Genomic DNA, 55,608 nt, shown 5'->3' with positions numbered 1-55,608 from the left:
GGACAAGGTCGCGGTCAGCGGCGCCGCGTATTTCGGCAGCGCCAAATACAACCAGGCGTTCTTCGGCGTCACCGCGCTCCAGAGCCGCAACTCAGGCTACGCGCAGTACAAGGCGGAATCGGGCCTGAACGCGTTGAATGCCTCGGTCGTGTGGACCCATAGCTTCAACCGGACCTGGTCGGTCTCCACCATGGTCGGCGCCACGCATTATATGCAAAAAGCGGCCGACAGCCCGCTGGTCCTGGCCAAGACCAACTACAGCGGATTCACCAGCGTGAATTATTCGTTTTGAGCGCCCCCGGACTGGTGACGCGACATGGTATTTAACTTGTTTCCGCGCTCGAAGTGGCTGCGCGACACCCAGGACCTTGCCGCGCAGACGCGGCAGGCCGGACCTGCACGCATATTCCTCACCGGCGCCACGGGGTTCGTCGGCGGGGCGATTGCGGCGGCTCTCGCCGACACCGGAAATTTCAAGGAAATGCTTTTTCTGGTACGTGCGAAATCGGCTGCCGAAGGCGCGCAGCGGGTGCGTCAATCGATCGCTCGCTTTACGCAGCCGGGAGCGCCGCCGCCAGAAATTTCAGAACGGCAGGTCATCGTCGCTGACCTGAGCGATGCGGACGCATTCGCCGACCCAAGGCTCGATGCCGTGAGCCATGTCATCCACAGCGCGGCGATCACTTCGTTTGCCGACCGGCCGGATATCTGGACGGTCAATGTCGACGCCACCATGCGCCTGGCTGAACGCTTCTCCCGGGTAGCCGGGCTGCGGCGCTTCGTGTATGTCGGCACCGCGATGGCATGCGGCGTTGCGCGCGGGCCGGTGGTCACCGAAGCCTTGCATCTGCCGCTGGAGCGCGCGCACCTGGTGCCGTATACCGCATCCAAGGCGCGCGCGGAGAACCAGCTGCGGGAACGCTTTCCGGAACTGCCGCTGGTCGCGCTGCGGCCGTCGATCATCGTTGGCCATTCGGCGCTGGGCTGCAAGCCGTCGGCCAGCATCTTCTGGCTGCTGAAAGTGGTTTCCCAGCTGAACCGGTTTGTCTGTCCGCCCAGCGCTTGCCTGGATATCGTGCCGGTCGATTATTGCGCCAGCACGATAGTGGCGTTGACCTTGAAGCCGACCCTGGCTTTTCCGGTGTATCACATCTCGGCGGGACAGGACGGCAGCGCCACGGTAGGCGAGCTGCTGCAGGCGTTCCGGCAAACCGAAGCAAGCGGGCAAGGGCAGCCTTACCAGCGCGTGCCGGAAGCTGCGCTGAAGCAGATGGCGCAATCATTCGGCGCGACGGCGCAGGAGGCGATCAATACCCGCATGCTGCATAAGGCATTGATGCTGTACGGCCGTTTTTCGCGCCTGAACTACATCTTCGACCAGCGCCGGATATTGAGTGAAGGCATGCCGCCGGCGCCGTCTTTCCTGGATTATCTCGGCCGCTGCGACCATAGTGCGCGCGGACTGACGCTGAAGGCGCAAATGGCTTGCGATTTCAAGTAAGGCAAAAAAACTTGCGCCGGAAAAAGAAAAACCCGCATTGACGCGGGTTTTTCTGATCCATCCGGCAATGCTGCAACTCAGGCGCGCTTGATAAGCCGCAGGATGAACAGCAGGATCACGGCGCCAACGGTGGCCGTCACGATCGATGCAATCCAGCCGCCGCCAACCTGGATGCCGAGGATGCCTGCCAGCCAGCCGCCGATGAAAGCACCGACGATACCAACGATGATATCGACCAGCACACCGAAGCCGCCGCCCTTGACCAGGACGCCTGCCAGCCATCCTGCGATCGCGCCCACTATCAACCAAGCGATAAAGCCCATGAGATTTCCTTTCAGAGTTGACCATCTTTAAACTACCCGTCAAGAGTAGCGTAAAAAGCATCAAAAATAGCGGCCAAATTGTTAAAGATAGATAAAATCGATGCCGATTTTATCGGCCGCGGCGCCGCCGGTTTGCATGAACGTCAGCCAGAAACGACAACGGGACCCTGGGGTCCCGTTGCAGTCAGCTATCAGCTGCAAGCTTTGCCGTGGTCGGCATGGTTGCCTGCCGCCTTGGCTTCTGCTTCCGTCATGTAAGAACCGGCCTTGGTCTTGCCGTAGTATTTGGTGCCTTCGCAGTGATATACCTTGCTGGCGCTGTTGACCCAGACCTTGCCTGCGCCGCCGCCGGCTGCAGGAGCGGTGGCTGCGACGGCCGGCTTAGCCGGCGCCATCGGGGTTGCTGCCGGAGCAGCCGGAGCTGCTGCCTTAGCGGCAGCAGGGGCTGGCGCAGCAGGGGCGGCGGCGGCCGGAGCCGCAGCGGCGGCAGGCGCGGCTGCTGCAGCGGAATACCATTCTTTTACGCCCTTATGGCCAGAGCAAGCGCCTTTCTTGGTAGCGTTGGAAGAATAGCTGCCGTCCTTGCACAGGCCGGTAGTGCCGGCTGGCGCTGCTGCCGGGGCCTGGGCGAAGCTGGCTGCCGAAGTCAGTAAGGCTGCTGCTACTGCTGCTGAAATAAACAATGCTTTCATTTCGTTCTCCATGGAGTAAGTGACGCTCATGTGGCCTTACAGCTGGCGCACGTTATGTATCAATCTGTCTACCGCAGCACGACTACGTATATGTTGTGCGCCGCACCTGGCAATATGACCGAGGTAGGTGTTAAACGCCGTCGGATTGGATATGGCTGACACGACTTTCGATACAATTGAAAACAATTGTGATATTTCTACCGCATGTCCTTGATCCATGCAGTTTGATGCGTTTAAGGAAATATTCGATTGACCGGGTAAATTACCCGGTTTTTTTATTATTTAAATGCTAATGGAAGCATGGAATGCAGCGCGGGCTGGCATGGCCCGCGCATGCAGGCTAGAACGCGTAGCGCAGGCCCAGGGTTGCGGTATAGCGCGGTGCAAGCTGCACGCCGTTGACTTTCTGGTAGACCGGCAATTGCACAAAACCGTACAGCGAGACCTGCTGGCTGACCGGAACCGATACTCCCGGGCTGAGGTAGACCAGGGTGCCGCCGGTGCTGACGGTGTCCGCATTGGCGCCGGTATCGTGCAGCACGCGCCGCACATTCAGCTGGATTTGCGGCGTGAAAGCAGCATTGCCCATGTAGCGCAGGCCCAGGTTCAGGTTGGCGCCGTCGCCAGGGCGGTACTGGTCGCTGGAATTCAGCGCTTTCTGCACGATGCCCTGGACAAAATAATCCCAATTCTGGCCTAGCGTATCCATGTAATAGACACCCAGGATGGCGTCGGTGGTGCCGGTGCCTGGCTGCAGGCCGCGGTCGATAGGGACCGGGCCCGGTGCGCTGGGGTCGCTGGACATGGCGGTGTCGGTATGGCTGCCGGTCGGCAGTTTCAGGCCGAACATGACGCCGAAATTATGTTCCGGCATGAAACCCTGGTAACGGCCGATGAGCTTGAGGTCGCCGATGCTGGAAGTCCTTGAATCGTACTGGCCGCCGCCGTCTCCGGGCGTGACGCCATCGGAGGCGGTGCCCAGCGTGCTGTGGCTGCGCATGATGTAGGGCAGCTGCAGGTTGATGCCCCAATCCGGATTGATGCTGTAGTCGAGGTCCAGCGTCAGGTAATTGTTGCGGGTATATTTTTCGACTTCTTGCGGATCGCCGTTATTGGAAATCCGGCTGGCGGCGCCGGGCGAAATCGTGCCGCTGCCGCTGCGCAGCTGGTTCTGGTTCAGGTAATCGTAGCGGATATCCAGTTTGAAGCCGGAGGCATTGCCGATGCCGAGGTTGTCCCAGTCTGAGCTGAGGGTACAGCCGCAACTGGCGCAGGCCAGGGCTGCATGGGGAAACAGTGCGATGACAGAAAGCGCGGCAAACGGCAGTATTGCGGGCCGGATGCGGCGGCGTGATGGCGTAGCCATGGTATTCCTTGAGTAAGTTGTAAGGCGCAAACTGCCCGTGACGGGAGTTTGCGTTGGCAGACAAAATCAAGAAAAGACCGGCGGCCCGCGCGATTGCGGATTGAGCCAGATGGCGCTGGCGTGCAGGGCGGATACGGCTGGCGCCAGGTCGACGCCGGTGCTGGCTGGGGCCTGCCATAAGCCCAGGCTGGGCGGCAAGCCGACATCGGTCGCGTGGATGAAGCACAGCAGGCAGTGGCCCTGGTGGTCCTGGTCCGGCGCCGGGTTGTCCGAGCCGGGGGCCTTGACGTGGCCGGCGGTGCTGCACAGTTCGCCCAGTCCCGGCGGCTGTCCATGGGCGGCCGGCAGCAACTGCACCATGCTTGGCAGCAATGCTGCAAACATGGCCAGGCAGACGGCTAGCTGACGCAATGGACGGGGCAGGCGGAACATAGAGCGGCACGGGTAAGCGGTTCGCCGAAATGGCAAACCTAGCCGTATGGTAGCGCCCCGCCAAGGCCGCAGCAAGTCGGGTAAACCCTATTGATGGTCCTAGGCCTCGGGATGCAGGTCGACCTTGAACAAATCCTTGCCATCGACATTGTGCAGGGACACCGTCATGACCTTGCTCCTGGCGTCGATCTTGCCGATGCCGAAGAACTGCAGCAGTTCGCTGGGCGGACGGTTCTGCTTCATGTCGCTGGGGATGCTGACATAACGCACGTCGGGACCGAAGGTGCGGTCGATTTCGCCCGGGCCGAACGTGCCGGCATGCAGGGGGCCGCCGACGAATTCCCAGAACGGCTTGAAGTCGGTGAAGCTGGCCTTCTCAGGCAGGTAGCAGGTGGCCGAGGCGTAATGCACGTCGGCAGTGACCCACACCACGTTCTTGATGTCGTGCCGCTTGATGAACTTGAGCAGGTCGGCCACTTCCAGTTCGCGTCCGAGCGGCTTGCCGTGATCGTTGTTGGCCCATGCTTCGAAAGTGCCTTGCGGCACGTCCGGGTTGAGGTCGGGCACCACGATGGAGATCGGCATGTCGCTGGCGATCACTTTCCAGGTTGAGCGCGAACGCAGCAAAGCCTGCTTGATCCAGCGCAATTGCGCCGCGCCGAGGAAGGCGGCGTCCTGGGTCAGCGCGCTCTGGCGGTTCGGCGAGTTGGCGCCGCGGTAGCTGCGTTCGTCCAGCATGAACACTTCCAGCAGCGGACCGTAGTTGAACATGCGATAGACCCGTTCGGGATCGCTGGGTTCGATCCGGTACGGGTTGTATTCGAACATTGCACGCTTGGCGTTGATTGCCAGGGTCGACAGGTCGCGCTCCTGGTAGCGCTTTTCCGCCGCGCCGATTTTCTGGCCCGGATACCAGTTGTTGCGCACCTCGTGATCATCCCATTGCACCAGGAACGGCACTTCCGCGGCGAAGCGGAGCTTGTTGGCGTCCAGCAGGTTATAGGCGAAGTTGCCGCGATAGTCGTCCAGCGTTTCCGCCACCTTGGACTTGGCCGGCGTCACCAGGTTTTGCCAGAGCGTGCCGTCGTCCAGCCTGACTTCCTTTTCGATGACGCCGTCGGCATAGATCTGGTCGCCGGAATGGATGAAGAAATCGGGTTTGAAGCGGCGCATCGTTTCATAGATCCGGTAGCCGCCCCAGGCCTCGTTGATGCCCCATCCCTGGCCGGCTTCGTCGCCGGAAAAGGCGAAAGTGATGTCGCGCTCGGCGCCGCCGGGGATCAGCAGGCTGCCGCTCAGCGGCTCGCTGTAGACCGAGGGATTCTGGATGTCCTGGAAACGCACGCGGTAAAAAACGGTTTGTCCGCTGGGCAAGCCGCTGAGGTCGACCCGGGCCGAGAAGTCGCTGCTGGACAGGGCCAGCGGCCCTTGCACCGTAAGCGCATCCCGGAAATTTTCATTCGATGCATACTCGACCACCATGCGTGAGGGGCGGTCGGCGCGGCTCCAGATGATCGCCTTGTCGCGCGTAATGTCGCCGCTCATCACGCCGCTGGGCAGTTGCGGCCGCAGCTTGTCCGAGGTAACCAGGGCTGGCGCGCCGCCCTGTGCGATGACGCTGTGCAGCGGTGCGCCGGTCAGCAGCACGCCGGCGCCGGCAGTCATCTTGCGCAGGAAATTGCGGCGTTTGGAGGCGGGAGTGTTGTGGCTGGACATGGCGTGCTCCGCGAAATGGAAAGCGAAGCGAAGATTTTATCGAGCTTGTATTACAGGACGATGAATTGCCTGTCTCCGGCCCGGAAATGAAAAAAGCCGAGCGGCATGTCGCCGCTCGGCTTTGTGTCAGGCAGCTGCCGGCCGTAACCGGATCAGTTGTTCTTGATGCCTTCGACCTGGATCGCCAGCTTCACTTCCGGCGAGAACATCGGCAAGCCGTAGGTGATGCCGAAGTCGCTGCGGTTGAAGGAAGCGCTTGCATCGGCGCCGCAGACTTCGCGTTTCAGCATCGGATGCTGGATGCACTTGAAAGAATTGATGGTCAGCGTGACCGGCTTGGTGACGCCGTGCAGGGTCAGTTCGCCGTCGACCGCGACCGGCTTGTCGCCGTCGAATTTCACCGAAGTGCCTTTGTAGGTCACCTCAGGGTATTTCTTGACGTCGAATATGTCAGGGCTGGATGCATGTTCGTTCATCTTGGCGTGGCCGAAATCGATGGAACTTGCATCGATGCGGATATCGATGGAGCCGGTCTTGGCGGCACGGTCCAGCGTCACGCTGCCGCTGGTCTTTTCGAATTTGCCGCGCCAGAAGGAGATTCCCATATGGTCGGCGGTGAAGCTCGGATACGTATGGTTAGGATCGATGGTGTAAGTGTCGACCGCTGCGAATGCACTGGCTGCGCTGGCCGCCAGCAGAGCGGCGATGATGAGTTTCAGTTTCATTGTTGATTGCCCTTGTGTTTTGATGAGAGAAAAATACCGAGTTAGTTCGCTACGAGGTGAAACTTGATGACGATTTCGTCTGCCACCATGCTGGTGTCTTTCCATTCGCCTTCACCGATGTTATAGGTGAGGCGCTTGATCGGCAGGCTGCCGTCGAAGACTTGCGCGCCGCCTTCTTTCTTGACGCTCAGGGGGAAGCTGACGTCGGTGGTCTTGCCCTTGATGGTCAGCTTGCCGGCGACGTCGTACTTGCTGCCGGCAGGCGCCCCGGCGCTGGCCTTGATCGAGCTGGCGACAAAGCTGGCCTTGGCGAATTGCGCGGCGTTGAACCATTCTTTTTTCAGCACTTCTTTATTGTATTCAGGATCGCCCAGGTCGAAGCTCGGGATCGAGATGTCGACGCTGGCTTTGGCAGCTGCGGGCTGGGCGCTGTCGAAATCGATCTGCGCCGTGAATTGCTTGAACTTGGCTTCCACCGGCACGTTCATTTGCTTGAACACGATGGTGACATTGCTCTTGGCCAGGTCCGGTTTCAGGGGAGCGGAGAGGGCAGGCCAGCTGGCGCCGAGGGCGAGCAGGCCGATAGCGGTGGTGCGTAACAGGAAACGTGTCATGGAATATTCCTTGTGATGGAGAGGGATGTTCAGGGCAGCATGCGTTTCAGCACGCCGTCGCGATCGATGAAATGGTGCTTGAGCGCCGCCAGCACATGCAGCGAGACGGCGCCCAGCATGATCATGTTGAGTGTGTAGTGGACCAGCTTCAGGATCGGTTTCAGGTCCGGATTCGGCGCTATCAGCACCGGCATCGGGAACAAGCCGAGATAAGTCACCGGCACGCCGGCCGCCAGGCTGTAGAAATAGCCCGAGATCGGCACCGCGAAGATCAGCACATACAAAAGGATGTGGAGGCCGTGCGCGGCGCGCTGCTGCCATGGCTGCATGCTGTCCGGATAAGGCGGCGCGCCTTGCGTTTTACGCCACAACAGGCGTATGCAAGCCAGGCCCAGCACGGTGACGCCCAGCCACTTGTGCCAGGAAAAATATTTCAGTTTGGTGGGGGTCAGGCCGGGGATGTCGACCATGGTCAGGCCGAGGACAAAGGTGGCGACGATCAGGATGGCGACCAGCCAGTGCAGCACAATGGCGGGGGTTGTGTAGCGTTGCATAAATATTGGTCGTGAATAAATTGATCAGAAGTCCGGAGACGCTACAGTACCGTGATATTTCACATGGCTGCCGCTTGCCCGGCTGAGACTCGTAAAGCTGCGATGAGTTTCATCCGCGCGATGACATTCTGCTAATCTATCAATCGATTCGCTATAGTATCGGAAATTCTTGAAGGCCGTTGCCGCAGGCCTGCGCGCAGCCATGCTTATTGGCCCGCCGGGCCGCTCGCCTATCTGCGGCGATAGATGCTTTCCTTGGATGGCGGGCCGTTGATGTCGTCCTGCTGCGTATAAAGTGAAATGGCGATCTTGCCGGGTTCCAGTGCAGGAGAAAGCTGCAGCCGGTCGACCCGCAGGCCGGAGATCACGCATTGGCTATCCGGGGCGACCTGCAGCCGCACCCGCGCATTGCTGCTGTCCAGTATCGACAGCCTGGCGCGGTTGCAGTTGATGGCGTCCACCGCGTTGGCGTAGATCGCCACCGGATCGCCCTGGTTGATTTCGGCGTAGGGCGAAGGCGTGGCGCTGGTCGGCAGCCATGCTCCGAGCGCCCATGATGGAATCGCCAGCTGAGGCGGCAGGGATGGCAGAGGCGGCGGTGGCGGCGGTACGGCATCTGCCGGCATCGGATCTGCCGCAGGCGTCATCGCCAGATCCGGCGGCACGCCCGGCGCCAGGCCAGGTTCCTGTGCCGCGGGCATCGGCATCGGCGCGGCTTCCGCGGGCGATTCCGCAGGAGACTCCGAGACCGATGGCGGCGTTACCTGTTGGGCCTGGACCACATATGGCGCGGCGGCAAGCAGCGGTGCATGCGTGTCGGCCGGTGCGGGCGCCGCCAGCGCCGCTGGTTCCGCCAGCGCCGCTGGTTCCGCCAGCGCTCCCTGAGGATTTGCCGCGGCGTTCACGCCGAGCAAAGACGGCAGCAGTTCCATGACGGCCTGTTTCGGCATGGCGATCCGCAGCTGGGGCGTATCGACTACGCTTTGCACGTGCGATGTACTCACCGCCCTGCCATCGATAACTACGGTCAGGTCCTGTTCCAGCGCCGCGCCGCTGGCCGCCGCCATGCGCTGCTGGGCATCCTGGCTCAGCGTGATTTCGAGGGCGACCGAATCCGGATTGGCGTTATAGGTATCCTTGATGGTCAGGCTGATTTCGGTGAAATCGCGCTGAGAGGAAAAGGCGATCTCTGCTGCGTGCGCCGCTGTAGCCGTGGCGATCGCCAGTGCAGCGCATAGCGGGGCCGCCAATGTTTTCCAGCATGCTGGCATGGTTATTCTCCGGGTCGGGTTTCGATAATCGGGTTTGCGGCCTGCTGGCCCGCCAGCGCCAGGTGCACGGCTTCCGCTACGCTCAGCGCGCTCAGCGATTCCAGCGGAAAGCCGGGGGCGACGGCGTTTTTCATGCAGTCATACGCAGGATCCTTGAGCCGCGCCAGCAACAAACGCAAGCCGCGGCTGTCGATAAAATTAAAAAAGTCATGCAGGCCTTCCAGGCTGGAGCTGTCCAGGTCCGGCGATTCTTCCAGGCTGAGGACCACCGTGTGCAGCGATGCCGGTGCGGCCAGGATATTCTGCCGCGCCTGGCCCAGGATGCGTTCGGCATTGGCGAAAAACAGCGGCTCGTTAGGACGCAGGATCAAGATGCCAGGCACCGGACGGGCTTCCGGATGGGTACGGATATTGACGAAATCATGGCCTTGTCCGAGCTGGCCCAGCACCGAGATGGTCGATTCCGAAAATTGCCGCAGCATCATCAGCAGGCTGATCGCAATCGAGGCCAGCAAACCGTCCAGCACGCCCAGCAGCAGCACGGCGATCACGGAAGCGATCACTACCAGGCGATCGCGGCGCCACTGGAAATAAGGGCGGAAGATGGCGGGATTCAGGGTGTGGCCGACGGCGTGGATCACGATCGCCGCCAGCACCGGTTCCGGCGTCAGGGCGATGGCGGGCAGCAAGGTCAGGACGATGGCCAGCATCACCAGCGCCGCCACCCAGCCCGACAGGCGCGAGGTGGCGCCGGCGGCTTCATTGGCGGAGGTGGCGGAATAACCTGCGCCGACCGGCATGCCGTGGAACAGGCCGGACAGCAGGTTGGAGGCGCCCAGCGCCAGCAGGTCGCGGTTGGGCGCCACCGTATCGCCATGCTTGATGGCGAAGCTGCGGATGGCGCCATACGATTCGGCGTACAGGATCATGCCCATGGCAAAGCCCAGTTCGCCCAGGCGCAGCCAGTCGGCGCGCGACAGCATGGGCAGCGTCGGCGTCGCCAGCTGCAGGTGGATGCTGCCGACCAGGCCGACGCCATACCGGGTCAAATCCAGCCACTGGCCGGCGGCGACGCCGATGACGATCACCAGCAGCGCGCCCGGCAGCCGGCGCAGGCGCGCAAACAGATACAGCAAGGCCAGCGCGGCCGCCATCACGGCGACGCTGATCCAGTTCCAGCGGCTAATCTGCATCGCCATTTCAGGGATGAAGCGCGTCATGTCGCTATGCGCCGGATGCACGCCGACGACGCCGGCAAACTGCTTGAAAATGATGACCAGCGCCAGGCCGAAGGCAAAACCGCGCAATACCGGCTTGGCGATGAAATCGGTGACGCCGCCCATGCGCGCCACGCCGGCCAGCAGGAAAAACAGTCCGGTAATCATCACCAGTCCGATCGCCAGCGTCATGCGCAAGCCGGTGTCGCCGTTTGCCATGGATGCCGTGGCTGCCGCCAGCACTGCTGCGGAGGAGGAGGTGGCGGAGACGATGGCAAAGCGGCTGCTGCCGAACAGGCCGTAGCAGAGCAGGCCGGCAAACAGCGCGATCACCCCGGTTTGCGGCGGCAGGTTGGCGATGCTGGAATAGGCGACCGCCTCGGGCAGCAGCAGGCCGGCGATCGACAGCCCGGCTACCAGGTCCGCCAGGTACGCGCGTTTGGCCGCGGGCGGCGGGTTCAGGTCGGCATGTTGTGATGGTGCAGCGCTCATGCGCCTCCTGAAGATGGGTATGGGTATCCTGGTTTTATGCTGTTTCGGCAATCCGGCAAGGCAGCGGAAAAGCAGCTTCGGACCGGACCTGCAGCGGCAGCGGCAGCGGCAGTTTACGCGATAACGGATTGCCGTTGATTTTAAGTCAAATCTCCTCTGTTGTTACACGCATTTTTCGCGGCAGACAAGGCGCGCACGGTGTCGTTTTTGATGGCAGGTTATTTCCATCAGCCGGACAAGGATTGAAGAAACCGGTATTGGCTGCGGGTGCGGGCGATTCCTTGCGCCGCCTGCCTCGTATCATTTTTGCGGTTTCGCCGCCGGCCGCTCCCCGGGTTTGACAATCACGGTGCATGTCATGCCTGCCGCCAGCGTGATGCCGTCCGGCACCTTGTCGATATGGATGCGCACCGGCACGCGCTGCGCCAGCCGGACCCAGTTGAAGCTCGGATTCACGTTGGCCAGGCCGTAGCTGCCCAGCGCATTGTCGCGGTCGGTGATGCCGCGCGAGATGCTGTCGATATGGCCGCCGATCAGCTGTTCGCTGCCGAGCAGGCGCATGTCGACGGCGTCGCCGACTTTCATCAAGGGCAGCTTGTTTTCTTCGAAATAACCGTACACCCAGAACGAATTGGCGTCGATCACCGCCAGCTTGGGCGTGCCGGCCTGGGCGAAATCGCCCGCATGCACGTTGAGGTTGGTGATCCAGCCGTCCACCGTGGCCCGGATTTCGGTGCGGTCCAGGTTCAGCCTGGCGCTGTCGCGCGCCGCCAGGGCGGCCTGGTACTGGGCCTGGGCGGCGGACGCATCGGCGCTCGAATTTTCACGGTTTTCATTGGAAATCACGTCGCCATCCAGTTTGGCGCGGCGCGCCGCATCGCGCTGTTTGGTGCTCAGCCCGATGCGCCGTTCAGCCACCGTCGCTTCGGCTTGCGCCAGCGCCAGCGCGTAGCGCGCCGGATCGATCTTCATCAGCAGGTCGCCTTTGTGGACATAGCTGTTGTCGGCCACCGGCACCGCCACCACGATCCCTGAGACATCGGCGGCGACGCTGATGACGTCGGCGCGCACCCGGCCGTCGCGGGTCCAGGGCGTATTCATGTAGCGGTCCCACAGCGCGCGCACCAGCAGGAAGGCAATCAGGACCACAATCAGCGTAATCGCCACTTGCAGCAGGGTTTTTATAATGCTTGAGGATTTCATGTCGGCCTAAAGGTAAATTTTTACGGCGAATTTTTATGGCAAGTCAGGTAGCGTGCAGCAGCAGTCCGGCGCCGCCGAAAATACAAAAGAACAGGGCGATCCGGAACAGGCTGGGATGCCAGACGTAACGGAACAGGCCCAGGCGGGTGAAGATCCAGTCGATCGCCATCTGCAGGAACAGGCAGCCGATGAACACCAGCAGCAAGGTCGGGATGAGCGCATCGAGGAGTGCGATTTCGCGCGGCATGGTCAAGTCTCCGAAGTGATGGTTGAGGTTTCGGCCGGCGTCAGCACGGTGACGCGTTCCAGCATGGCGCCGCGCATCAGGTGCAGGTTGGCCAGCACCGCGGGCAGTGCGCCGCACACGGCGATCGCCGCCAGCACGGCGTCGAGTGCGGCGCGCAAGCGCGCCTGGCTGGGGCGGGCAAACAGATAGGCGATGCCGCGTATGGATTGCTCGATCCGGTCGTGCGCTTGCCGGTCCGTGACGGCCAGCATTTCCTGGCGCAGCTGGATCACGGCGCGCCCGGTTTCCAGCACCGACAGCAGCCAGGTCATGATGTCGCGGTCGTCCGGGTTATCCAGCGAGTGGGTAATCGCAAAGCGCGACAGCAGGTCGCGGGTGCCGCTTTCAAAGCGGCCCAGCAAACCGGGCAGCGGCCGGCTGCAGGCTTCCTCCACCTGGCGCCGCAGGGCGCGCGCCAGGCGGCGCTTGATCCAGCGGCTGTCGGAAGGATCGATGACCTGGTACAGGACCGAGGCGACGGCGACCCCGATCAAGCCGCCGGCCATGCCGTTGAGCAGCGCCGGCATGTCGAACTGGTAGTTGCTGCCGATGCTGGCGTAGGAAAAGAAAAACAGCAGTATGCCGGTGCCGATGCCAGAGTATTTCCTGGTGGTGGTGAGCCAGGCGCCGATCAGGATGAAGGGTGCCAGCGCGATGCACAGCATGGTGAAATTTTCGGCTTGCGATTGCAGGTAGTAGGCCGACAGGAAACCGAAAAAGCCGCCCAGCGCGCCGCCGATCATGAATTGCCGCACGATCTTGATGGGCGATGGGGCAGCGGCAAACAGGGCGCTGACAACCGTCGCCATGACTACCGCATCGGCGCCGGACACCCAGCCCGATTCGATCCAGAACAGCGACGATATGCCGAAGCCGATCGCGGCCCGCAGCGCCGAGGTGACCACCAGCGTCGGGTCGGTGCGCGCGACGTAGTGCGCGGGCAGCTGGACGTCGTCGGGCAGGTGCCGCATGTGCATGTCGGCCTGGATCACCACGGCATGGATCCTTGCATAGACCTGCAGCTCATCGGCGAACCTTGCCAGCAGCTCGGTGGCGGAGTCGAAGTCGAGCACGTGGCTGCTGTCGCCGGCGCTGCCGTTGGCTGTCGCCAGGCCCCGGCGCAAGGCAGCCAGGCGCTGCGGCAGCGCGAGGCGCACTTGCGCCAGCTGCGTGCGGTCCTGGCTGGAGAGGGCGCGCACGATGGCTTTATATTCCATCAGCAAGGCGTCCAGCGTGCTCAGTTTGCCGCCGGCTTGCAGGCGGCCGAACAGCTGGTCGAGCGAGTGGAAGGTGGTGGACGCCGTCATGAAAGCATTGTTCAGCTGCCTTAGCTGCAGGCTTTGCAGATGCCCGGTCGCGCTTTCGAATACCGACGAGGTGCGCAGCGCTTCCAGGGAAATCACTTCGCCGATAAAACGCAGCACCATGCGTTCGCGCGCCGGCCGGGAACTGGGGGCTACGTCATCCAGCGCGATGAAGGTCTTGAAATCGGCGAAACGCTTGCGCACCGTCAGCAGCAGGACATCGGACAGGCGCTTGGGAAACAGCACGTCGCTGACCACCCCGGCGCAGAGCAGGCCCAGCATCACTTCGCTCAGGCGGGTCATGGCGATGTCGAAAGCCTGGTCCGGCTGCAGCGCCGCCGGCAGGCCGACGATGACCAGCGTGTAGCCGGCCAGCACGAAGGCGTACGACTGGAAATTGCGGAAGATGGTCGAGCCGGCGGTGCAGAAAGCCAGCCAGCAGGCGCCTGCCGCCAGGAACAGTACCGGCTGCTGGGAAAACGAGGCGGCCAGGATGATCGACATGATGACGCCGACCGAGGTGCCGATGAAACGATAAAAGCCCTTGGCCAGCACCAGGCCGCTGCGCGGCTGCAGCACGATGACCACGGTAATCATCGCGGTGCCCGGCTTGGACAGGTCGAACAGCAGCGACAGGCCCAGCGCCAGCAGGGTCGCCAGCAGGATCTTGCTGACATACAGCAGGTCCTGGCCATGGCCTTCCAGCCAGCTGACGGCGGCATGCTTCAGGTGGTCCAGCCAGCTTTCGCGGTTGCTTGCAATCTCGCTCATGGTCGGCGCTGCTTATTTTCCTGCCGCCACGGCATCGCCCGGCTGCGGCAAATCGTCGCCCAGGCCGCCGCCCAGCGCCTGCATCAGCTGCGCCCAGTTATCCAGGTAGCTGGCGCGGACCTGCGCTACGCGTATCTGCTGCTGCAGCAGGACCAGCTGGGTCTGGATCACGTTGATATTGGCGGTCAGCCCGGCCCGGTAGCCGCGCATCGCCAGGTCGTACGATTGCTTCGACAGCGCCAGCGCCTGTTCCGACTGCGCGCGCTGCTGTTGCTGCGATTTCAGCTTGACGATCTGGTCGGCCACGCTTTGCAGCGCTTGCACCAGCGTATTGTTGTAGCTTTCGACGGCGGCGTCGAAGGCGGCAGTCTGGGCGCCGAGGTTGGCGCGCAGGCGGCCGCCTTCAAAGATCGGCAGCGAAATCGCCGGTCCGGCGCCGCGCACCGCGGAGGCGGCGCTGAGGAAGTTGGTGAAACCGAGCGCTTGCAGGCCGGCGAAGGCGGAGATGTTGATGTCCGGGTAGAACGCTGCCTTGGCGGCATCGATATTCTTGTCCATGGCTTCCACCCGCCAGCGCTGCGCGATCACGTCAGGGCGGCGGCCCACCAGGTGCGCCGGCACGTTGTCGGGCAAGCCTATGGCGAGCGGCGTGCTGCTGTCGGCGCCGGCCAGGCGCGCCGCCAGCTGCGGCCGCTGGATCGTCTCGCCGCTGCCGGGACCCTTGCCGCTCAAGGCCGCGATCTGGTTGCGCAGCAGGGCAATGTTTTCATCGATTTTCTCGATGTTGGCGCGCGCGTCCGGCAACGCGGTTTCGGCCTGGCTGACTTCCAGCCGGGTGCCGAGGCCCGCCGCCAGCCTGCGCTGGGCGAAGCTGGCGATCAAGGTTTGCTGCGCCAATGTGGTGACGGCGATATCGCGCAACGCGAATTGCGTCGCTAGCTGCAGGTAGCCGCGCACTACCGCCACTTCCAGGTTCAGCTGGGCGCTGCGGGCTTCGGCGGCGCTGACGTGGACGTTGTCGAGCGCCGATTCCAGCGCGCTGCGGTCCTTGTCCCACAGGTCGAGGTCGTAGCTGGCCTTGACGGTGATTTCATTGTCCCAGTTCCAGCTGCCGCCCAGCGGCGGCGGGAAGATGTATTCGGAAGAGTACAAGCCGCGCGTGCTGGCCGCTTCGGCGCCGACCTTGGGCAGGGTGGCGGCGCGGGCCACGCCGGCCAGCGACGAAGCCTGGCGGATGCGCGCCTGGGCGATCTTCAGGCTGGGGTTGCCGGCCACCGCCTGCTGCACCAGGGCGTCCAGTTGCGGATCGCGATAACTTTGCCACCAGGCGCTGGTCGGCCATGCGGTCTTGCCCAGGTTGGCCAGTGCGGCGCCGCCCGCAAGCGAATTGCCTTCGGTTAATCTGGATTGTTTGTCGATGCCTGAAAAGTCGGCGCAGGCGCTGAGCAGGAGTGCCAGTGAGCAGGCCAGCAGCAGCTTGGCCGAAGGGTGACGCCGAGAGAGAAAAAATAACCGCATGTGAACCCACATTGTGATGAGTAGAGAGGTCTGAACGCCAATTTGCAGCAGCGCCTTGCACTACACTAAAACCCCGGGTTACGCGGTGAACGAGGATATGACCGAATAATAGCAAAACGCCAGCAAAGCTGGCGTTTTGTGTAACTCTGAAACTCGCTGGATCAGTGTTGCATCAGATGCTTTTACAGCTTAGTTGCCGCTATAGACTGATGGCTCTGCCTTGTCGAGCTGGCTGACTACGTCAGCGCGGGTTTCCGGCTGGCCTGCGGCTGCCACCACAGGATACTGGTTGCGGGCCACGGTCAGCGAACCGTCTTTCTGGGCTTGCACCAGTTCGGCCTGGACATCGGCGCGCGATTTGGTCGAAACGAACGGTGTTTCAGGTGGATATGGAGCGTCGGCCAAGGCGCTGCCAGCGGCAGCCAAAATTGCGAGACCTGCAATAAATTGTTTCGTGTTCATGTTTTTCTCCGATAAGTGGTTGATGGCACCGGGCTCGGCGGAACAGGCGTTGTGCAGCCCGTCGGGTCCTGCCTCGGTGAGCGGCGCACTTGCATTGGTTGATATTGCTTGTGTGTTGCGCCCATCGATGAAGCAAGTGTAGAGGCTTCACGATCAACAATAAATGGTCATATTGGAAATTGACTATTCCCAATATAGCAATAATAAAAAGGAACTTTTTGGTGCGGTGCGCAACCAAACCACGTTAAGCAGAAGCGGGAATCGATGCAGGCCAGGGCAGCCGGCTGTAGAGGAGCGCTGGTTTTGCACCAGGAAGATGCAAAACCAGGAAAAAGCCGGGAATCAGGCGATGTTGCCGGACGATTCGATGATGCCGCCGCCGAGACAGACGTCGCCGTCGTACAGCACCGCGGATTGCCCCGGGGTGACAGCCCACTGCGGATCGCTGAACCTGAGCGCGAAATTTTCCGTTCCAGGCAGCTGAAGGCTGTCAAACGCGCAGGCCATGTCGGCTTGCCGGTAGCGTGTCTTGGCCGACAGCTGGCCGCTGCCCGGCGCTTCTCCTGCCACCCAGCTGAGCTGGCCGGCCTGCAGCGTCGACGACAACAGCCACGGATGATCATGCCCCTGGACGATGTACAAGGTGTTGTTTTCCACATCTTTCCTGGCGACATACCAGGGATCGCTATCGCCGCCGGCATTCTTGTGCGTCTTCATGCCACCCAGGCCAATGCCCTTGCGCTGGCCCAGCGTGTAAAAACTCAAGCCGACGTGTTCGCCCACCACATCGCCGTCGGGGGTCTTCATCGGTCCCGGCTTATAAGACAGGTAGCGGTTCAGGAATTCGCGGAACGGCCGTTCGCCGATAAAGCAGATGCCGGTCGAGTCCTTCTTCTTGGCATTCGGCAACTGGATCTGCTCGGCGATCTTGCGCACCTCGGTTTTCTGGATTTCCCCCAGCGGGAACAAGGTCCGCGACAGCTGCGACTGGTTCAGCCGGTGCAGGAAATAGCTTTGGTCCTTGCTGGCGTCGACCGCTTTCAACAGTTCGAAGCGGCCGGAACCGGCCTGCCGCACGCGCGCGTAATGGCCGGTGGCGATCAGGTCGGCGCCCAGCTTCATGGCGTGGTCGAGGAATGCCTTGAACTTGATTTCGGCATTGCACAGCACATCCGGGTTCGGCGTGCGCCCGGCCTGGTACTCGCGCAGGAATTCGGCGAATACCCGGTCCTTGTACTCGGCGGCAAAATTGACCGCTTCGATATCGACCCCGATCACGTCGGCCACGCTGACGGCATCGATCCAGTCCTGCCGCGTCGAGCAGTATTCGGAATCGTCGTCGTCTTCCCAGTTCTTCATGAACAGGCCGATCACTTCGTAGCCTTGCTGCTTCAGCATCCAGGCCGACACCGAGGAGTCGACCCCGCCCGACATGCCGATCACCACACGTTTTTTATTAGACATGGGCCGCTCCGCAAGCGCTGGGATGGGTGTTGAGCATGGTCAGCGGCGCGCGCTGGCCGCGCAGGTAATCGTCGATGCACAGCAGCACTTGCGGGCTGCGGTGGCGTTCCGGGCAAGCCGCCAGTTCGTCGCGCGACATCCACAAGGTGCGCAAGATGCCATGGTCGAGCGCCTGCTCATGCCGAGCGCCTAGATCGCCGCAGAAGGCGAATCGCAAGTAAGTGACCGCTTGGCCGGTACGCGCCGATACATAACGCGCCATATACATGCCAACCAGCGCGGTAGGGGTGAAGTCATGCGCGGTTTCTTCCAGCGTTTCGCGCACGACCGCCTGCACCAGCGACTCGTTGGGATCGAGATGGCCGGCTGGCTGGTTGATGCGGATGCCGTCACTGGTCGCTTCTTCAATCAGCAAGAAGCGGCCGTCGCGCTCTATGATCGCGGCAACTGTGACGGAGGGTTTCCAAACGTCAGTCATAAATTCCTCGGTTAATCCGATATTTTAACTTGCCTGCCGGTTTTCGATGGGAAGCGGCTCAAGGCAATGAACGGGCCCTAGCACAGAAAGCGGGTGTGATTGTAGCCATATTCACAACGGAGGATTAATTTTAGGATAAATAACCTACATCAAGACCTCTGGTTGTTGAGCCGCAATTTTTCCGTGTAAGATTCCATACACCTAATTTGCAGGGCAGCATTTAAGCGCCGCCTGGCCTGGGGGCGTGGCGAGTTATCCCGCCCTCGGCAAATCCAAGAATTCTTAACATAGTGGGAGAAGTACATGAAAATCGGCATTCCCGCCGAGACGCGGCCTGGGGAAACCCGGGTTGCTGCGACTCCGGAGACGGTAAAGAAGCTGGTGGCAGCCAAGCACCAGGTACTGGTGCAGTCCGGCGCAGGCATTTCATCCAGCATTCCCGATGAAGCCTACGCCGCAGCAGGCGCCGAGATAGTCACCGCCGCCGCGGCGTTCGGCGTTGAAACCGTGCTCAAGGTGCGTGCTCCCGGCGCCGATGAACTGGCCTTGCTGAAAAGCGGCACGGTCGTGGTCGGCATGTTGAATCCTTTTGATGCCGACAATATTGCTGTTATGGCAAGCCATGGACTGACCGCGTTTGCACTGGAAGCGGCGCCGCGCACGTCGCGCGCGCAATCGATGGACGTGCTGTCGTCGCAAGCCAATATCGCCGGCTACAAGGCCGTGCTGATGGCGGCCAATACCTACCAGCGCTTCATGCCGATGCTGATGACCGCCGCCGGCACCGTCAAGGCGGCGCGCATGCTGATCATGGGCGCCGGCGTTGCCGGTTTGCAGGCGATCGCCACCGCCAAGCGCCTGGGCGCGGTGATCGAGGCTTCCGACGTGCGGCCCGCGGTCAAGGAGCAGATCGAGTCGCTCGGCGCAAAATTCCTGGACGTGCCTTTCATCACCGATGAAGAAAAGGAAATCGCCCAGGGCGTGGGCGGTTATGCGCGGCCGATGCCGGCTGACTGGATGCGGCGCCAGGCTGAGCTGGTGCACGAACGCGCCAAGCAGGCCGACATCATCATCACCACCGCCCTGATTCCCGGCCGCAAAGCGCCGGTGCTGATCAGCGAAGACACCGTCAAGGCGATGAAGCCGGGTTCGGTGATCCTCGACATGGCGGTCGACCAGGGCGGCAACTGTCCCTTGTCGGAAAGCGGCAAGACCGTCATCAAGCATGGCGTCCACATCATCGGCGAAGGCAACCTGGCGGCGCTGGTGGCGGCCGATGCTTCGGCGCTGTATGCGCGCAACCTGCTCGATTTCCTCAAGCTGATCATCAACGCCGAAGGCGGCCTGGTGATCAACCGCGAGGACGATATCGTGGCCGCCACCTTGCTGTGCAGCGGCGGCGAAGTGCTGCGCAAATAAGCGACGTAAACAAGTGCGCAAACAAGCTGCGCAAGACAAGTACCGATTTAATCAACGGCTGTAAAAAGGGGCAGCCGGCTGCGGCCGGCGGCTTCGTAAAACTGGAGAAACAAGATATGCAACGCATCATGCTGCGCGCCAAGATCCATCGCGCAACCGTTACCCAAGCTGACCTGCACTACGAGGGCTCCTGCGGGATAGATGAAGACCTGCTGGAAGCGGCGGACATCAGCGAGTTTGAAAAAATCGAGTTGTACAACGTCAACAACGGCCAGCGTTTCTCGACCTACGCGATCCGCGGCAAGCGCGGCAGCGGCGAGATTTCGCTGAACGGCGCCGCTGCGCGCTGCGCCCACCTGGGCGACCTGCTGATCATCTGTACCTATGCCCCGCTTTCGAATGAAGAGGCCAGCAGCCATGTGCCGAAAGTGGTGTTTGTCGACGACAACAACCGGATCACCGGCCTCAAGAAAATCTAAGGCGAATGCCGAAAGGCAACTGGGCAAATCGGCAACGCTGTCCTTCTATCAAGGGGAAACCATGGAAGTCACGCACACCATCACCAACCTGATCATTTTCGTACTGGCGATCTACGTCGGCTACCACGTGGTCTGGACCGTTACACCGGCATTGCATACGCCGCTGATGGCGGTCACCAACGCCATTTCGGCCATCATCATCATCGGCGCCATGCTGGCGGCCGGCCTGACCGAAGGCATCGTCGGCCAGGTCGCCGGCACGCTGGCGGTGGCGCTGGCGGCCGTCAATGTATTCGGCGGCTTCCTGGTGACCCAGCGCATGCTGGAAATGTTCAAGAAAAAAGAGCCTAAGGCAAAACCTGCCGCCAAAGAGGGAGCGCAGCAATGAGCATGAACCTGGTGACCTTGTTGTACCTGATCGCCTCGGTCTGCTTCATCCAGGCGCTCAAGGGTTTGTCGCACCCGTCTTCGGCGCGGCGCGGTAATGTCTTCGGCATGAGCGGCATGGCGATCGCGGTCGTCACCACGATCGCCCTGATCGTCAAGCTGAAGGCGGAATCGCAGGGCGCCGGCCTCGGTTTCTGGCTGGTGGCCGGCGGCGTGGTGGTGGGCGGCGGCATCGGCGCCATGCTGGCCAAGCGGGTGGAGATGACCAAGATGCCGGAACTGGTGGCGGCGATGCACTCGCTGATCGGCCTGGCGGCGGTGTGTATCGCGGTTGCCGCGGTGTCGGAGCCGTGGGCTTTCGGCATTGCCGCACACGGCGAGGCGCTGCCTGCCGGCAACCGCATCGAGCTGTTCATCGGCACCTTCGTCGGCGCGATTACCTTCTCCGGTTCGGTGATCGCTTTCGGCAAATTGTCGGGCAAGTATAAATTCCGCCTGTTCCAGGGCGCGCCGGTGAGTTTCCGCGGCCAGCATTTCATCAACCTGCTGCTGGCGGTGGCGATGATCGGCCTCGGCATCATTTTTGTGCTGACCCAGGCTTGGCTGCCGTTCATCCTGATGGCGCTGATTGCCTTCATCCTCGGCGTGCTGATCATCATCCCGATCGGCGGCGCCGACATGCCGGTGGTGGTGTCGATGCTCAACAGCTACTCCGGCTGGGCCGCTGCCGGCATCGGTTTTTCGCTGAACAACTCGATGCTGATCATCGCCGGTTCGCTGGTCGGCTCCAGCGGTGCGATCCTGTCTTACATCATGTGCAAGGCGATGAACCGCTCGTTCTTCAACGTGATCCTGGGCGGCTTCGGCGGCGATGCGGCGGCTGCCGCCGGCGGCGCGGCGCAACAGCAGCGGCCGGTCAAGTCCGGTTCGGCCGACGATGCGGCTTTCCTGATGGGCAATGCGGAAACCGTGATCATCGTCCCCGGCTACGGCCTGGCGGTGGCGCGGGCCCAGCATGCCTTGAAGGAGCTGACCGAGAAACTGACGCACAAGGGCGTGATCGTCAAATACGCGATCCACCCGGTGGCGGGGCGCATGCCTGGCCACATGAACGTGCTGCTGGCGGAAGCCGAAGTGCCTTACGACCAGGTGTTTGAAATGGAAGACATCAACGGCGAATTCGCCCAGGCCGACGTGGTGCTGGTACTGGGCGCCAACGACGTCGTCAACCCGGCCGCCAAGGATCCGAAATCGTCGATTGCCGGCATGCCTATCCTGGAAGTCTATAAAGCCAAGACCGTGATCGTCAACAAGCGCTCGATGGCTGCCGGCTACGCCGGGCTCGACAACGAACTGTTCTACATGGACAAGACCATGATGGTGTTCGGCGACGCCAAGAAGGTGATTGAAGATATGGTGAAGGCAGTCGAGTAAGCGTCGGCTGTCCTTGTAAAAAAGCCGCGGCAGGTAAAACTGCCGCGGCTTTTTTCATTGTGCGGGCGGGCACGGGCTCAGCGTCGTCCAAACATCATTTGCTGCGCCAGCAGTCGCCTGGCTGGTTTCACCACATCGACCAGCCCCAGCGACAAGCCAAGCAGGGTCTGCGACAGCGCACCATCGGGGGCGCTGGCGAAGATCCGCGCCATGACGTCGGTGAGATGTATCGTCAGGCTTCGGTCCGCTTGTCTGGCGGCGATAAACTGCAGCAGCGTATCGGGCCCGGTGCTGCTGGCCAGCAAGCGCGCCAGTACTGCCGCATCGCGCAGGCCCAGGTTCAATCCCTGGCCGGCGACCGGATGCAGGGTTTGCGCGGCGTTGCCGATGGCGACGGTCCTGGCGGACGCTGCCGGGCGTGCATTGAGGCCCAATGGAAAACTGTTGCGCGCCGAGGTTTTGGTAAAGCGTCCGAGCCGGCCGCCGAAAGCGTCCGCCAGCGCCGCCAGGAACGCCGCATCGTCCAGCGCCAGCAGCTGGCTGGCGGTAGCGGGGCGCACGCACCATACCAAGGCGTAGTTGTTGCCCTGGCCGTCGTCTTGCGGCAGCAGCGCCAGCGGCCCCTGGTCGGTAAACCGTTCAAACGCGCGGTGCGCAACCGGCGCGCTGCACTGGACATGGGCGACGATGCCGATCTGCTGGTAATCGCGCTGCAGCGACTTGTCGTCCTGGGCGCCGAACAGGCCGCCCTCGGCTTGCACCAGCAATTTACTGCGCAGCGCACGGCCGTCCGACAATTGCAGTTCCACACAGTCGTCTTGTTCGGTGCTGGCGCTGACTTGTACCGGCCTTAGCAACTGTACGCCGGCCAACGCCGGCAGCGCCGCCAGAGCGGTCACCAGGGTCCCATAACGCGTGACATAGCCAAGCGCCGGCAGCTGGAATTCTTCACGCTGGATCAGGGTGCGGCCGAAATGCGCGCGGCGCGACACATGGATCTGGTGGATGGCGGTAGCGGCAACCGGCCAGGCGCCGATCTCTTGCAGTATCTGGCGGCTGCCGTAGGACAGCGCCAGGGAGCGCGGATCCTGGCGTGCCTGCTCGACTGTCTTGGCGTCGATGAGGGCAATGCGGTCGGCTGCCACGCCGCGTTTCACCAGCAAGGCCGCCATGCTCAAACCGACCGGGCCGGCGCCGCAGATGGCGATGTCGGCATCGGTCCGAGGCTGGTCGATATGCGCGTTCATGCCGGCAAACCCCACGCACGCAATTGCGCTGCGGTCGATTCGGGAGATGTGTGGTGGATGGCGCGCCAGCCGAGCGCGCGCGCAGCGTCGACGTTGCGCTGGACATCGTCGATGAACACCAGGTGCTCTGCTTGTGCGCCGGGATAGTGCTTGCGGATGCGCTCCAGCATGCGTTGATAAATGCGCGCATCCGGCTTGACCAGTTTTTCCTCGCCGGACACCAGTACATCCTTGAAGCGCTGGAGGACGGGCTGGAACGGATGGTTGCTGCGGGCATAGGGAAAAGTTTCAGCCGACCAGTTGGTCAGGGCGTACAGCGGCACGCCGGCTGTTTCCAGCGCCTCGAAAATCGCCATGCCTTCTGCCAGCGTACCGTTCAGCATTTCGGTCCAGCGTGTGTAAAAGGCATGGATCAATTGCGCATGTTCCGGATGACGGCCGCTGAGCGTTGCGGTCGCTTCGCGCAACGGGCGGCCGCCATCTTGCTGGAGATTCCATTCGCCGTTGCAGATATTGGCGAGGAACCATTTGCGTTCGGCCTCATCGGCGATCAGCTTGCGGTAAAGGTAATCCGGGTTCCAGTCGAAGAGGACGCCGCCGAGGTCGAACACGACGATGGTGGGCGTTGCCGCTGTATTTGCCGTTGCCATGGACGTCACTTGCGCATCAATGCTTCGATCTCGGCTACCGATGTCGGCACGCCGCTGGTCAGGTTCAGGTTGCCGTCGGCGGTGACCAGGATATCGTCTTCGATGCGGATGCCGATGTTCCAGAATTGCTCCGGCACGCCCTCGGCCGGACGCACGTAGATGCCTGGCTCGACCGTGGTGACCATGCCGGGCTGCAGCTTGCGCCACGGTTTTTGCTGGCCTTCTGGAGCTGCTTCGCCGGGTTCGCGGTAGGCGCCGACGTCATGCACGTCAAGGCCGATCCAGTGGCCGGTGCTGTGCATGTAGAACTGGCGGTAATCGCCTTTTGCAATCACGTCGTCGAGCGTGCCGCTCTTGTTCTTGTCGAGCAGGCCGGTATCCAGCATGCCTTGCGCCAGCACCCGCAGCGCCGCGTTGTGGCCGTCGATGAAGCGCTGTCCCGGCCGGGTAGCCGCGATCGCCGCGTGCTGCGCCGCCAGCACGATTTCATACAAGGTTTTTTGCGGGCCGGAGAATACCCCGTTGGCGGGAAAGGTGCGGGTGATGTCGGACGCATAGCTTTCGAACTCGCAGCCGGCGTCGATCAGCACCAGGTCGCCGTCCTTCAATTCGGCGTTGCCGGCGCGGTAGTGCAGCACGCAGGCGTTGGCGCCGGTAGCGACGATCGAGGTATAGGCGGGCGATTCGGCGCCGCTGCTGCGGAATTCATGCAGGATTTCCGCTTCCAGATGGTACTCGCGCAGGCCGGGGCGCGCCATGCGCATGGCGCGGCAATGGGCGCCGGCGGCAATCTGCCCTGAGCGCTGCATGATCGCGTGTTCTCCGGCATCCTTGAACAGGCGCATCTCGGCCAGCAGCGGATCCAGGCTGTGGATGGCGGCCGGCGCGCTGATGCCGACGCGGGCCTGGCCGCCCAGCTTGTTGAGCCAGCCTTGCAGCTGGGCGTCACGGTTGGCTTGCTTGCCCAGCGAGTAAAAGATCGCCGGCGCATCGGCCAGCAGCTTCGGCATTTCTTCGTCGATGGCGTCGATCGCATAGGCGGCGTCGAAACCGAGCTGTTCGCGCGCGGCGGCCGGGCCGAAACGGAAGCCGTCCCAGATTTCCCGTTCCAGGTTTTTTTCGCGGCAGAACAAGATCGCCTTGGGGTCTTTGCCTGCGACCAGCACGATCACTGCGTCCGGTTCGGTGAAGCCGGACAGGTAATAGAAACTGCTGTCGTGACGGTAGGGGAAGTCGGAATCGGCGTTGCGTGCGGCTTCGGGCGCGGTCGAGATAACGGCGACGCCGCCGCCCATGGCCTGCATTTGCGCAATCAGTTTGCTGCGGCGTGTGCTGTAAGGAGTCATGCTGGCGTCTTTCTGGAATAGGTTGGGTTGCTGTCGCTTATACATTGACGATTACTGCGTTGACGATTACAGCGGCGCGTTCAGTTGGTTCAGGCGTTCGATGGTGCCGACATCGGTCCAGTCGCCGCGATACACTTCGCCGCCGATCTGGCCGCGTGCCGCGTTTTCACGCAGCAAGGTCACCAGTTTTTCGGACTGGCCGGGGCTGACGGTGTCGAACATGGCTGGACGATACACCCCGATGCCGGAATAGGTGTAGGTCTGGCCGGCTTCGCCCTCGTTGCTGACGGAAAAACTATGCAGGCCGAAATCCCCTTGCGGATGATGGACCGGGTTTTTCACCAGGTAGAGCCAGGCGTTGTCGCGCTTGTCCGGCGCATAGGGCTGGCCCCAGATGTCATTGTCTTCCAGCGTATTCTTGACTTGCTCGAAATTGAAATGCGGGCAATAGACATCGCCCGCAATCGCCACGAACGGCGCTTCGCCCAGCAGGTGGCGGGCGTTGGCGATGCCACCGGCGGTTTCCAGCGCCACGGCTTCCGGCGAGTAGGCGATGGCGGCGCCGAATTTGCTGCCGTCGCCGAGCGCGTCTTCGATCATCTGGCCCAGGTGGGCATGGTTGATGACGATTTCGGTGATGCCGGCGCGCACCAGGTTGACGATGTGCCAGACGATCAGCGCCCGGCCGCGCACCTTGAGCAGGGGCTTGGGAATGGTGTCGGTCAGCGGGCGCATGCGCTCTCCGCGGCCGGCGGCAAAAATCATGGCTTTCATGGATGTTTTACCTGGGTTGCCATCAGAACGTATAACCGACTTGCACAGCCTTGTCTTCCAGCTTGTCCAGCAAACGCACCAGCGGAATCAGTTCGCGGTAGCGCAGTGCAGTCTTGCGGACGTAGTCCATGACCAGCGGGATGTCTTTCAGGTAGGCCTCCTTGCCGTCGCGGTGATGCAGGCGTGCGAACAGGCCAAGGATTTTCAGGTGGCGCTGCAGCCCCATGTATTCGAAATCGCGGTAGAAGGTGTCGATGTCGGTCGCGACCGGCAGGCCGGCGCGTTTGGCGCGCTCCCAGTAACGGATCATCCAGTCGAGCACTTGCGCTTCCTCCCACTGGATGTAGACATCGCGCAGCAGCGAAACGATATCGTAGGTGATCGGGCCGTACAGCGCGCCCTGGAAATCCAGCACGCCGGGATTGCCGCTTGGCAGCACCATCAGGTTGCGCGAATGGTAGTCGCGATGGATGAATACCTGCGGCTGCGCCAGGTTGTTGGCCAGGATGGCGTCGAACACCTTGTCCAGGTCCGCGGTTTGCTGGTCGGTCAGGGTTGCCTTCAAGTGCTTGCCCAGGTACCACTCGGGGAATATTTGCAATTCTCGCAACAGGAAGGCGCGGTCGTATTCGGGCAATACGTCCGGCTGGCTTTTGGTTTGCAGCCGTACCAGGGCGTCGATGGCGTCCATGTATAGCGCCGGTGCGCTGTCGTCATTCAATTGCTGCAGGTAAGTCGTGGAGCCGAGGTCGGACAGCAGCAGGAAGCCGCGTTCGACGTCTTGCGCCAGGATTGCCGGCACCGACAGGCCGATGCCGGCAAACAGCCCGGCGATTTCGATGAACGGCCGCACGTCTTCTTGCGGCGGCGGCGCGTCCATGACAATCAGGGTCTTGGCCCCAACTGTTCCTGGAGCGGCCGTGTCGATTCTGAAATAACGCCGGAAACTGGCGTCGGCAGAGGCAGGGCGGAGGGTTGAGGGGACGGTTGGCACGGCGTCAAGCGCAGTTAGCCATTCGACAATTTGGGTCTGGCGCAGATCAGGCAGGGCAGGGGCAGACGGTGACAAAGGCATTGAGCAATCCAGTATTACGGTTATCGGTGGTGAGTTCCCATATAATAAGGGATTAAATTCAAAAAATCGCCTGCCATGGTGTTTGCCAAATTCATTTCATGACCCGGTCCTCCTCAGCGCTACCTAAGCAATTCCAGTCATGTCCAGGCCGGGCCGCGTCCCAGTTGCCTGCCTTGCGGCGCATGACTATCCTGGTGGCTTCGGTCGTCGCGGCAGCGTACATGCCAATGTGGGCATGGGCGCAAACGACCGAAACGGTCGCGCCGGCCGTTCCCGCCACGCAAAACAGCATCAAGCCGCCGCGCGTCAACGATAGCGACGCGCCGACCACGGTAGAGGCCGAGCAGATGACCGGCCGGCCGGACCGGCTGATCAACCTGGATAACGATGTGGACATGACGCGCGGCCAGACCAACGTCAAGTCGGACAAGGCGACCTACCGGATTGTGGAAAACGAGGCGGAAGCCCACGGCTGCGTGCGCATGAACCGCTACGGCGACAAGTACACCGGCGACGATCTCAAGCTGAATATGGATTCCGGGCAAGGTTTCCTGACGAATCCGACTTACTGGTTCAAAGCCAATGACGGCCACGGCAGCGCGGAACGCATCGATTTTATCGATGAGGACAAGTCGAAAGTCATCACCGGCACCTACACCACCTGCCCGAGCACCAAGCCGGACTGGTATATCAAGTCGAGTACGCTGGATGTCGACAGCGGGCTGGGCGAGGGGACTGCCCATAACGGCGTGCTGTATTTCAAGAGCGTGCCTATCCTTGCTTCGCCGATCCTGTCTTTCCCATTGTCGAACGACCGCCAGTCGGGCGTGCTGCCGCCGATCATCGGGACCACCAATAACGGCGGCTTCGAGTTCAACCTGCCTTATTATTTCAATATCGCCCCTAACCGCGACTTGACGCTGTACCCCAACATCATCACCCAGCGCGGCTTGCAGATGGGCGGAGACGCCCGCTACATCGGGGATGGCTACAGCGGCCAGACCAAGATCGAGTACCTGCCCGATGACAAGCTGACCAAGACCAATCGTTATGCCGTGCAGTCGATTCATCTGCAGACGCTGGCGCCTGGTTTCACGATGGGCTGGAATGTCAACTTTGCCTCGGACAATAATTATCCCGACGATTTTTCGCGTTCGATTACCCAAAGTTCTACCCGGACACTGAACCGAGAGTTCGATTTGAACTATACCGGTTCATTCTGGAACGTGGCAGCGCTGGCATCGCGCTATCAGGTATTGCAGGATTTCGATTCCAATGGAAATCCGACGCTCAGCCGCCCATATGACCGCTTGCCTCAAGTCACCCTCAATGCAGGCAAGCAGGATATTTACGGGTTTGACTGGAACGTGACCGCGCAATACACCCGTTTCAGGAATGGCCAATACGATTTTCCGCAAGGCAGCGGCACCACATATACCAGCAGCACCTTGCTGCCATTGGGCGGCGAGCGCATCTATATCAATCCGCAGCTTTCTTACCCGATCATTCGCCCCGGCTATTTCATCACGCCAAAGATCCAGCTGGATGCAACCTCCTATAACATCTCGCCGAATAAATTCGACATACCGAATCCGATTCCGGCGGGCCAAACCCCCTTGGGAAATAGTTATAGCCGGGTATTGCCAACCTTTTCGCTGGACAGCGGTTTGATTTTCGAGCGCGACGCAAAGTTTTTTGGCAACCCGATGACGCAGACGCTGGAGCCGCGGCTGTTCTATGTGCGCACGCCTTTCCGTGACCAGAGCCAGTATCCGCTGTTTGACAGCGGCGTCGCGGATTTCAATTTCGCCCAGATCTTTACCGAGAACCGGTATACCGGCCATGACCGCATCGGCGATGCCAACCAGCTGACGGCTGCCGTGATCTCGCGCTTTATCGAAGAGTCCGGCATAGAGCGCTTGCGCCTGGGTATCGGCCAGCGGTTTTATTTCACCCCGCCGCGCGTTTCATTGGGCGGAACTACCGATACGATCACCACCAGCCGTTCGGACCTGCTGCTGTCGGCAGGCGGGCAGGTGACGCAGGCGCTGGGCATCGACAATACGATCCAGTATAGCCAGAGCAATAACCAGTGGGTGCGCGCCAGCTCCAACATCAAGTGGCAGCCGGGCCCGAAAAAAGTCATCAATTTTTCCTATCAGCTGGACCACAATAACGTCGATCCGCTGCTGCTGGACAATAAGTACCTGAAGCAATTCGACCTCTCCGCACAGTGGCCGCTGAGCCGCCGCTGGTACGGCGTGGGCCGCGTCAGTTATTCCCTGCAGGAAAAAACGGTCGGGCAAAGCCTGCTCGGGCTTGAATACAAGGCCGATTGCTGGGTCTTCCGCGTGGTCGGACAACGCACGCCGACCTCGTCAACCCGCACGACTACAGGTATATTCGTGCAACTTGAGTTGAATGGTTTGTCAAGTATCGGCTCCAATCCGATGCAAGCCCTGCGCAGCAGTGTCCCAGGTTATCAGAATGTTAATCAACCCGACTCTTTCATTAGCCGTTGAATCCGTCATTTTTACTTATGAACGTTTTTCCAATTATGCGTAAAACCAATCAAATCCAACTCGCTGCAATGGCATTCTCGCTGTTGTCCGTTACTGCCGGCGGCGCCTTGGCCCAAGCCGCATCGACGACGCCGCCGGCGGTTGCGCCAACGACGGCGCCGGCTGCCAAGCCAGCCGCGGCCAAGGCAAATCCGCAGACCGTCGACGCTATCGTCGCAGTGGTGAACACGGACGTGATTACCCAGCAGGAATTGGCGAAACGCATGAGCGACGTGGTGCAGCGCATGCGCGCCCAGAATATCGAATTGCCGCCGGTTGCCGAGCTGCAAAAACAATTGCTGGAACGCATGATCCTTGAGCGCGCCGAAACGCAGCTGGCGAAAGAAAACGGCTTGTCGGTAGACGACGTCATGCTGGACCGGGCGATCAGCCGGATCGCCGAGCAGAACAAATTGTCGATGGCGGATTTCCAGAAGCAGCTGGCGCAGGACAAGATTCCCTACGCATCTTTCCGCGAAGAAATTCGCCAGGAAATGCTGTTGCAGCGGCTGCGCGAACGTGAAGTCGACAACAAGATCCAGATTTCCGAATCGGAAGTCGACAATTACCTCGCCGCTGAAAGCAGCAACAAGCAAACCGCCCAGGAACTGGACCTGGCGCAGATCCTGGTCCGGGTGCCGGAGAATGCTTCGGCCGAACAGATTGCACAGCGCGCCAAGCGGGCTGAAGAAGCCCTGCAGCAAATCAAGTCGGGCGGCAACTTCGCCGCTGTCGCTGCCGCTTATTCCGATGCCAGCGACGCCCTCACCGGCGGCGACATGGGCTGGCGTCCGCAAGACCGCCTGCCGGCGCTGTTTGTGGAAGCCGTCGCGAATTTGAATCCGGGACAGGTATCGAGCATCCTGAAAAGCGCCAACGGCTTTCATATCGTCAAGCTGGTGAACAAGCGCGCAGCGGCGGCAGCGGCCGATACCGCCGCGGCGCCGGTCCAGCAGACCCATGTGCGGCATATCCTGATCAAGGTGACGCCAACCGTGACGGCGGCAGAAGCGCGCCGCCGCCTGGCCGACCTGAAGGAGCGCATCGATAACAAGGCTGCGACGTTTGAAGAGCTGGCCAAACTGTATTCGAACGATTTGTCGGCTTCCAAGGGCGGCGACCTCGGCTGGGTTTATCCCGGCGACACCGTGCCGGAATTCGAACGCGCGATGGATGGATTGAAGCCGGGCCAGGTCAGCGATCCGGTCGAATCGCCGTTCGGCTATCACCTGATCCAGGTGGTGGAGCGCAAGGCTAACGACGTATCCAAGGAACGCCAGCGCCTGGCTGCGCGGATGGCGATTCGCGAACGCAAGACGGAAGAAGCCGCGAACGAGTGGCTGCGCCAGTTGCGCGACCGCACTTACGTCGAATACCGTAACGACGACCGTTGATTGCTGTGTACCAGAGGGTAGCGCATGTCTGATCAGCCGGCCGCGCAAGTGGCTGCAACCCCGCTTACATCGCCAAGGCCGATATTGGCCGTCACTTGCGGCGAGCCGGCCGGCATTGGTCCTGAAGTCGCGATCAAGGCCGCCTGGCAGTTGCGCGCCGAAATCAACAGCGTACTGATTGGCGACGCCGCTTTCCTGGCGTTGGTCGCCGCCGAGATCGATCCGCAGATCCGGCTGGTGGCGTTGTCGCAGCAAGCCTTGCGCAACAGCGGCCTGCCGAACTTCCCCCATGGCCAGATTGCCGTGATCGACTGTCCCCTGGATGCCCACGTGCGGCCGGGCCAGCTGGACGCGCGCAACGGCCGTGCCGTGCTGCGTACCCTGGATATTGCGATCAGCGGCGCGCAGCAGGGGATATTCGACGGCATGGTCACTGCGCCCCTGCAAAAAAGCACGATCAATGACGCCGGGGTGCCATTTACCGGCCATACCGAATACCTTGCCGAAAAAAGCGCGACCGCACAGGTGGTGATGATGCTGGCCACGGACCGGACCACGCCGCCGCTGCGGGTCGCGCTGGCGACCACCCACCTGGCGCTGAAAGACGTGCCAGCAGCGCTCACCTTCGACAGCCTGAGCCGCACCATCGATATCCTGCATGCCGATCTGCAGAAAAAATTCGGCCTGGCGCAGCCGCGCATCCTGGTGACGGGCTTGAATCCGCATGCCGGCGAAGGCGGTTACCTGGGACGCGAAGAAATCGATATCATCACGCCGGCGCTGCAAGCCGCCAAGGCGCGCGGCATTGCCGTCAGCGGCCCTTATCCGGCCGATACGCTGTTCCAGCAAAAATACCTGGAAGATGCCGATTGCGTATTGGCGATGTATCACGACCAGGGTTTGCCGGTATTGAAATATGCCAGTTTTGGGCACGGCATCAACATCACGCTGGGCTTGCCGTTCATCCGTACCTCGGTGGACCATGGCACCGCGCTCGATCTCGCCGCTGCCGGCCTGGGCCGGGCCGACCACGGCAGCATGCTGGCGGCGCTGAATGTCGCGGCGCAGATGGTGCGGCTGAGTCAATTGAGGAAAGAGTAAGCTGCTGCCTTGGGCCGGCTCTTGGACGCCCGGCCATGGTTGCAGCCTGTCCGCCTCGCAATTAAAGAAAAATATGAAGAACCACATTCCCCGCAAGCGCTTCGGCCAGAATTTCCTGACCGACGACACCGTGCTGTACAACATCATCAGCGCGATAGATCCGCAAGCCGACGACAATATGGTCGAAATCGGACCGGGCCTGGCCGCCATGACACGTTTGCTGCTGGAATCGCTGCGGCAATTGCACGTGGTCGAACTCGACCGCGACCTGGTGGCGCGGCTGCAAAAGAATTTTGATCCGGCCCGCTTGCATGTGCATTCCGCCGATGCGCTGAAATTCGATTTCAGCAGCATCCCCTTGGCTGGCGGCCGCAAGTTGCGCGTGGTCGGCAATCTTCCCTACAACATTTCCAGCCCCTTGCTGTTCCATCTGGCGCAGATCGCGCCGCAGGTGCAGGACCAGCATTTCATGCTGCAAAAGGAAGTGGTGGAGCGCATGGTCGCCACGCCCGGCAGCAAGGCGTTCGGCCGCCTGTCGGTAATGCTGCAATGGCGCTACAGCATGCAGCTGATGTTTATCGTGCCGCCGACCGCATTCGACCCGCCGCCGAAAGTGGAGTCGGCCATCGTGCGCATGATTCCGATCGCCCAGCCCCTGGCTTGCGACCAGAAAAAACTGGAAGATGTCGTGCTCAAGGCGTTCACGCAAAGACGCAAGGTGATCAGGAACTGCCTGGCTGGCATGTTTACCGAAAATGACTTGATCGATGCGGGCGTCGATCCGCAGGCGCGGCCTGAAACCGTGTCGATGGAATTGTTCGTGGCGCTGGCGAACCGCTTGCCCTGATTTTCCTGGCTGTTCCTTCCTTCAGCCTTGAACGAAGGAACATCGATGCAATTTGGCCGGATTCGCCGCCGCATCATTTTTTTGCCGTTCGGCCTATAAAGCGGCGCCGGCGGAAACGCCGTCCTTGCGTTCGATCAGTTCAATTTTATAGCCGTCGGGATCCTGCACAAAGGCGATGACGGTGCTGCCTCCCTTTACCGGTCCTGCTTCCCGCGTCACGTTGCCGCCTTGCGCCTTGACGTCGGCACAGGCCTTGTAGGCATCTTCGACAGCCACCGCCAGGTGCCCGAACGCCGTGCCCTGGTCGTAGCTGTCGACGCCGTAGTTATAGGTCAGCTCCAGTTCGGCATGGTCCGGATTGCTGCCGTAGCCGACGAACGCCAGCGTGTATTTGTACTCGGGATTGTCGTTGGTGCGCAGCAGTTTCATGCCCAGCACCTTGGTGTAAAAATCGATGGAACGTTGCAGGTTGCCGACGCGCAGCATGGTATGGAGGATTCGCATGGTTGTTCTCGATGGTTGGGAAGAGAGATGTTGCTCAGGCTTGTGCCGATATTTTAAATCGGCACAACAAATCGGGCGGCGCTTGCTCTAGAAAACCGGCAAGGTTTCCTGGGCGCTGTCGCGCAGGGTTTTCCTGGCCGTTTCAAATTCGGGGAAAATCGATTGCACCGTGGCCCAGAAACGCGGGCTATGGTTCATCTCGCGCAAATGCGAGAGCTCATGCGCAATCACATAATCGATCAGCGGCAGCGCAAAATGCATCAGCCGCCAGTTCAGCCGGATCTTGCCTTCCGAAGTGCAGGAGCCCCATTGCGTGGTCGCCGACGACAGCGCAAACGACTGGTAGGTGACGCCGAGTTTTTCGGCATAGATCGGCAGGCGTTCGGCGAATACGCGCTTGGCTTCCAGCTGCAGCCAGCCCAGCACGCGGTCCTTGAGCTGCTGCTCGCCGGCGTCGGCCGGCAGGCAGACGATCAGCTGGCCGCTGGCATCGTCAAAGTGGATGCCGGCCTTCTGGGTGGCGTGGATGCGCAGAGTGATGCTGCGCCCCATGTAGGGCAGTGTCTCGCCGTCGCGCCATTGCATTTGCGGCTGCATGCGGCGTGTCGAACGGTCGCGGTATTCGCTCAGCTTGGTAAAAATCCAACGTTTCTTTTCGCGGATGGCGGTTTCGATATCGCCCAGAGTCACCCACTTGGGGGCGGTGACGCGCAGGCCGTCGTCGCTGATCAGGAAGCCGATAGAGCGCCGTTTGGAGCGTAGCAGGGTGTAGTCGAGCACATGTTCGCCAAAGCGCAGGCGGCGCTTGCCTGGCGCCAGCGCGGTAGGTTCCTCTGGCGCCGGGGCTAGCGGCTTTGGCCTTGGCAGCGGGCCGGCCGGCGGCGGTGCGACCGGCAGCGTGCTGGCGGCCAGGTCATCGGCAAACAAATCCAGTTGCAGCGCTTGCTGCTGCTGCTGTGCCTTGCCCTGGGGCCGACCATGCGGTCCCGGGCGCGGCTTTGCTGGCTTTTGATGCAATAATTTCAATGGTATCCAAACTGGAGGGGTTATTGCTGCCTGGAATAAACATGCGGTGAAATCACGCGCATTTCAGATTCTATCCAATTTTCGACTTTCGCCATCAGCTCGCTGCTATCCATGCCTTCCGGAGCAATCGGCTTGCCGATGGAGACAGTGATCAGCCCCGGTTTCTTGATGAAGGAATTCTTCGGCCAGCACTCGCCGGCGTTATGCGCGATCGGCACCACCACAGTGTTGGTTTCCACTGCCAGGCGCGTGCCGCCGTTCTTGTATTTGCCTGTCTGGCCAACCGGAATCCGCGTGCCTTCGGGGAACATGATGATCCACTGGCCGTCTGCCAGACGCTTGCGTCCTTGCACCACCACCTGGGCGAAGGCGTCGCGGCCTTTGCTGCGATCGATAGGAATCATGCGCAGCAGGGCGATGCCCCAGCCGAAAAACGGAATGTAGGTCAGCGATTTCTTGAACACGAACACCAGCGGGCGCGGCGTCATCTGCAGCAGGAAAATCGTTTCCCAGGCCGATTGGTGCTTGCTCAGCACGACTGCCGGCGCATCGGGGAAATTTTCAAAGCCCTTGACCTGGTAGCGGATGCCGCAAATGACCTTGGCCATCCAGATCACCATGACATTCCAGCGCGCGGTCAGGTAGTAGCGCCGGGCGTAAGGGAAGGGTGCGAACAGGATGCAAGCCATGGACCAGACCACGGTCAGGACAGTCATCAGCAGGAAGAACAGAAGGGAACGTAAAAACAGGGAAAAACGCAACATGCAGACTCCAGGTATTTTTTTCTAAACAAGCGATCTTTTTACGGGGCCGGGCCATCCGCCAGTCAGACTGACAGCTCCACCGGTTTCTTCAACAGGAATTCAACCACTGCCGCCAGGTCAGGAAAAACCAGGGTGCCGGGCGGCAGGCCGCCTTTGTCGCGCGTCTTTTCGCCTTTGCCGGTAAGCACCAGGTAAGGCGCGCAGCCGGCAACGAAGCCTGCCTGCAAGTCGCGCAGCGAGTCGCCTACCGTCGCCACGCCGCCGCGCAGGCTGATTTCGAAGCGTTTGCCGATGTCGTGGAACATGCCGGGCTTGGGCTTGCGGCAATCGCAGTTGTCGTCGGCGGCATGCGGGCAAAAAAAGATGGCGTCGATTTCGGCGCCGACCAGCTGCGCCGCTTCATGCATTTTCTGATGGATCGCCATCAGCGTCGGCATGTCGAACAAGCCGCGCGCGATACCCGACTGGTTGGTCGCCACCACAACCCGGTAGCCTGCCTGGTTCAGGCGGGCTATCGCTTCCAGCGAACCCTTGATCGGAATCCATTCTTCGGGCGATTTGATGAAGGCGTCCGAATCCTGGTTGATGACGCCGTCGCGGTCGAGGATGATGAGTTTCATGGCTACCTGGCGCTTAGGCCGCTAGTTTGGAAATGTCGGCGACCTGGTTCAGCATCACGTGCAGGTTGGCCAGCAGCGCCAGGCGGTTGTTGCGCAATTGCGCATCGTCGGCCATCACCATCACGTCGTTGAAGAAGCCGTCGACGTTTTCCCGCAGCCGCGCCAATGCTTTCAAGGCAGTGCTGAAATCGCCTTTGGCAAAAGCAGCGTCGACCTCGGGCTTGAGCGCATTCATCGCTGCGAACAGCGATTGTTCGGCGCTGTCGCGCAGCAGGTCTTGCTGTACCGTGCTGCCGACGCCTTCGGTCTTTTTCAGGATGTTGGTGATGCGCTTGTTGGCCGCGGCCAGCGCTTCCGCTTCGGGCAAGGCGGCAAACGCTTGCACCGCATCGAGGCGTTCGATGATGCTGTCGAGCCGCTCGGGCTGCTGCGCCACCACCGCTTCGATTTCGTTCTGCGCATAACCGCGTTCGCGCAGCAGGCCGCGCAGGCGGTCGTACAGGAACGGCAGCACGTCGCTGCCCGGATCCTTGAAATTGGGGTTGCCGGCGAACTGCTGCGCCGCATTACCCAGCAATTGCGTGAGCGAGATCGGCAGGCGTTTTTCCAGCAGCATGCGCAGGATGCCCAATGCATGGCGGCGCAGGGCAAACGGATCCTTGTCGCCGGTCGGCTGCAAGCCGATGCCCCAGATGCCGACCAGGGTTTCCAGCTTGTCGGCCAGCGCTACCGCGACGCTGGTGCCGGTGGTCGGCAGGGCGTCGCCGGCAAAGCGCGGCTGGTAGTGTTCCGAAATGGCGAGGGCGACATCGTCCGCTTCGCCGTCATGGCGCGCGTAGTAGTTGCCCATGATGCCTTGCAGTTCGGGGAATTCGCCCACCATGTCGGTCAGCAGGTCGGCCTTGGCCAGCAATGCCGCACGTTCGGCCAATGCGGCGTCGCTGCCCAGCAGGCCGGCAATCGCCGCGGCCAGGGTCTTGACCCGTTCGGTCCGCTGCAGCTGGTTGCCGAGCTTGTTGTGATAGACCACGTTGGCCAGCAAAGGCACGCGTTCGGCCAGTTTCTTTTTCTGGTCTTGTTCGAAGAAGAACTTGGCGTCGGACAGGCGCGGGCGCACTACGCGCTCGTTGCCTTCGATGATGTAATGCGGTTCGCTGGTCTGCAGGTTGGAGACGATCAGGAAACGCGAACGCAGTTTGCCGGCGCTGTCGGTCAGGGCAAAATACTTCTGGTTGGTCTGCATCGTCAGGATCAGGCATTCCTGGGGCACGCTGAGGAATTCGTCTTCGAATTTGCAGGCATACACCACCGGCCATTCAACCAGCGCCGTGACCTCGTCCAGCAGCGCTTCCGGCATCAGCACCTGGTCGTCGGCTGCAGATTTTGCCGCCCCTTCGAGCAGGTCCTTGCGGATTTTTTCCTTGCGTTCGCCGAAGCTGGCGATGACTTTGCCTGGTTCGGCCAGCGTCGCCGCGTAGCTGTCGGCGTCGGCCAGCTTGATGCGGCCTGGCGACAGGAAACGATGGCCTTCGGTCTGGCGGCCGGCGTCGAGGCCGAGCAAGGTCAGCGGCAATACCTGTGCGCCATGCAGCGCCACCAGGCTGTGCGCCGGCCGTACAAAGCGTACGGTATGGCCAGCCGCATGGCCGTGCTGGCGCTGGTAACTCATCACTTTCGGGATCGGCAGCTTGGCTACCGTGTCTTCCAGCACGATTTGCAAACCGGCCGCCAGCGCCACGCCTTTGGCGGTGTAGCTGTAGAAAAAGCTTTCGGCCTTGCCGTCAGGCGCGCGCTCCAGTTCGGCCGGGGTAATCACCGCTTGTCCGCATTGCGCAGCCAATGCGGACAGCTTCTTGACCAGCGGCGCGGTTGCGCGGCCATCGGAGTCCAGCGCCACCGACACCGGCAGCACTTTTTCACGCATGGTTTTATCGAGCGAGGTGGCGCGCACATGGCTGATCGACACCGCCAGGCGGCGTGGCGTGGCGAATGCGGTGGCGACCGCGCCGTCACCGAGGAAGTCGCGTGTTTTCAAGCCATTGAAAATGCCGTTGGCAAAAGCATCGCCAAGTTTCGCCAGTGCTTTCGGCGGCAGTTCTTCCGTGAAAATTTCAATCAGCAGGGTCTGATCCAAGAGCGTGTCATTCATACTGCTTCTCCCGCACGCTGCGCTACTGCCGCCATGTATTCATCTCCAAATTCTTGCAACAACAGATCGCCGTTTTCCTTGGTGATCTCCCACATCGGGAAGCCCAGCTTCGCCCGTGAATCGTAATATGCCTGCGCCACGGCGCGCGACAGGTTGCGGATCCGGCCCATGTAAGCGGCGCGCTCGGTGACCGAAATCGCGCCGCGCGCATCCAGCAGGTTGAAGGTGTGGGCTGCTTTCAGCACCATCTCGTAAGCCGGCAGCGCCAGCGGCACCTCCAGCAGGCGCTTGGCTTCGGCTTCGTAGTTGCCGAACAGCGGGAACAGGAATTCGGTGTTGGCGTGTTCGAAATTGTAGGTCGACTGTTCGACTTCGTTCTGGTGGAAGACGTCGCCGTAGCTCAGCTTCTTGGTCACGCCGTTTTCAACCCATTCGGTCCACACCAGGTCGTAGACATTTTCCACGCCCTGCAAGTACATCGCCAGCCGTTCGATGCCGTAGGTGATTTCACCCAGCACCGGTTTGCAATCGAGGCCGCCGACCTGCTGGAAATACGTGAACTGCGTCACTTCCATGCCGTTCAGCCAGACTTCCCAGCCCAGGCCCCAGGCGCCCAGGGTCGGGTTTTCCCAGTCGTCTTCGACGAAGCGCACATCGTTGCGCTTGAGGTCCAGGCCGAGCGCCGCCAGCGAGCCGAGGTACAGGTCGAGGATGTTTTCCGGCGCAGGCTTGAGCACTACCTGGTATTGGTAGTAATGCTGCAGGCGGTTCGGGTTTTCGCCATAACGTCCATCCTTGGGACGGCGCGAAGGCTGCACGTAGGCGGCGCGCCAGGGTTCGGGGCCGATGGCGCGCAGGAAGGTCGCGGTATGCGAAGTGCCGGCGCCGACTTCCATGTCGTAAGGCTGCAGCAAGGCGCAGCCTTGAGCGTCCCAGTAATCTTGTAGTTTAAGAATGATTTGTTGAAATGTAAGCATCGTTTTGTTGCTTTTCCATACGGTAAAGTGCCGAAAATCGGGCGGAACCCAGGGTGACGAAGGGCGCAAGAGGATAAGCGCTAAAACCAGCGATTTTAGCGGGTTTTGAACGCTTTAGGGCTGCCGGTGCGCTTTGCGGCGGCACCACCACCAGCTGGCAGCCAGCATCGACAGCGCCAGCGCCAGCATCAGGCGATTGCCCAGCAGGATATACGGCGTTGTGCCGCTATAGCCTTGCACCGCTACCGCCAGCGCATCGCGGCTGTACGGGACCAGCCGGGTGCGGACCACGCCGTGCGGATCGATCACGGCGGTGGCGCCGGTATTGGTTGCGCGCAGCATCGGGCGGCCGGTTTCCAGGCTGCGCATCTGCGATATCTGCAAATGTTGCGGCAATGCAATCGTATTGCCGAACCAGGCGATATTCGACATGTTCAGCAGCAGCGTGGCGGTGGGCTTGCCGGCGGCCTGGGTGGCGGCAAGCTGCCCGGCAATTTCTTCGCCGAACAAGTCTTCGTAGCAGATGTTGGGCAGCACCCATTGGTCTTTCACCGCGAATGGCGCTTGCACCGCTGCGCCGCGGGTGAAATCGCCTAGCGGGATGTTCATCATGTCGACAAACCAGCGGAAGCCCAGCGGGACGAATTCGCCGAACGGCACCAGGTGCTGCTTATCGTAACGATAGTAGCGATAGGCGGGATCCTTGGCCTGGGGCGAGATGCCGACCACGCTGTTGGAGTAGCGCTCGGGGCCGTCGATATAGGGAATGCCGAGCGCGATGTGGCTGCCGCTTTGCCGGGCGAAGTCGGCCAGCGCGGGAATGTAGTCCGGCGGCAGCTGGGTTTGCAGGATCGGTATCGCTGTTTCGGGCGTGGCGATCAGGTCTGCGGGCGCGGAGCGGATCATGTCGATATACAGGCGCAGGGAATTGACGATCTGCGCGTTATCGAATTTTTCTTCCTGCGGCACATTGCCTTGCAGCAGGCGCACCGAAATCGGCTTGCCGTGCGGCGCGGTCCAGTTGAACTGGTGCAGGCCAAGGCCAGCGGCCAGCACCAGCACGGCGGCGATCGCCGGCGCTTTGTGGCGCGGCAGCAAGGCCAGGCAGCCGGCAATCAACGCCGAAATGCCGCCGATGCCATAGACTCCGACCAGCGGCGCATAACCGGCCAGCGGACCGGCGGTATGGGCATAGCCCGAAATCAGCCAGGGAAAACCGGTAAACAGCCAGCCGCGCAGCCATTCCGTCAGCGCCCACAGGGCCGGGAAAATCGCCAGCGCAAACAGCAGCGGCGAAGCCGACCAGCGCCGCCGCAACCAGAGCGCGGCAGCGGTGCCGATGGCCATGTACAGCCCCATGATGGCCGCCAGCAGCGCTACCGCCAGCGCCGCCAGCCAGCCCGGCAAAGCGCCGAAGTCGTGCAGCGAAATATAAATCCAGTAGACGCCGTGCGCGACCCAGCCGAAGCCATAGGCCCAGCCCAGCATGGCGCCGTGCTTGATGGCGGGCACGCGGATCAGGCAGAACACGAACAGCGCCAGCGTCAGCAGCTGGACCGGCCACAGCCCGTATGGCGCGAAGGCAAACACGTTGACGGCGCCGGTAAGGGCGGCCAACGGCAGCAGCAGGGGAAGTTTAGGAAACGAAGTCAGGCGAAAACTCATGGGCAGCGGTGATCTTGCTCTTGGATGGAGTGAGCTGGTGCCAGTGCAGCCAAGCTCCGGTCCATGCTCTTTTTCAGGACTCTTCGTGAGCCGATTCCGGCAATTTCTCGACCAGCAAGACATGCACCTGGCGCGCATCGGCGCGCAGCACTTCAAAGCGCACATTGTCTATCGTGAACTCATCGCCTTTGCGCGGCACGCGTCCAAGATGGTTGGCGACCAGGCCGCCGATGGTGTCGACGTCTTCATCCACCAGCGCCGTCTCCAGCGTTTCGTTGAACTGTTCGATCTCGGTCAGCGCCTTGACCCGCCAGCGGCCGCCATGGTCGCCGTCGCGGATGGCGAGGATATTGTCTTCTTCTTCGTCGAAGTCATATTCGTCTTCGATGTCGCCGACGATCTGCTCGAGCACGTCTTCAATCGTGATCAGGCCGGCGACGCCGCCGTATTCGTCGACCACGATCGCCATGTGGTTGCGGTTGGCGCGGAAATCGCGCAGCAAGACGTTGAGGCGTTTCGATTCGGGGATGAACACGGCGGGCCGCAGCATGTCGCGCACGTCGAAAGAATCTTCGGCGTAGTAGCGCAGCAGGTCTTTCGCCAGCAGGATGCCGATCACCTTGTCGCGCTCGCCGTCGACGGCAGGGAAGCGCGAGTGGGCGGTCGACAGGACTTCCGGCATCCAGTCTTCGATCGGTTTGGTGACGTCGATCATGTCCATTTGCGAACGCGGGATCATGATGTCGCGGGCGGAGAGGTCGGAGACCTGGAACACGCCTTCGATCATCGACAGCGCATCGGCGTCGATCAGGTTGCGTTCGTGTGCGTCTTGCAGCACGTCGAGCAGTTCGGCGCGGTTTTCAGGTTCGGGAGAAATCAGTGCGGTCAGGCGTTCGAATAACGACCGGTGGGGTTTAGCGTCAAATGATTTGACGCTACTAGGGTGCTCTGGCATATGGCGTTAGCCTTGGTTTCACATTGTTTCGGAAGCAATAGGATACAACAAATATGTGACAGGACGACGAAACGCACAGGTTTGCGGGATTTTTTTGTGGCGCCGGCAGGCGATTTCCAGGCATGAAAAAAGCGGCCGGCGCCCGAAAGCACCGACCGCCGCATTATGGAAAAGATAATTATTTCTTCATTTCATCTTTAGCCATGCCGTCTTTGCCCATGGCATCCTTGCTCATCGCGTCTTTCGCCATGGCGTCTTTCTTGGCGTGGGCTTTCTTTTTCATTGCATCCTTGGCCATGGCCGGCTTGTCCATGCCGTCTTTCGACATGGCGTCCTTGGACATGGCATCCTTGGACATGGCGTCTTTGGACATCGCGTCCTTCGACATTGCATCTTGCGCATAGACGCCGCCGGCAGTCATCATCAGGCAGGTAACCAGCAGGGTTGTGAGGCTCTTTTTCATTTGTATCTCCAGGTAAAAGTGGCGAAAGTGCCGTAAAAATCAGCGGTTGCTGCAGGGCTGCTTGCCAGCCTAAGCACCGCCGAACCAGTTGTACCCCTGGTCTTCCCAGTAACCGCCGGGGTACTTGTTTGTTACTTCGATCGACATGATGTGTTTCGGATTCTTGTAGCCAAGCTTGGTCGGCATCCGCAATTTCATTGGAAAACCGTATTTCGGCGGCAGGATCTGGCCGTCGTAGGTCAAGGTCAGCTGGGTCTGCGGATGCAAGGCGGTCGGCATGTCGATGCTGGTGTAGTAATCGTCGCCGCATTTGAAATCGATGTACTTGGCGCTCAGGTCGGCGCCGATCTGCTTGAGGAAATAAGAAAACGGCACGCCGCCCCAGCGGCCGATGGCGCTCCATCCCTCGACGCAGATATGGCGCGTGATCTGCTCGTTTTGCGGCAGCCTGTGCAATTGCTCCAGCGTCCAGGGCTGCTTGTTCGTCACCAGGCCGCTCACTTCCAGCCGATAGTCGCCGCCGTCGATGTCCGGCACTTCCTCGATGGCGTAAAACGCATTGAAAGGGAAGGGGCGGGTGATTTCGGCCTGGGTATAGGTCGGCGCCAGCCGTTTCGGATCGAACAGCCATCCTTGCACGCCGTCGTTCATGCGCGAGATGCGTTCCAGCATGCGGTTGACCGAGGGCTCGTCGGTGATATTGCAGCCGGTCAGCAGCGACAGGCCGCCCAGGGTAAGCGCGCGTTTTGCAAACAGGCGGCGGGAAGGCAGCGCCAGCTCGCGCCGGGCGTCTTTCAATATCGATTCGGTGTCGAGCGCCGGGCCGGGATTTTTCTTGAACATGATTGTCTCCATTTACCTTAGCGGCCGCGCAGCATGGCCAGCAGCGTGCGCGGCACCAGCGCCACCATGATGATATGCACCACGATAAATGCCACCAGGAAGCTCATCGCGCAGAAATGCACAATCCTGGCGTTATCGAAACCGCCCATCAGTTCGCGCAGGAGCGGGAACTGCACCGATTTCCAGATCGCCAGGCCGGAGACCACCAGCAGGATCAGGTCCAGGATGACCGAAACATACGCCAGCTTCTGTACCGCGTTGTAATGGTCGAGGGCGTCGTGCTGGAGCTTGCCGCGCAGCGCCTTGACGAAGTCCTGCACTACTTCAGCCGGGCGCAGCGGCAGGAATTTTTTCCACAGGCGGCCGCTAGCGGTGTTCAGCAGCAGGTAAACCAGGCCGTTGAAGAACAGCAGCCACATGGCGGCAAAATGCCATTGCAAGGCGCCGCCCAGCCAGCCGCCCAATGTCCATTCGCTGGGAATGCGGAACGGGAAGATCGGCGATGCGTTATAGATGCGCCAGCCGCTCAGGATCATGATGATCACCGCCAGTGCGTTGAGCCAATGGGTGACGCGCAGCCAGATCGGGTGAATGACGGTTTTTTTGATGGCAGGGGAGTTCATTCAGGCCACCTGCGCAAGAGGAAGGACGATCGCCATGGGTGGCGTGACTTGGTTCACGATAGTCTCCGGCAACTGAGCAATGAGGGTTTTCATGTGGCTTAGTCGCGGGCCAGCTCGGTTCATTACATGAATTCATCATAATCTTATTAATTAAAAAGATAAGGGGAAATATGTGGTGTGTAAATGGCAATATTTATTCTGCAAGCCTTTGATTCTCAAATGAAAATCGAAATCCGGCCGCAGAAATGAAAAACGCCGCAAAAGCGGCGTTTTATCGGGGAGGAAGCGAATTACCGGTCGGCGTAGGGATTGGGCCAGCCCAGCTTGTGCAGGATTTCAATTTCCAGGTTTTCCATTTCCGCCGCTTCTTCATCGTCCTCGTGGTCGTAACCTTGCGCATGCAGCACGCCATGCACCACCAGGTGCGCGGCATGTTCCACCAGCGACTTGCCTTGTTCTTCCGCTTCGCGCTGCAAGACGTCGGTGCACAGGATGATGTCGGCCTGGGTAACGCCGTTGTCTTCCTCTTCCTGGTCTTCCGAATAAGCAAACGTCAGTACATTGGTAGCGTAGTCCTTGCCGCGATAATCGCGGTTCAGGGCACGGCCTTCGCCGGCGTCGACAAAACGGATCGTCAGTTCAGCCGGCGCCAGCAATGCCGCCTGCACCCAGCGCCGCAATTGCGGGCGCGGCACGCTGTCCTGCAGGCGCGGATCGGGGTACTGGACCGACAGGGAGAGTTTATTTTTTTGCGACATTGCGGCTGCGGGCTGTTTTAGTGATCCCGGTCTGCACCGGTTTGGCGGGTTTGGCTGCTTGCGGCGTGGCGGCTTCGATGACGCCATGGGTGGACGCTACCGGCGCCGCCTGGGCTGCCGACTCATAGGCATCGACAATGCGCGCCACCAGCGGATGGCGCACCACGTCGCTGCTGTTGAAGCGGGTGAAGGCGATGCCGCGCACGTCTTTCAGGATGTTCATGGCGTCGATCAGGCCGCTCTTCTGGCCGCGCTGCAAGTCGATCTGGGTAACGTCGCCGGTGACCACGGCCTTGCTGCCGAAGCCGATCCGGGTCAGGAACATCTTCATCTGTTCCGGCGTGGTGTTCTGCGCCTCGTCCAGGATGATGAACGCATGGTTCAGCGTGCGGCCGCGCATGTAAGCCAGCGGCGCGATCTCGATCGCCTGCTTCTCGAACATTTTCTGGGTGCGGTCAAAGCCGAGCAAGTCATACAGCGCGTCATACAGAGGGCGCAGGTAGGGATCGACTTTCTGCGCCAGGTCGCCGGGCAGGAAACCCAGGCGCTCGCCGGCCTCCACCGCCGGCCGCGTCAGCACGATGCGCTTGACGGCGTCGCGCTCGAGGGCATCGACCGCGCAGGCAACCGCCAGGTAGGTCTTGCCGGTGCCGGCCGGCCCAATGCCCAGCGTCACGTCGTGTTCCAGGATCGAACGGATGTACTGGCTCTGATGCGGCGTGCGGCCGCGCAGGTCGCTGCGGCGGGTTTTCAGGACCGGGCTTTCGATGTCCGTCTCGGTCAGCTCTGCTTCGGCAGGATCGGCATCCGCAGCGGCGCCGGATGCGCCGGCAGCCTTGCCGTTGCCCTTGGCGGCTTTCGGCTTCATGCCCAGCTTGGCGCGTTGCTCCACCAGCGCCAGCTGGATTTCATCCACCGAAATGACCTTGTTGGCGATGGCGTAAAACTGGTCGAGGATTTCCACCGCGCGTTCCGCATTGCTGCCGGCGGCAATGAACTTGTCGCCGCGCCGGAAAATCGATACGTCCAGCGCCGCCGAAATCTGCCGCAGGTTTTCATCGAGCGGGCCGCACAGGTGCGCCAGCCGCGTATTGTCTAGCGGCTGCGGGATGAAATAATGCGGCTGGGTAGGTGTTTTAGTTTTCAAACTATGGTGTGTTTATCTGGTGTGCGTGGTTGGCGGGCGCTGTGCCGGCGGGCTAGTCTGCCAGCACGATCTCGCCGCGCAGGGTGTAGGTATAGGTGTCGGTAATCTTTACATTTATCAGCTGCCCGACCAGGCGCGCGCCGTTAGGGCCGGCATCGAAATTGACTACGCGGTTGTTCTCGGTGCGCCCTTGCAAATCGGCCGGGTTTTTCTTGGACGGCCCTTCGACCAGGATGCGCTGCACGCTGCCGACCATGGCGGCGCTGATCTTGCCGATATTTTCTTCCACTGCCGCTTGCAGCCGCTGCAGCCGTTTCAGCTTGACTTCGTGCGGCGTGTCGTCCTGCAGGTTGGCGGCAGGCGTGCCCGGCCGCGGGCTGAAGATGAAGCTGAAGCTGTTGTCGTAGCCGATGTCGGCGATCAGTTTCATCAGCGCCTCGAAGTCGGCGTCGGTCTCGCCCGGGAAACCGACGATGAAGTCGCTGGAGATGGTGATGTCAGGCCGCACCTGGCGCAGGCGGCGGATCACCGATTTGTATTCCAGCACGGTATAGCCGCGTTTCATGGCTGACAGGATACGGTCCGAACCATGCTGCGCCGGCAGGTATAGATGGTCGACCAGCTTCGGCACCTTGGCGTAGGTATCGATCAGGCGCTGCGTGAATTCCTTGGGATGGCTGGTGACGAAGCGGATCCGCTCGATGCCGGGGATTTCGGCGATGTATTCGATCAGCAGCGCGAAATCGGCAATCTCGCCATCCGCCATGGCGCCGCGGAAGGCGTTGACATTTTGCCCCAGCAGCGTGATTTCCTTGACGCCTTGCTCGGCCAGTCCCGCCACTTCGGTCAGCACGTCCTCAAACCGGCGCGAGACTTCTTCGCCGCGGGTGTAGGGCACCACGCAGTAGCTGCAATATTTGCTGCAGCCTTCCATGATCGACACGAATGCGGTCGCGCCTTCAACCTTGGCCGGCGGCATGTGGTCGAATTTCTCGATTTCGGGAAAGCTGATGTCGACTTGCGAATGGCCGGTGGCGCGCCGCTGGCTGATCATCTCCGGCAAGCGGTGCAGGGTCTGCGGGCCGAACACCATGTCGACATACGGCGCCCGCTTGACGATCGCCGCGCCTTCTTGCGACGCCACGCAGCCGCCGACGCCGATCAGCAGGTCGGGATTGTTGCGCTTCAGTTCGCGCAGGCGGCCGAGGTCGGAAAACACTTTCTCCTGCGCCTTTTCGCGCACCGAACAGGTATTCAGCAGGATCACGTCGGCATCCTCCGGGCGATCAGTCTTGACCAAGCCGTCGGACGCGTTCAAGACATCGGCCATCTTGTCCGAGTCGTATTCGTTCATCTGGCACCCGAAGGTCTTGATGAATACTTTCTTTTGCATCGTTTTTTCCATGACTGCTAATTGACTGCTTTTCTATCGTTTCATGCCGTTGCGCTGCGCTTCGATCTTCTGGCTGGCTTCATCGGTAGTCAGGATCCAGACGCGGTCGATGTCGCCTTGGATGTTCAAGGTGTAGTTCACCTGGTAGGTATCGGCGCCAAGCGAGTTGGGGACCTGGGTCAGCTGCTGGGTATTCCAGATGCGCGAGCCGGGCGACAGCCGCAGCGCCTGGCCATTGACGGTGACGTTCGGGTAGTCGGTGATGGTCAGCTTGCCGCGCAGGGCCGAGGCGGGGAAATCGCGGTCCACCGCCATTGCGGAAAAGGCTAGCGTAGCCAGCAGGAAGATCATGAGCAGGCGGGTTGGCCGCATTGTTGCCGACATAGCAAACTCCATTCGATGAAAACCATGGCGTATCTGCGCATGGCGTTGAAAACACTGGTTCAGGCCGGCCCATGGAGGCCGGCATCGCCGGACTGCGCAAGCACAATTCGTTTTTTGCTTCAGTGCCGGGCCGCATTCCGGGAGACTTTCGGCCCGTTTGCGGGAAGCGCGGATTATAGCATTTGAAGGGCAAGTCCATGGCAGTCGAGGCTTGTCGATACCAGGTGCCTAGGCAGAATTCAAGGGCGATAAGACGTAATTGTTTTTTTGCCATTCATTGCTGACGAATGGTATTCGAGCGGCGATGGGCGGAAGGCGAAACGGTTTCTTTGTGGAAACGTAAAACCTATAATTCAGCATTGCTTAAAAACTGCGTTTCTAGGGAGCTTAGTGTGCGTGGAAATGCCAAAAATCAAATGCGGTTTCGGAAAAATGACAAAGCCGTCGCGGACATTGTCTTCCGTAAGGGTTTCACGGTGATTGAATTGATGATCACGATTACCGTACTGGCTATCCTGCTGGCGATAGCCGTCCCGTCAATGCAAAGCTTTATCGCTCAAAACCGTTTATCGGGGAACGTCAACGAGTTCATTGCCGGGACCATGCTGGCTCGTTCCGAGGCAATTAAAAGAAGCGGGGCTGTAACCATTTGCCGCAGCATCAATGCCGAAGTTTCTACTACCAATTCCTGCGATGCGACGAACAGCGATTGGAAAACGGGGTGGCTGGTGGTGGTGGTGAACACGGCCGACAGCACCAAGAACGAGGTCTTGGCGCGCCAGGGAGCATTAACCACCGGCACCACGATAACCCCTGATTCCACCGCGACAACGCCGGCTTCCATTGTCTACAACGCCTTGGGCGCCCCGACACAAGCGCCACCAAAGACTTTTGCATTTGCCTTCAACAACCAGACGCGCTCGGTTTGCTTTGATCCCAGCGGACGTGCCAGAGCTTGTTAAATCCGGCAAGAGAGATGAGAGATATGGCTTTTATCAAGAATAGATTGCCGTCAGGCCGAAACCGGCAGCGTGGCGTTGGCATGATCGAGGTGCTGATTTCGATCACCATTGCCTCGTTTGCCTTGCTTGGTCTCGCGGGCTTGCAGGTAACGTCCCTGAAATACCAGAAGACGGCGCAATTCCGCTCTTTGGCGAGCCAGTACAGCGCGGACATGGCTGATCGCATGCGGGCCAATGTCGCCGGGGCAAAATTAGGCAGTTATGTGACAACCGATGCATATGGCGCTTTGCCCGCAAGCCTGCCGGACTGTGTCAGTGCAGCCTGTGCTCCGGACAAGGTCGCGCAGGCAGATCTTTACAACTGGCGACAGGACTTGAGCCAGGCGGTTGCGGGCGGCTGGGGCGAGGTATCGGGAACCCTGACCGGCGGTTTCGTCGTCACCGTGTATTTCAACGAACCGGGCGATGGCACCGCCGCCGGCGCAAATTGCCGTGCTGCAGCTTTTTCCTCGGGCACGGACAAATCCAACATTCGCTGTTTTTCGACAACTTTCTTGCCATGAACAATCTCCTCAGTCCGCAGGCCGGCGCGAGCAATCGTCGTGGCATATCCGGCTTTACCCTGGTCGAATTGATGGTGTCGATCGTGATCGGCATGGTCCTGATCATATTCATCAGCAGCCTGTACCTGAACAGCAAGGCCAGCTTCCGTTTGAACGACGATAATGCGCGCCTGCAGGAAGACGGCAACTATGCCTTGACCTTGATCGGCAGGAACCTGATGCAGGCAGGTTATGGCGCAATGAGAACCGTGAGCACCACCAGCTTTACCGGCAAGGGTCTGGTTGCCTGCGATAACGGCTTTGCTTCCCCGCTTGCCGCGACGCCCAGTTTTACTTGTTCAGGCACAGCCGGCGAACCGGGATTTACGGTCTCCTATTCGGTTGACGCCTATGACAGCACCAACAGCCCGATTTCCGGCATTGGAGCGGATTGCAATGGCAACAATGCCGGCGGCACCGCAGTCAATAGTTTCTTTATTGCGACCAAGAGCGGCGAAACCTCGTCGTCTTTGTTCTGCAACGGTAATGGCAGCACGGTATCGCAACCGATATTGAACAATGTCGACCACATGGTGCTTACCTACGGCGTCGATACCACCGGCGTTTATGCCGCCTCGCAATTCCTATCAACCGCCAGCGCGGTCTCTGCCTTGCCTCTCAATGCCGCGAACAAGGGAGGCTGGAATCAGCTGGTCAGCATCACGGTATGCCTGGAAGTCCACAGTGAAAATATTGTGACAACCGCAGCGCAGACCTACCAGAATTGCGCAGGCGCCAGCACCACGGCTACGGATAAAAAACTGCATGCAACCTTGACGCGCACGTTTACCTTGCGAAACCGCGCGGCACCCAGCTTGACATAGCCCAAAGCGCGAACTTATTGAAGCCATCATGATAAAGAAAAAATTTCCGCAAACAGGTGTTGCGCTACCGATCGTCCTCATCTTTGTGGTGGTCATGCTGCTGATCGGCATCACCGCCATACGCAATGTCACGCTGGGTGAAAAGATGGCCGGCAATACGCGCAACCAGGAACTGGCTTTTCAGGCAGCGGAGCAGGCGTTGCGTTTCTGTGAAAACGCCATGCTCACCAATTCCGCCAGCAAGCCGACCATCCTGATGCCATCAACCACGACAAATTTGTGGGATGACGTGACGAACTGGCAAGGCTCCAACTCGATTGCCATTGCCGCCGCTTTGCCCGGAGTGAATACATCGCCGAGATGCATGGTGGAAGATGTAAAAGGCACACTCAGGCTGGATCCGACCCAGCTGAAGAAAGATGACGGAATCCAGGTGTACCGGATTACGGCACGCGGTACAGGGGCTAGCGACAATGCAGTCGTGCTCCTGCAAAGCTATTTAAAATTTTGATTGAGATAGGAAAAGTCTCCATGCCACGAACTATTTTTTCAGGCCATGCGACAGGCGGCCAGCTGCACAGATTCCAGGCGCGTTGCATCTGCATGCTGATGGCGCTGGCCTCGGGCCTGGCTTCAGCTGCGGTATCGCAGACACCGCTGTTCGTGGTGCAGCCTCCCAACCCTAATATCATGTACACGCTTGATAATTCGGGCAGCATGGTGTGGGGATCGGTGACCGGAACCGACGCCACGGCTGAATTTAATTCAGCAAAAACTCTGCGCGCGTATTATGCCAGCGCCTATAACGGCATCTATTACAATCCGGCGACAACATACACCCCGGGGGTGTTATATGACGGGACAAAGATGGCTACTTCCGTGGCCAGCGCCCGGATCGACCCGTATCCTACCGCAGGGGGAACGACCAGCACGCTTAACGTCGCTGCGCAGTGTTTTATCAAACCGGGTGTCGCGATCACATTGCCGCTCTACGATCCAGGTAATTTCAGTCCATACTTTACGCCGTCAAGCCAAGGGGCAACACCTAACTGCAATGCTGCGAGTAAGACATATACCCAGGCCATTGCACAATACGCTTTCTACTACACCTGGATTGGCAGCGGAACACCTGACGGCAGCAGTGGCCAGGACACTACTGCCAACTACACCAGAACGGATATCATTTCGTCGGTAGCGACTTATCCGAAAGCGTCAACACGGACTGACTGCGGTACCGGGACAACCTGCACATATGCCCAGGAAATACAGAATTTTGCTAACTGGTTTTCCTATGCCCGTACCCGGATCTTGATGACTAAGACGGCCCTGGGGCTGGCTTTTTCCGGCATCGATCCGGTGGTTTCCCCGGTCAATCCTCCTAAATTCCGGGTGGGCTTCAATACCATCAACTCGATTGGCTCAGACGGCTCTGTCGGCTACAACAACACTCACGTCACGGATGGTCCTGACTGGCTGACGATCCGCGATTTTGATTCGACCCAAAAGCAGTCGTTTTACGCCAAGTTGTATGCAATCAGTCCGAATCAAGGGACACCGCTGCGTACGCAGATGAACCGGATCGGAAAGCTTTACCAAGGCACTCTTAGCGGTTTCGACTATACGAATAACGATCCTTATCGGAATACCGCGACCGATTCAACTTTAGTCAGTTGCCGCGCCAGCTATCACATCATGTCGACCGACGGCTTCTGGAATGACAGTTCCGGCGACACCAATTTCCCGGCCTCGTCCGTTGGCACCTATCTTGCGGATATAACCAACTATTATTACACCAATGATTTGCGGACAACGCTTACCAACAACGTCAAACCGACCAATACCACCGATACCGCGACCTGGCAGCATATGACGACATTCACCATCGGCCTGGGAGCCAATGGATCACTCACGTATACCCCCAATTCGGTACCGACCTCCTGGCCTACTCCAGTGGCCAACACCAACACTACCATCGACGATCTGTGGCATGCGGCAGTCAACGGGCGCGGGAGTTATTTCAGCGCCCGCAATCCTACCGATCTTGAAAGCGGCCTGACCAGCGTGTTGAACAATATCTCCAAGCAGCCAGGCGCGGCCTCTGCCGTCTCGGTAAGCCTTGGAAAAGTGAGCAGCAGCAGCCTGATATACGTTCCAGGTTTTGAATCGGGCACATGGATCGGGCACCTGAAGGCATATAGCCTGAATGCCGACGGCACCACGGGAGCCCAGGCTTGGGGAGGGAAAGATGCGGCAGATTTGCTGCCGGTTCCAGCCAGCCGTAATATCGTGACCTGGAATCCGTCGGCAACGACGCCCGCCGCGGTAGCCTTTACCTGGGCCAATTTGACAAGCGCACAGCAGACGGCCTTGTCGGCATCGACGGTCCTGGACTACTTGCGAGGCGATGGCAGCAACGAGCAAACGGCCGGCGGGGCAGGTCCAGGGGTCTATCGTTACCGCGCCAATAAATTGGGCGATATCGTTAACTCGTCGCCGCTGTATGTCCAGTCTTCTGACTTTGGCTATTATTTTTCAAGTTTCGCCGGGGGCGGAGCAACCTATAACACCTTCGTAAGCGGCAAGTCGTCGCGTACGCCAATGTTGTATGTAGGCGCCAATGACGGCATGCTGCATGCATTCAATGCCAGTACCGGCGTCGAGACATTTGCTTACGTTCCGAATGCGATATACAGCAAGCTGAAGACGCTTAGCAGCCCCAGCAATTCGCATCAGTATTACGTCGATGGCCCCCTGTCTGAAGGAGATGCATATTTTGGGACGGGTTCCGCCGCGGCCTGGAAAACCTATGTGGTCGGCTCCACCGGCGCCGGCGCGCCTAGCGTGTTTGCCCTGGATGTCACCAGCCCGGGTTCCCTTGGCACAGCCAGTGTGAAATGGGAAAAAAGTTCTGCTGATACCGGTTTCGCCAATTTGGGCCTTGTGCTGGGCCAATCGACCATCGTCCGTTTGACCACTGGCCAATGGGGCGTGGTATTCGGCAACGGTTATGACAGCGCAACCGGCGTGGCTTCCCTTTTTGTCGTCAATTTGGCAGATGGCAGCGTAATCAAGGAGTTTGCCCTGGGCGGTACGGCGAACGGCTTGTCGGCGCCAGCCCTGGTTTTTAACGACAATCGCGAACTGATTGGCGCCTACGCCGGCGATCTTGCCGGAAACCTGTGGAGATTCAATCTGAGCGATACCTCTGCAGCGAACTGGACCAGCAGCACATTATTTACAGCGAAGGATGCAGCATCGCCAGCCGTGGTGCAGCCTATCGTGCAAAAACCCGTCGTAGCCGCGCATCCTTTAGGTGGGTACCTGGTTACGATCGGCACAGGCAAGTATCTGGCGGCGACCGATAAGGCGGTCACCCAGGTACAGAGCTTGTATGGCATCTGGGATAGTTCTACTTCGACCACGACTGCAGCCAAGGTCACGGGACGCTCGGCCTTGCAGGTGCAAACCTTGACGGACCAGCTTGATGCCAATGGCGTGCTCCTTGGCCGCACGCTGACAAATACAGCGGTTGACTGGAGCGCGAAGTTCGGCTGGTATGTCGATTTCCCGGCGAGCGGGGAGCGCGTAGTGGGCGATTTGCAGATTCTGGATAACATCGTCCTGCTGACAACGACTCTGGCGCCCGTCGGCGATATCTGCGTCAGCGGCGGCGTTTCGCAGACCTTGGCTTCCAATTACCTGACGGGCGGCGCATCGCCCAACACCAAGATATATAAAAACGGGATTTTGGCGGTATCTGTGAACGGCGCGCTTTTGAGCTCGGTAACCATGAAAGCCACCAATACCAACACATCTTCCGCGTCTCTCGGTAACGGCGACTGGGCCCAGAAAGGCAATCCGCTGGATGGCGGGACGCCTGACGAACTCAAGATTCACACGGGATATGGAGCGGTTCGTACCTGGCACCAGTTGCCAATCAAGCCGAATTAATTATTGCAGTTACTTGTCGTGGCCAAGGGAGTATTGATGACATACGGAAAATCTAGCAAGCGGCGTGGCTTCACCCTGATCGAACTGATGATTGTGGTTGCCGTCATTGCCGTGCTTGCTGCAATCGCCATTCCAAGCTACCGCCAGTATGTACAGCGAGGCGATCGCGCTGCTGCGATGGCGGCATTATTGCAGAATGCCAACTGGATGCAGCAGCAGTTCACGGTCAACAACAGCTATCCGATCGCAGGCGCAGCGTTGTATGTGCCTAAGTCGCCACTGAGCGGAACTACGAAGTACAACCTGAGCATCAGTGCCGGCGCCGGAACTACATATACGTTGTCGGCAATCCCGGCTGGGACCGCTGACAAGTGCGGTACTTTTACATTGGACAATACCGGCCTTCGGAATGTGACTGGTGCTACTGCTACGTCTGCGGATTGCTGGGCTGGACGATGAGTTGGCAAGCGAGATTTTAGAGAGGGATTTGAAAGGCCGTAAGGCGTCTGGCTGCTCAAGGCAATATCTCTGCGCCGATAATTTGTACCAATTAGAATTGGCGAGAAAACAAACAAAAACCCGCATCGGCACTGAGCTGAATGCGGGTTTTTTTATGTAACTAGAGGTCTTTTGGAGGCATTTTCGGATTAACGACTTACTTGTTGCCGGTGGCTTCTTCAATCACCTTGGCCACTGCATCCGCCCGGGAGACCATGAGTACGTGAGAAGCGCCTTTCACTTCGACGACATCCTTCGCGCTGGCGCGCTTGGCCATAAAGCGCAGAGCCTCGACAGGAATGTTCTTGCCGGCAGTGCCATACACAAAATAAGAGGGCAGCTGCTTCCAGGCAGTACCATTCGATGCCTCATTGAGTGCAGCGACAGTCACCGGACGCTGGCCAGCGGCAGGACGGCAGCAAACGATGCGGAAGCGGCAATGGAGATCAATAGTTTCTTGGCGGTCATGTTGGTTTCCTTATTGGGATAGGTCGACATTGCCTCAGGCCAGGGTGACACTCACTTCGATGTTGCCGCGAGTCATTTTCGAGTATGGGCAGATCTGATGTGCGGCGTCGATCAAGTCTTGTGCCGCATCGCCTGGCAGGCCGGGCAGATTTACCTTGAGGCGTGCCTGCAAGAGGAAGCCATCGTTTCCGGTGCCGAGGTCGACTTCGGCATCGACGGCGGTGCCGGCTGGCAGGGACAGATTCTTGTCCTTGGCGGCCCGCCCCATGGCGCCTATGAAGCAGGCCGACCAGCCGGCAGCGAACAGCTGCTCAGGGTTGGTACCCGCGCCGTGGCTGCCAGGAGGGGACAACTTGATGTCGAGACGGCCATCGTCGCTTTGCGCGGCGCCGTCGCGGCCGCCGGTGGTGTGCGTCTTACCGGTATAGAGAACTTTTTCGATCTTGTTCATGATGTTTCCTTTCAAGTGATTGAATGATGCAAAACTGCAATGACATGCTACGGATGAACGGGTGAATGCCAATGAGCGCCGGCACCTGCAGGCAGGATGCCATCCCGGTCATCGTCAGAAATGATCGACTTCGATCACGGCATCCGCGAATGCGCGTGGTGCTTCTTGCGGCAGGTTATGGCCGATGCCGCCGGTGACAAGCTCATGCTTATACTTGCCGGTGAAACGCTTGGCGTATGCGGCAGCCTCAGGATGAGGCGCGCCGTTGGCATCGCCTTCCATGGTGATGGCCGGCACCGCAATGGACGGGAACTTCGCCAACCGTGCTTCCAGTTCGTCGTATTTCGCTTCGCCATTTGCCAGGCCGAGGCGCCAGCGGTAGTTGTGGATGGTTACTGCTACATGGTCCGGATTTTCCAGGTTCGCGGCACTGCGGTCGAAAGTGGCATCGTCGAAGCGCCATTGCGGCGACGCTGTT

56 protein-coding genes (2 of these 56 cut by a window edge) are annotated in these 55,608 nt (G+C 60.3%); 16 read left to right on the top strand and 40 right to left on the bottom strand.

What is annotated here, in order from left to right:
- Both AC07RZ_RS16050 and AC07RZ_RS16045 read left to right on the top strand, forming a co-directional pair.
- On the top strand, positions 1-292 hold the 3' end of the coding sequence (locus AC07RZ_RS16050) for a MipA/OmpV family protein (RefSeq protein ID WP_494668662.1). It extends 524 nt beyond the left edge of the window; 292 of the gene's 816 nt are visible here — the last part of the coding sequence; its start codon lies beyond the left edge, outside the window; the stop codon is at positions 290-292.
- A gap of 24 nt (positions 293-316) precedes the next feature.
- Positions 317-1,501, top strand: a complete 1,185-nt coding sequence (locus AC07RZ_RS16045) for an SDR family oxidoreductase (protein WP_494668661.1) — start codon at positions 317-319, stop codon at positions 1,499-1,501.
- A gap of 77 nt (positions 1,502-1,578) precedes the next feature.
- Here the strand turns inward: AC07RZ_RS16045 and AC07RZ_RS16040 are convergent, their stop codons facing one another.
- The 17 genes from AC07RZ_RS16040 to AC07RZ_RS15960 all read right to left on the bottom strand — a co-directional run bounded on the left by AC07RZ_RS16040 (position 1,579) and on the right by AC07RZ_RS15960 (position 18,389).
- Complete coding sequence (locus tag AC07RZ_RS16040) at positions 1,579-1,824, bottom strand: GlsB/YeaQ/YmgE family stress response membrane protein (RefSeq protein ID WP_014007628.1); 246 nt, start codon at positions 1,822-1,824, stop codon at positions 1,579-1,581.
- A gap of 191 nt (positions 1,825-2,015) precedes the next feature.
- Positions 2,016-2,516, bottom strand: a complete 501-nt coding sequence (locus tag AC07RZ_RS16035) for a DUF3761 domain-containing protein (RefSeq protein ID WP_494668660.1) — start codon at positions 2,514-2,516, stop codon at positions 2,016-2,018.
- A gap of 340 nt (positions 2,517-2,856) precedes the next feature.
- Positions 2,857-3,882, bottom strand: coding sequence for a TonB-dependent receptor (locus tag AC07RZ_RS16030; protein ID WP_494668659.1), 1,026 nt, complete (start codon positions 3,880-3,882; stop codon positions 2,857-2,859).
- 66 nt (positions 3,883-3,948) lie between these two features.
- Positions 3,949-4,266 (bottom strand): DUF2946 family protein, encoded by a 318-nt coding sequence (locus AC07RZ_RS16025; protein WP_342829150.1) that lies wholly within the window; start codon positions 4,264-4,266, stop codon positions 3,949-3,951.
- Positions 4,267-4,413: 147 nt separating this feature from the next.
- Positions 4,414-6,030 (bottom strand): alkaline phosphatase D family protein, encoded by a 1,617-nt coding sequence (locus AC07RZ_RS16020; protein ID WP_494668658.1) that lies wholly within the window; start codon positions 6,028-6,030, stop codon positions 4,414-4,416.
- Between the two features lie 152 nt (positions 6,031-6,182).
- Positions 6,183-6,755, bottom strand: coding sequence for a YceI family protein (locus tag AC07RZ_RS16015; RefSeq protein ID WP_494668657.1), 573 nt, complete (start codon positions 6,753-6,755; stop codon positions 6,183-6,185).
- A gap of 41 nt (positions 6,756-6,796) precedes the next feature.
- Positions 6,797-7,369: a YceI family protein gene (locus AC07RZ_RS16010; protein WP_494668656.1), complete on the bottom strand. Its 573-nt coding sequence runs from the start codon at positions 7,367-7,369 to the stop codon at positions 6,797-6,799.
- A gap of 29 nt (positions 7,370-7,398) precedes the next feature.
- Positions 7,399-7,923 (bottom strand): cytochrome b, encoded by a 525-nt coding sequence (locus AC07RZ_RS16005; RefSeq protein WP_494668655.1) that lies wholly within the window; start codon positions 7,921-7,923, stop codon positions 7,399-7,401.
- Between the two features lie 230 nt (positions 7,924-8,153).
- Complete coding sequence (locus tag AC07RZ_RS16000; RefSeq protein ID WP_494668654.1) at positions 8,154-9,194, bottom strand: hypothetical protein; 1,041 nt, start codon at positions 9,192-9,194, stop codon at positions 8,154-8,156.
- 2 nt (positions 9,195-9,196) lie between these two features.
- Positions 9,197-10,903 (bottom strand): SulP family inorganic anion transporter, encoded by a 1,707-nt coding sequence (locus tag AC07RZ_RS15995; RefSeq protein WP_494668653.1) that lies wholly within the window; start codon positions 10,901-10,903, stop codon positions 9,197-9,199.
- Positions 10,904-11,203: 300 nt separating this feature from the next.
- A complete protein-coding gene (locus AC07RZ_RS15990; protein WP_494668652.1) occupies positions 11,204-12,106 on the bottom strand; it encodes an efflux RND transporter periplasmic adaptor subunit in 903 nt (300 codons plus the stop codon).
- A gap of 43 nt (positions 12,107-12,149) precedes the next feature.
- The gene (locus AC07RZ_RS15985; protein ID WP_092397239.1) at positions 12,150-12,353 is read right to left on the bottom strand and encodes a DUF1656 domain-containing protein; all 204 of its coding nucleotides are present in this window, start codon (positions 12,351-12,353) and stop codon (positions 12,150-12,152) included.
- A 2-nt stretch (positions 12,354-12,355) separates the two neighbouring features.
- Positions 12,356-14,467 carry an FUSC family protein gene (locus tag AC07RZ_RS15980; RefSeq protein WP_494668651.1) on the bottom strand — a complete coding sequence of 704 codons (2,112 nt, stop codon included), beginning with the start codon at positions 14,465-14,467 and terminating at the stop codon, positions 12,356-12,358.
- Positions 14,468-14,479: 12 nt separating this feature from the next.
- Positions 14,480-15,985, bottom strand: coding sequence for an efflux transporter outer membrane subunit (locus tag AC07RZ_RS15975; RefSeq protein WP_494668650.1), 1,506 nt, complete (start codon positions 15,983-15,985; stop codon positions 14,480-14,482).
- 189 nt (positions 15,986-16,174) lie between these two features.
- Positions 16,175-16,447, bottom strand: a complete 273-nt coding sequence (locus AC07RZ_RS15970) for a DUF4148 domain-containing protein (protein WP_494668649.1) — start codon at positions 16,445-16,447, stop codon at positions 16,175-16,177.
- Positions 16,448-16,789: 342 nt separating this feature from the next.
- On the bottom strand, positions 16,790-17,911 hold the full coding sequence (mnmA, locus tag AC07RZ_RS15965; RefSeq protein WP_144739017.1) for a tRNA 2-thiouridine(34) synthase MnmA: 1,122 nt from the start codon (positions 17,909-17,911) through the stop codon (positions 16,790-16,792).
- Positions 17,904-18,389 (bottom strand): NUDIX hydrolase, encoded by a 486-nt coding sequence (locus AC07RZ_RS15960; RefSeq protein WP_494668648.1) that lies wholly within the window; start codon positions 18,387-18,389, stop codon positions 17,904-17,906. The genes mnmA and AC07RZ_RS15960 overlap by 8 nt, the downstream gene beginning before the upstream one ends.
- A gap of 303 nt (positions 18,390-18,692) precedes the next feature.
- Here AC07RZ_RS15960 and AC07RZ_RS15955 point away from each other — a divergent pair, with 303 nt between their 5' ends.
- The 4 genes from AC07RZ_RS15955 (at position 18,693) to AC07RZ_RS15940 (ending at position 22,108) form a co-directional block, all read left to right on the top strand.
- A complete protein-coding gene (locus tag AC07RZ_RS15955; protein WP_144739015.1) occupies positions 18,693-19,808 on the top strand; it encodes a Re/Si-specific NAD(P)(+) transhydrogenase subunit alpha in 1,116 nt (371 codons plus the stop codon).
- Positions 19,809-19,924: 116 nt separating this feature from the next.
- On the top strand, positions 19,925-20,287 hold the full coding sequence (gene panD / locus AC07RZ_RS15950; RefSeq protein ID WP_494668647.1) for an aspartate 1-decarboxylase: 363 nt from the start codon (positions 19,925-19,927) through the stop codon (positions 20,285-20,287).
- A 61-nt stretch (positions 20,288-20,348) separates the two neighbouring features.
- On the top strand, positions 20,349-20,675 hold the full coding sequence (locus AC07RZ_RS15945) for an NAD(P) transhydrogenase subunit alpha part 2 (RefSeq protein WP_092353619.1): 327 nt from the start codon (positions 20,349-20,351) through the stop codon (positions 20,673-20,675).
- The gene (locus AC07RZ_RS15940; RefSeq protein ID WP_144739013.1) at positions 20,672-22,108 is read left to right on the top strand and encodes an NAD(P)(+) transhydrogenase (Re/Si-specific) subunit beta; all 1,437 of its coding nucleotides are present in this window, start codon (positions 20,672-20,674) and stop codon (positions 22,106-22,108) included. Before AC07RZ_RS15945 ends, AC07RZ_RS15940 begins: the two co-directional genes overlap by 4 nt.
- Positions 22,109-22,185: 77 nt before the next feature.
- Here the strand turns inward: AC07RZ_RS15940 and AC07RZ_RS15935 are convergent, their stop codons facing one another.
- The 5 genes from AC07RZ_RS15935 to AC07RZ_RS15915 form a co-directional block, all read right to left on the bottom strand.
- Positions 22,186-23,355 (bottom strand): UbiH/UbiF/VisC/COQ6 family ubiquinone biosynthesis hydroxylase, encoded by a 1,170-nt coding sequence (locus AC07RZ_RS15935; protein WP_494668646.1) that lies wholly within the window; start codon positions 23,353-23,355, stop codon positions 22,186-22,188.
- On the bottom strand, positions 23,352-24,005 hold the full coding sequence (locus AC07RZ_RS15930) for an HAD family hydrolase (RefSeq protein WP_494668645.1): 654 nt from the start codon (positions 24,003-24,005) through the stop codon (positions 23,352-23,354). The genes AC07RZ_RS15935 and AC07RZ_RS15930 overlap by 4 nt, the downstream gene beginning before the upstream one ends.
- Positions 24,006-24,010: 5 nt before the next feature.
- Positions 24,011-25,351 carry an aminopeptidase P N-terminal domain-containing protein gene (locus AC07RZ_RS15925; RefSeq protein WP_494668644.1) on the bottom strand — a complete coding sequence of 447 codons (1,341 nt, stop codon included), beginning with the start codon at positions 25,349-25,351 and terminating at the stop codon, positions 24,011-24,013.
- Positions 25,352-25,417: 66 nt separating this feature from the next.
- The gene (murU, locus tag AC07RZ_RS15920; RefSeq protein ID WP_494668643.1) at positions 25,418-26,125 is read right to left on the bottom strand and encodes an N-acetylmuramate alpha-1-phosphate uridylyltransferase MurU; all 708 of its coding nucleotides are present in this window, start codon (positions 26,123-26,125) and stop codon (positions 25,418-25,420) included.
- Positions 26,126-26,147: 22 nt separating this feature from the next.
- The gene (locus tag AC07RZ_RS15915) at positions 26,148-27,200 is read right to left on the bottom strand and encodes an aminoglycoside phosphotransferase family protein (protein ID WP_494668642.1); all 1,053 of its coding nucleotides are present in this window, start codon (positions 27,198-27,200) and stop codon (positions 26,148-26,150) included.
- Positions 27,201-27,382: 182 nt separating this feature from the next.
- On the opposite strand from AC07RZ_RS15915, the gene AC07RZ_RS15910 reads away from it, so the two are divergent.
- The 4 genes from AC07RZ_RS15910 to rsmA all read left to right on the top strand — a co-directional run bounded on the left by AC07RZ_RS15910 (position 27,383) and on the right by rsmA (position 33,103).
- The gene (locus AC07RZ_RS15910; protein WP_342829131.1) at positions 27,383-29,722 is read left to right on the top strand and encodes an LPS-assembly protein LptD; all 2,340 of its coding nucleotides are present in this window, start codon (positions 27,383-27,385) and stop codon (positions 29,720-29,722) included.
- Positions 29,723-29,790: 68 nt separating this feature from the next.
- On the top strand, positions 29,791-31,155 hold the full coding sequence (locus AC07RZ_RS15905; RefSeq protein ID WP_494668641.1) for a peptidylprolyl isomerase: 1,365 nt from the start codon (positions 29,791-29,793) through the stop codon (positions 31,153-31,155).
- Between the two features lie 24 nt (positions 31,156-31,179).
- Positions 31,180-32,256: a 4-hydroxythreonine-4-phosphate dehydrogenase PdxA gene (gene pdxA, locus AC07RZ_RS15900; RefSeq protein WP_494668640.1), complete on the top strand. Its 1,077-nt coding sequence runs from the start codon at positions 31,180-31,182 to the stop codon at positions 32,254-32,256.
- Positions 32,257-32,329: 73 nt separating this feature from the next.
- A complete protein-coding gene (gene rsmA / locus AC07RZ_RS15895; RefSeq protein WP_144738992.1) occupies positions 32,330-33,103 on the top strand; it encodes a 16S rRNA (adenine(1518)-N(6)/adenine(1519)-N(6))-dimethyltransferase RsmA in 774 nt (257 codons plus the stop codon).
- 93 nt (positions 33,104-33,196) lie between these two features.
- Here the strand turns inward: rsmA and gloA are convergent, their stop codons facing one another.
- From gloA to AC07RZ_RS15820, 15 genes are all read right to left on the bottom strand, one after another.
- Positions 33,197-33,607, bottom strand: a complete 411-nt coding sequence (gene gloA, locus AC07RZ_RS15890; protein ID WP_144738991.1) for a lactoylglutathione lyase — start codon at positions 33,605-33,607, stop codon at positions 33,197-33,199.
- 87 nt (positions 33,608-33,694) lie between these two features.
- Positions 33,695-34,633, bottom strand: coding sequence for a M48 family metallopeptidase (locus AC07RZ_RS15885; protein ID WP_494668639.1), 939 nt, complete (start codon positions 34,631-34,633; stop codon positions 33,695-33,697).
- A 20-nt stretch (positions 34,634-34,653) separates the two neighbouring features.
- A complete protein-coding gene (locus AC07RZ_RS15880; RefSeq protein ID WP_494668638.1) occupies positions 34,654-35,397 on the bottom strand; it encodes a lysophospholipid acyltransferase family protein in 744 nt (247 codons plus the stop codon).
- A 62-nt stretch (positions 35,398-35,459) separates the two neighbouring features.
- Entirely contained in the window at positions 35,460-36,017 is a 558-nt protein-coding gene (gene gmhB, locus AC07RZ_RS15875; protein WP_494668637.1) for a D-glycero-beta-D-manno-heptose 1,7-bisphosphate 7-phosphatase, read from the bottom strand.
- A gap of 13 nt (positions 36,018-36,030) precedes the next feature.
- Entirely contained in the window at positions 36,031-38,151 is a 2,121-nt protein-coding gene (glyS, locus tag AC07RZ_RS15870) for a glycine--tRNA ligase subunit beta (RefSeq protein ID WP_494668710.1), read from the bottom strand.
- 11 nt (positions 38,152-38,162) lie between these two features.
- Positions 38,163-39,143 carry a glycine--tRNA ligase subunit alpha gene (gene glyQ, locus AC07RZ_RS15865; protein ID WP_092397280.1) on the bottom strand — a complete coding sequence of 327 codons (981 nt, stop codon included), beginning with the start codon at positions 39,141-39,143 and terminating at the stop codon, positions 38,163-38,165.
- A gap of 114 nt (positions 39,144-39,257) precedes the next feature.
- Entirely contained in the window at positions 39,258-40,808 is a 1,551-nt protein-coding gene (lnt, locus tag AC07RZ_RS15860; RefSeq protein ID WP_494668636.1) for an apolipoprotein N-acyltransferase, read from the bottom strand.
- Positions 40,809-40,881: 73 nt separating this feature from the next.
- A complete protein-coding gene (locus AC07RZ_RS15855; protein ID WP_092397284.1) occupies positions 40,882-41,763 on the bottom strand; it encodes a CorC family transporter in 882 nt (293 codons plus the stop codon).
- Positions 41,764-41,941: 178 nt separating this feature from the next.
- Entirely contained in the window at positions 41,942-42,226 is a 285-nt protein-coding gene (locus tag AC07RZ_RS15850; protein WP_092397286.1) for a pentapeptide MXKDX repeat protein, read from the bottom strand.
- 69 nt (positions 42,227-42,295) lie between these two features.
- Complete coding sequence (locus AC07RZ_RS15845; protein ID WP_494668635.1) at positions 42,296-43,069, bottom strand: molybdopterin-dependent oxidoreductase; 774 nt, start codon at positions 43,067-43,069, stop codon at positions 42,296-42,298.
- Between the two features lie 17 nt (positions 43,070-43,086).
- Positions 43,087-43,692 (bottom strand): cytochrome b/b6 domain-containing protein, encoded by a 606-nt coding sequence (locus tag AC07RZ_RS15840; RefSeq protein WP_494668634.1) that lies wholly within the window; start codon positions 43,690-43,692, stop codon positions 43,087-43,089.
- Between the two features lie 290 nt (positions 43,693-43,982).
- Entirely contained in the window at positions 43,983-44,450 is a 468-nt protein-coding gene (ybeY, locus tag AC07RZ_RS15835; protein ID WP_494668633.1) for an rRNA maturation RNase YbeY, read from the bottom strand.
- Positions 44,434-45,597 (bottom strand): PhoH family protein, encoded by a 1,164-nt coding sequence (locus tag AC07RZ_RS15830; protein WP_144738984.1) that lies wholly within the window; start codon positions 45,595-45,597, stop codon positions 44,434-44,436. Before AC07RZ_RS15830 ends, ybeY begins: the two co-directional genes overlap by 17 nt.
- Positions 45,598-45,649: 52 nt before the next feature.
- Positions 45,650-46,990, bottom strand: coding sequence for a tRNA (N6-isopentenyl adenosine(37)-C2)-methylthiotransferase MiaB (gene miaB, locus AC07RZ_RS15825; RefSeq protein ID WP_494668632.1), 1,341 nt, complete (start codon positions 46,988-46,990; stop codon positions 45,650-45,652).
- A 33-nt stretch (positions 46,991-47,023) separates the two neighbouring features.
- Positions 47,024-47,374, bottom strand: coding sequence for a hypothetical protein (locus AC07RZ_RS15820; RefSeq protein WP_494668631.1), 351 nt, complete (start codon positions 47,372-47,374; stop codon positions 47,024-47,026).
- 329 nt (positions 47,375-47,703) lie between these two features.
- Between AC07RZ_RS15820 and AC07RZ_RS15815 the strand changes: the two genes are divergently transcribed.
- Genes AC07RZ_RS15815 through AC07RZ_RS15790 form a run of 6 tightly spaced genes read left to right on the top strand, consistent with a single transcriptional unit; the run spans position 47,704 to position 54,172 of the window.
- On the top strand, positions 47,704-48,336 hold the full coding sequence (locus AC07RZ_RS15815; protein ID WP_494668630.1) for a GspH/FimT family pseudopilin: 633 nt from the start codon (positions 47,704-47,706) through the stop codon (positions 48,334-48,336).
- Positions 48,337-48,350: 14 nt separating this feature from the next.
- Positions 48,351-48,899 carry a type IV pilus modification protein PilV gene (gene pilV / locus AC07RZ_RS15810; RefSeq protein WP_494668629.1) on the top strand — a complete coding sequence of 183 codons (549 nt, stop codon included), beginning with the start codon at positions 48,351-48,353 and terminating at the stop codon, positions 48,897-48,899.
- Complete coding sequence (locus AC07RZ_RS15805) at positions 48,896-49,762, top strand: PilW family protein (RefSeq protein ID WP_494668628.1); 867 nt, start codon at positions 48,896-48,898, stop codon at positions 49,760-49,762. The genes pilV and AC07RZ_RS15805 overlap by 4 nt, the downstream gene beginning before the upstream one ends.
- Before the next feature lie 28 nt (positions 49,763-49,790).
- On the top strand, positions 49,791-50,273 hold the full coding sequence (locus AC07RZ_RS15800) for a pilus assembly PilX family protein (RefSeq protein ID WP_494668627.1): 483 nt from the start codon (positions 49,791-49,793) through the stop codon (positions 50,271-50,273).
- A gap of 20 nt (positions 50,274-50,293) precedes the next feature.
- Entirely contained in the window at positions 50,294-53,713 is a 3,420-nt protein-coding gene (locus tag AC07RZ_RS15795; protein ID WP_494668626.1) for a pilus assembly protein, read from the top strand.
- 36 nt (positions 53,714-53,749) lie between these two features.
- Positions 53,750-54,172, top strand: a complete 423-nt coding sequence (locus AC07RZ_RS15790) for a type IV pilin protein (protein WP_342829115.1) — start codon at positions 53,750-53,752, stop codon at positions 54,170-54,172.
- A 196-nt stretch (positions 54,173-54,368) separates the two neighbouring features.
- Here the strand turns inward: AC07RZ_RS15790 and AC07RZ_RS15785 are convergent, their stop codons facing one another.
- The 3 genes from AC07RZ_RS15785 to AC07RZ_RS15775 all read right to left on the bottom strand — a co-directional run.
- Positions 54,369-54,602, bottom strand: a complete 234-nt coding sequence (locus AC07RZ_RS15785; protein WP_494668625.1) for an alpha/beta fold hydrolase — start codon at positions 54,600-54,602, stop codon at positions 54,369-54,371.
- A 111-nt stretch (positions 54,603-54,713) separates the two neighbouring features.
- The gene (locus tag AC07RZ_RS15780) at positions 54,714-55,130 is read right to left on the bottom strand and encodes an organic hydroperoxide resistance protein (protein ID WP_494668624.1); all 417 of its coding nucleotides are present in this window, start codon (positions 55,128-55,130) and stop codon (positions 54,714-54,716) included.
- Positions 55,131-55,244: 114 nt separating this feature from the next.
- Positions 55,245-55,608, bottom strand: the 3' end of a protein-coding gene (locus AC07RZ_RS15775; RefSeq protein WP_144738964.1) for an alpha/beta fold hydrolase. The gene runs 686 nt beyond the window's last position; only the last 364 of its 1,050 coding nucleotides appear in the window; its start codon lies beyond the right edge, outside the window — the gene reads right to left on this strand; it ends in the stop codon at positions 55,245-55,247.

The organism is Collimonas sp. GW821-FHT07E08 (genome assembly GCF_059418905.1).
The sequence above is the reverse complement of the archived record's forward strand: the minus strand, read 5'-3'. Positions and strand labels throughout refer to the sequence as shown.

What these genes read in the sequence shown, in the direction of transcription:
- AC07RZ_RS16045 (WP_494668661.1), top strand. Translation starts at nt 317, where the DNA reads ATGGTATTTAACTTGTTTCCGCGCTCGAAGTGGCTGCGCGACACCCAG.
- AC07RZ_RS16040 (WP_014007628.1), bottom strand. Translation starts at nt 1,824, where the DNA reads ATGGGCTTTATCGCTTGGTTGATAGTGGGCGCGATCGCAGGATGGCTG.
- AC07RZ_RS16035 (WP_494668660.1), bottom strand. Translation starts at nt 2,516, where the DNA reads ATGAAAGCATTGTTTATTTCAGCAGCAGTAGCAGCAGCCTTACTGACT.
- AC07RZ_RS16030 (WP_494668659.1), bottom strand. Translation starts at nt 3,882, where the DNA reads ATGGCTACGCCATCACGCCGCCGCATCCGGCCCGCAATACTGCCGTTT.
- AC07RZ_RS16025 (WP_342829150.1), bottom strand. Translation starts at nt 4,266, where the DNA reads ATGTTTGCAGCATTGCTGCCAAGCATGGTGCAGTTGCTGCCGGCCGCC.
- AC07RZ_RS16020 (WP_494668658.1), bottom strand. Translation starts at nt 6,030, where the DNA reads ATGTCCAGCCACAACACTCCCGCCTCCAAACGCCGCAATTTCCTGCGC.
- AC07RZ_RS16015 (WP_494668657.1), bottom strand. Translation starts at nt 6,755, where the DNA reads ATGAAACTGAAACTCATCATCGCCGCTCTGCTGGCGGCCAGCGCAGCC.
- AC07RZ_RS16010 (WP_494668656.1), bottom strand. Translation starts at nt 7,369, where the DNA reads ATGACACGTTTCCTGTTACGCACCACCGCTATCGGCCTGCTCGCCCTC.
- AC07RZ_RS16005 (WP_494668655.1), bottom strand. Translation starts at nt 7,923, where the DNA reads ATGCAACGCTACACAACCCCCGCCATTGTGCTGCACTGGCTGGTCGCC.
- AC07RZ_RS16000 (WP_494668654.1), bottom strand. Translation starts at nt 9,194, where the DNA reads ATGCCAGCATGCTGGAAAACATTGGCGGCCCCGCTATGCGCTGCACTG.
- AC07RZ_RS15995 (WP_494668653.1), bottom strand. Translation starts at nt 10,903, where the DNA reads ATGAGCGCTGCACCATCACAACATGCCGACCTGAACCCGCCGCCCGCG.
- AC07RZ_RS15990 (WP_494668652.1), bottom strand. Translation starts at nt 12,106, where the DNA reads ATGAAATCCTCAAGCATTATAAAAACCCTGCTGCAAGTGGCGATTACG.
- AC07RZ_RS15985 (WP_092397239.1), bottom strand. Translation starts at nt 12,353, where the DNA reads ATGCCGCGCGAAATCGCACTCCTCGATGCGCTCATCCCGACCTTGCTG.
- AC07RZ_RS15980 (WP_494668651.1), bottom strand. Translation starts at nt 14,467, where the DNA reads ATGAGCGAGATTGCAAGCAACCGCGAAAGCTGGCTGGACCACCTGAAG.
- AC07RZ_RS15975 (WP_494668650.1), bottom strand. Translation starts at nt 15,985, where the DNA reads ATGCGGTTATTTTTTCTCTCTCGGCGTCACCCTTCGGCCAAGCTGCTG.
- AC07RZ_RS15970 (WP_494668649.1), bottom strand. Translation starts at nt 16,447, where the DNA reads ATGAACACGAAACAATTTATTGCAGGTCTCGCAATTTTGGCTGCCGCT.
- mnmA (WP_144739017.1), bottom strand. Translation starts at nt 17,911, where the DNA reads ATGTCTAATAAAAAACGTGTGGTGATCGGCATGTCGGGCGGGGTCGAC.
- AC07RZ_RS15960 (WP_494668648.1), bottom strand. Translation starts at nt 18,389, where the DNA reads ATGACTGACGTTTGGAAACCCTCCGTCACAGTTGCCGCGATCATAGAG.
- AC07RZ_RS15955 (WP_144739015.1), top strand. Translation starts at nt 18,693, where the DNA reads ATGAAAATCGGCATTCCCGCCGAGACGCGGCCTGGGGAAACCCGGGTT.
- panD (WP_494668647.1), top strand. Translation starts at nt 19,925, where the DNA reads ATGCAACGCATCATGCTGCGCGCCAAGATCCATCGCGCAACCGTTACC.
- AC07RZ_RS15945 (WP_092353619.1), top strand. Translation starts at nt 20,349, where the DNA reads ATGGAAGTCACGCACACCATCACCAACCTGATCATTTTCGTACTGGCG.
- AC07RZ_RS15940 (WP_144739013.1), top strand. Translation starts at nt 20,672, where the DNA reads ATGAGCATGAACCTGGTGACCTTGTTGTACCTGATCGCCTCGGTCTGC.
- AC07RZ_RS15935 (WP_494668646.1), bottom strand. Translation starts at nt 23,355, where the DNA reads ATGAACGCGCATATCGACCAGCCTCGGACCGATGCCGACATCGCCATC.
- AC07RZ_RS15930 (WP_494668645.1), bottom strand. Translation starts at nt 24,005, where the DNA reads ATGGCAACGGCAAATACAGCGGCAACGCCCACCATCGTCGTGTTCGAC.
- AC07RZ_RS15925 (WP_494668644.1), bottom strand. Translation starts at nt 25,351, where the DNA reads ATGACTCCTTACAGCACACGCCGCAGCAAACTGATTGCGCAAATGCAG.
- murU (WP_494668643.1), bottom strand. Translation starts at nt 26,125, where the DNA reads ATGAAAGCCATGATTTTTGCCGCCGGCCGCGGAGAGCGCATGCGCCCG.
- AC07RZ_RS15915 (WP_494668642.1), bottom strand. Translation starts at nt 27,200, where the DNA reads ATGCCTTTGTCACCGTCTGCCCCTGCCCTGCCTGATCTGCGCCAGACC.
- AC07RZ_RS15910 (WP_342829131.1), top strand. Translation starts at nt 27,383, where the DNA reads ATGACTATCCTGGTGGCTTCGGTCGTCGCGGCAGCGTACATGCCAATG.
- AC07RZ_RS15905 (WP_494668641.1), top strand. Translation starts at nt 29,791, where the DNA reads ATGGCATTCTCGCTGTTGTCCGTTACTGCCGGCGGCGCCTTGGCCCAA.
- pdxA (WP_494668640.1), top strand. Translation starts at nt 31,180, where the DNA reads ATGTCTGATCAGCCGGCCGCGCAAGTGGCTGCAACCCCGCTTACATCG.
- rsmA (WP_144738992.1), top strand. Translation starts at nt 32,330, where the DNA reads ATGAAGAACCACATTCCCCGCAAGCGCTTCGGCCAGAATTTCCTGACC.
- gloA (WP_144738991.1), bottom strand. Translation starts at nt 33,607, where the DNA reads ATGCGAATCCTCCATACCATGCTGCGCGTCGGCAACCTGCAACGTTCC.
- AC07RZ_RS15880 (WP_494668638.1), bottom strand. Translation starts at nt 35,397, where the DNA reads ATGTTGCGTTTTTCCCTGTTTTTACGTTCCCTTCTGTTCTTCCTGCTG.
- gmhB (WP_494668637.1), bottom strand. Translation starts at nt 36,017, where the DNA reads ATGAAACTCATCATCCTCGACCGCGACGGCGTCATCAACCAGGATTCG.
- glyQ (WP_092397280.1), bottom strand. Translation starts at nt 39,143, where the DNA reads ATGCTTACATTTCAACAAATCATTCTTAAACTACAAGATTACTGGGAC.
- lnt (WP_494668636.1), bottom strand. Translation starts at nt 40,808, where the DNA reads ATGAGTTTTCGCCTGACTTCGTTTCCTAAACTTCCCCTGCTGCTGCCG.
- AC07RZ_RS15855 (WP_092397284.1), bottom strand. Translation starts at nt 41,763, where the DNA reads ATGCCAGAGCACCCTAGTAGCGTCAAATCATTTGACGCTAAACCCCAC.
- AC07RZ_RS15850 (WP_092397286.1), bottom strand. Translation starts at nt 42,226, where the DNA reads ATGAAAAAGAGCCTCACAACCCTGCTGGTTACCTGCCTGATGATGACT.
- AC07RZ_RS15845 (WP_494668635.1), bottom strand. Translation starts at nt 43,069, where the DNA reads ATGTTCAAGAAAAATCCCGGCCCGGCGCTCGACACCGAATCGATATTG.
- AC07RZ_RS15840 (WP_494668634.1), bottom strand. Translation starts at nt 43,692, where the DNA reads ATGAACTCCCCTGCCATCAAAAAAACCGTCATTCACCCGATCTGGCTG.
- ybeY (WP_494668633.1), bottom strand. Translation starts at nt 44,450, where the DNA reads ATGTCGCAAAAAAATAAACTCTCCCTGTCGGTCCAGTACCCCGATCCG.
- miaB (WP_494668632.1), bottom strand. Translation starts at nt 46,990, where the DNA reads ATGCAAAAGAAAGTATTCATCAAGACCTTCGGGTGCCAGATGAACGAA.
- AC07RZ_RS15820 (WP_494668631.1), bottom strand. Translation starts at nt 47,374, where the DNA reads ATGTCGGCAACAATGCGGCCAACCCGCCTGCTCATGATCTTCCTGCTG.
- pilV (WP_494668629.1), top strand. Translation starts at nt 48,351, where the DNA reads ATGAGAGATATGGCTTTTATCAAGAATAGATTGCCGTCAGGCCGAAAC.
- AC07RZ_RS15805 (WP_494668628.1), top strand. Translation starts at nt 48,896, where the DNA reads ATGAACAATCTCCTCAGTCCGCAGGCCGGCGCGAGCAATCGTCGTGGC.
- AC07RZ_RS15800 (WP_494668627.1), top strand. Translation starts at nt 49,791, where the DNA reads ATGATAAAGAAAAAATTTCCGCAAACAGGTGTTGCGCTACCGATCGTC.
- AC07RZ_RS15795 (WP_494668626.1), top strand. Translation starts at nt 50,294, where the DNA reads ATGCCACGAACTATTTTTTCAGGCCATGCGACAGGCGGCCAGCTGCAC.
- AC07RZ_RS15790 (WP_342829115.1), top strand. Translation starts at nt 53,750, where the DNA reads ATGACATACGGAAAATCTAGCAAGCGGCGTGGCTTCACCCTGATCGAA.
- AC07RZ_RS15780 (WP_494668624.1), bottom strand. Translation starts at nt 55,130, where the DNA reads ATGAACAAGATCGAAAAAGTTCTCTATACCGGTAAGACGCACACCACC.